This is a genomic window from Sphingorhabdus sp. (assembly GCF_040079335.1).
Taxonomy (GTDB): Bacteria; Pseudomonadota; Alphaproteobacteria; order Sphingomonadales; family Sphingomonadaceae; genus Sphingorhabdus_B.
On sequence record NZ_JBEBKL010000004.1, the window covers coordinates 1 to 57671 of the forward strand.

Below are 57671 nucleotides of genomic sequence, written 5' to 3' on the forward strand. Positions count from 1 at the left end.
ATACAGGCCTACCGCCGTTCAAACGCGTTCTTGGTTTTGAGGCTGGCCACTTCGGTCCACGGCTGGTCAGGCCAGCGATGTTTGGGATAGCGGCCCTTCATGTCGCGCTGAACATCCTTCCACGATCCGCGCCAGAAGCCGGGCAGATCGCGGGTGGTTTGCAAAGGCTTTCCGCCCGGATCGGTCAATTTAAGCAGCAACGGCTGCGGCGGCCGGCCAAAGCCGGGGTGCCGGTCCAGTCCGAACAGCGCCTGAACCCGCAATTCCACCGAAGGCCCGCCAGGATCATCATAATCAATCGCGTGACTGGTTCCCGCAGGTGAAACAAATTGCGCCGGGGCCAGCAGATCAAGAGCCTGCTGGGCCGGATAATCGATCCGCACGCGCAGCGCCTCATGCAGCCTGGACAAATCAAGCTGATCGAACCGCCGACCCAGCTGCGGACCCAACCACACTTCCAGATCGGCCAGCAGCGCCTGATCAGACAGTGCCTCAACCCCGGCATAGCGCGCGCGGCGCAGCAAGGCCTGACTGGCCACGGACAATGGCACCACCGCCAATCCTTCTGTGCGCACCTTTGCAATCAGAAAGGCCCGAATTGCATCGGGATCAGGCGACGGATCGCTGCCACGCACCAGGGTTATCGCATCGATCCGGCTTTCCAGCAGCGCCTCTACCCGGCCTTCATCGGCAATCCAGCGCAAGGTGCTGCGGCGTTCGATCCGGTGCGCCAGCCACTGGTTCACCTCGGCCTCGTCCAGCGCAATCGCCCCGGTAATCCGTGCACCTTTGGCATCGCCTTGGGCATCGCCCACCGCCAACCATTCGGCCCGGGCAAGCGGACTTGCAGGATCAAGCCTCAGGCCGCGGCCCCCGGCTGTCAGCCACTGTTCGCCGCCAGCAGCGCGGCGCCGAGCCAGATTGGCGGGATAGGCTGCGGCGAGCAGGATCGCGAGGGGCGGTTCATCGCCGCAACCTTGTTTGACCAGGTCTTGTTTGACCAGTCCTTGCGCCAGTTTCGACCAGCGCTGGGCCAATTTGCGCGAAGCTTCGGCCCGGCCAGAACGATCCGCCGCCCACCGATCTAATCGCGCTGCAAGATCTTCCCCGCGCCCGCCCAGCCCGCGTTCTTGCAGCAGCAGTGCCAGATGTGCTGCACGCAGCGCTGCACCATGCTGCGCAGCAAAAAGTAGCATGTGGGCCAGGGCCGGATCCATCGGCAGCCGTGCCATGCTGCGTCCATGCTGGGTGATCCGGCCTGCCGCATCAAGCGCGGTAAACGATTGTAAAACAGCCATTGCTGCAGCCAATGCTGCACTTGGTGGGGGATCAAGCCACGGCAATGCTGCGGGATCGGCCGCGCCCCACTGGGCCAGGCTGAGCAGCAATGGCGCCAGATCGCTGGTGAGCATTTCTGGCGGATCGAATGCTGCACGCCCGGCATGCGCGGCTTCCTCCCACAAGCGGTACGCCACGCCGGGGCCTTGCCGGGCCGCACGGCCGGCCCGCTGGGCCGCCGCAGCCTGGCTGGCGCGGTGCGTAACCAGCCGGGTCACCCCGGCTGGCTTGTCAAATTCTGCCCGGCGCGACAGGCCGGCATCGACCACCACCGAAACCCCATCGAGGGTAAGCGAGGTTTCGGCAATTGCGGTTGCCAGTACAATCCGCCTGCGGCCGGCTGGATCGCGCTTGATCGCCGCCCGCTGGGCCGATGGCTCGCATTGCCCGTGCAGCGGCATGATCAAGCCATTTGGCAACTTTTCCGCCAACCGTTCGCGGGTCCGCTCAACCTCGCCCACTCCGGGCAAAAAGGCCAGAATATCGCCAGTCTCATCCCGCCATGCGGTAAGCACGGCAGCGGCTACGGCGTCCTCTATTCTCAGCTCTGGCCGCGCGCCCAGCCAGCGCAGTTCCAGCGGATAGGCCTTGCCTTCACTTTCCACCACCGGGGCATCACCAAGCAATCCCGAAAACCGCGCGCCGTCGATCGTTGCGCTCATCACCACCAACCGCAGATCGGCGCGCAGCACCGATTGGCTCTCGATCACCAGGGCCAGCCCCAGATCGCTGTCGAGGTGGCGTTCGTGCGCCTCATCGAACAACACGGCTGATACCCCGCTTAGCTCAGGGTCGTTCAGGATCGCGGCAACAAAAATCGCCTCAGTCATCACGATAACGCGCGTTTTTGCGCCGCGCTTGCTATCAAGCCGGGTAACATAGCCGATTGTTTCGCCGGCATCCTCGCCCAGCAGCTCGGCCATCCGTTCCGCCGCAGCCCGCGCGGCAACGCGCCGCGGGCTTAGCACAATCACCTGGCCGCTGCACCACGGCTGGTCCAGCAGTGCCGGCGCAACCGCTGTGGTCTTGCCCGCGCCCGGCGGTGCAATCAGCACAGCGTTTGGCCCTGCCCGCAACGCGACCAGCAGATCTGGCAAAACAGCGTGGATCGGAAGCCGGGTCACGGGCAAGCCCATAGCCCAGCTATCACCCCATCGGGTAGCGGATTTCCTTTGAAACCTTGTTGATCGCTTTCATCACTTCGCCGGACAGAACCAGATCCTTTGCGGCAAAAATTGCGCCAAGCTGTTCCTCGTTCGAAACCCCGACAATCGTCGAGGCGACAAAATCGTGCTGCTTGGACCAGGCCACTGCCATCGCTACCGGATCGATCCCGGCTTCGCGTGCAATCTCATGGAATCGCGCGGTCGATGCCAGCGAGCGTTCGTTGACAAAGCGCTTGCCCATGTCTGCCTGACGGCCTTCCATTGCCAGATACCGGCTGAACCGCGCACCTTCAGGCCTGCCGCCATCGTTGTATTTGCCCGAAAGAACTCCGCCGGCGATCGGTGAATAGGGGATCAGGCTGACCCCTTCCATCCGGCAGACCTGCGCCAGCTCATCTTCAAACCGGCGATTGTTGAGGCTGAAATTGTTCTGGATCGTGTGATAGCGTGCGGTGCCCAGCTGATCGGCGGTCTGGATCGATTTCATCAGCCCCCAACTGGTTTCGTTTGAGCAGCCCAGCACCCTTACCTTGCCGGCAAGAACCAGTTCATCCAGCACTTCCATCGTTTCATCATAGGGCAGTTCATGATCTGGCCAATGGGTCTGATACAGATCGATGTAATCGGTGCCGAGCTTTTGCAGGCTTTCGTCTACTGCGACCATGATATTGCGCCGGTCGAGCGCGGTCATCCCGGCCCGTTTGGGGCTGCGGAACCAGACGTGGCTGGGGCCTGAAACCTTGGTCGCCAGGATAATCGCATCGCGCGGCTTGGTCTTGAGCCATTTGCCGACAATCTCTTCGGTACGGCCCACCCATTTTGCATCGGGCGGCACTGGATAACCTTCAGCGGTATCGTAAAAATCGATCCCTTCATCAAAGCACTTGTCCAGAATGCGCAGCGATGCTGCTTCATCGGTCTGGCTACCGAATGTCATCGTGCCCATGCAGATATCGGACACGACAATCGAGCTTTTGCCTAAACGGCGACGTTCCATGGTTGGCTTCTCCCGGGGGTTCTGGTTGCTGCTTGCAACCGAACGTGCCGGTTTGCCACAATCCGGTCAAGGGCCTCCCTGCCCCGCCTGCGGGGAGGCCGTTGCCAGCTGCCCTGTTGATCAGGCTGCGACCAGCTGATCCGCGCGGGCCTGCGCCGCATCGCGGCTGCGGCGGCGCTCGGCGCGGTCTTCCTGGGCCCAGGCTACGCGCAGGCCTTTCACCCCGGCACGGTCCATCGCACGCCGCCAGGAATAGAATTCTTCCAGGCTTAGGCGATAGCAGCGGATCACCTCTTCCAGTGTCATAAGTCCGCTTTCCACGGCCGCCACCACTTGCGCCTTTCGGCTGGCAACCCAACGCGTTGTATTGGCCGGCGGCATAGACTCGCGGGTCAGGATTATGCTGTCGGGTCCTATGATCCGCAGCGGGCGGGAATTGTGATATTCCATCATTTTACGGCCCTCGTTTGAATGACCCAATCGGGTCGGACGGTGGCCCCCAAGCAAGAGCGATGATCTGCCCGGCGTGGTTAAATAGTGCTGAATCGGCACCTCGGCTCACCGCGCGATTGGGGCGGTGATCGGCGAGGCGTGGCGGGTAGGAGACAGACGGATTTTATACGGTTGCGGAGCAATGCTGATGAAACATCTGGCTTCAGCCGATTTTCCCGCTCGTAAGAAAATTGACCGCAAAATTCCCTGTGCTACGCCAGACGCCTTAGTAGCCGATGCCTGATTTTGATCGAGGAACCATCCGATGTCTGATGCCAATCTCATTGATCGCAACGCCAGCTTCCATACGATGTCTGAAGGCACCCAGGAAGATTGGGACATCGCGATGGCCCATCTCAAGCCGCACGCCGCCAATGGCGGGGCAAGGGTGCTTGATCACTTGCGGTTGCTAGACGGCGATTGCGGCGGCTTCGCGGTGGACCGGCTTACCCATTGCCTGCAAACCGCCACCCGCGCGCACCGCGATGGGCGCAGTGACGATTACGTTGTGATGGCGCTGCTGCACGATATCGGCGATACTCTGGGCGCCTACAATCATGCCGATATCGCCGCAGCGATCCTGAAACCGTTTGTATCGGAAGAACTGCACTGGATCACGGCACACCACGGGATTTTCCAGGGCTACAATTTCTTCCATTACATCGGCCTTGATCGCAATGCGCGTGACCGGTTCAAGGACCACCCGCACTATGCGGCGGCGGCTGATTTCATTGAGCTATACGATTGCCCGGCGTTCGATCCTGATTACGAATCCGAGCCGCTGTCATTCTTCGAACCGATGGTAATGAAGTTGTTCGAGCAGCCTTTGAAAAGCGATTACAAGAAGGCCTTCGACTGATCGGGATTTGGCGCCGGTGCAGGCGCGGCATTCTGAATTCTAGAAGCGCCGCGTCACTGCAAATTCAGCCGCTTCGGCCATCGCCGCGCGGGCTTCGTTGGCCGGAAATCCAGCAATCGCATCGATCGCGCGGGCTGCGTAGTGGCGGGCGCGATCGCGCGTGGCGCCAACCGCATCATGGCGCGCAATCAGCCTGACCGCGTGGGCCAGATCTTCATCCGAAGCGCGGTGCCCCAGGATTGCGTCTTGCCAAAAGGCGCGTTCGTTATCGCTGCCACGGGCATAGGCCAGGATCACCGGCAGGGTCATCTTGCCCTCGCGGAAATCATCTCCCTTCCCCTTGCCCATTTCGTGCGCATCGGAATCGTAATCCATCGCATCGTCAACCAGCTGAAACGCGATGCCAAGATTGCGGCCATAGTCCTCCAGAGCGCGCTCTTCGGCTTCGCTCTTTTCGGCGACCACCGCGGCAATCCGGGTTGCCGCTGCAAACAGCGCGGCGGTCTTGGCGCCGATGATATTCAGATAGCGCTCTTCGCTGGTTTCAATCTGGCGCTGCGCGGTAAGCTGATCAACTTCCCCTTCGCTGATTACCGAGCTGGCGTTTGAAAGGATCTTGAGCACCTTGAGGCTGCCGTCTTCAACCATCAGCTCAAAACTGCGGGTGAACAGAAAATCGCCGACCAGAACGGTGGCGGGATTGCCGAAGATCAGGTTGGCGGCAGCCTTGCCCCGGCGCATTTCGCTGCCATCAACCACATCGTCGTGCAGAAGCGTGGCAGTGTGGATAAATTCAACCGCAGCGGCCAATTTGTGATGCCGATTACCGCCGTATTCCAGCAGCGCGGCGCCAGCCAGCGTCAGCATCGGGCGCATCCGTTTGCCGCCGCCGGCGATCAGATGACCGGCCAGTGCGGGGATCAACGGAATTTCGCTTTGCATCCGTTCCAGAATAACCTGGTTGACCGCGTTCATGCCTTGCGCGGTCAGCGCCATGATCGGGGCCAGCGAGGGTTCGCTGCTACGTGGCTTGAGGGGGATCACATCGGCGCTCATTGCGACACGCGCCTTGCGGTGTCTTTGGCTGTCATGCAAGTGCAAAGCGGGCAATGGCCCTATCGCAATATGCAACCGCAAAATTGCATGCTAGCCACTTGGTCATGTCCGAAAACCAGTCTGATCCCATCCTTGCCAGCTATCGCGCCTCGATTGACAATATCGATGCCGCGCTGATCCACATCCTGGCTGAGCGCTTTCGCATCACCAAGGCAGTGGGTGCATACAAGGCGCAGAACGCCCTGCCCGCATCAGATCCGGGGCGCGAGGATGCCCAGATTGCGCGGCTGCGCCGGCTGGCCGGAGATGCCCAGCTTGATCCTGAATTCTCCGAGAAGTTCCTGCGGTTTATCATCGAGGAAGTGATCCGACATCATGAGCAGGCGGCCGAAATCAAATAGGCGTTAGCCCGCCCTGGGCAGCCGCAATTTGACCAGCAGGCCGCCCAGATCCTCGCTCTCGTCAAGCTCAACCCCGCCGCCATAGATTTCCGCCACATCGCGCACGATCGCCAGGCCAAGTCCAGTGCCGGGCTTGCCGGTATCCAGCCGCGCGCCGCGATCGAAGATGCGGGTGCGCTCTTCTTCGGGGATGCCGATCCCGTCATCCTCAACCCAGATCTCACACCAGTCCGGGTCAGCGGTAGGGTCAATGGTGACGAAAACGGAACCGCCGCCGTATTTCGCCGCATTCTCGATCAGATTGCCAAGGATCTCGTCAAGGTCCTGGCGCTCAATCGCAACCTGCGCCGCGCGATCACCGTCAAGATCGAAGCGGGCCTTGTCATAAAGCACGGTGACCGCCCGCAACACGGCTTCAACACTTTCACCAACCTTGGCCCGGGCCTGGCCCACCGCGCGGCGGCCCACAGCACGGGCGCGGGCAAGGTGGTGATCGACCTGGCGGCGCATAACCGCTGCCTCGCGGATCACGGTATCGGCCAGATCGGGGGCATGCGCGGTGGCGGCATTCATCACCACAGTCAGCGGGGTCTTAAGCGCATGGGCCAGATTGCCGGCATGGGTTCGCGCCTCTTCGGCTTGCTTCTGGCTGTGCGCCATCAGCGCGTTGAGTTCCTGGACCAGCGGCTGCACTTCAAGCGGCAAAGGTTCGGCCACCTGATTGCTGCCCGAACTGCGCATGCGCTGGATCGCCCGGCGAACCCCGCGCAAGGGCCCCAATCCATACCACGTCTGCAATGCCGCCATGCCCAGCAAGCCCAGCCCCAGCACGGCAAAACTGCGCAGCAGGATCCGCCGGACCCGGCTGATCTGGATATCAAGATTGGATTGGCGTTCAGCCACGCTAAACCACCACACCGTATCGCTGCCCGGCAGGGTGATAGACCGTTCGATCACCCGCAGCGGTTCGGCCGGAAACTGGGTGGAGACATAGGCATGGGGATCGTTGTCAACATGCTTGATGTTCACATCGATTGTGCGATCCCACAGCGAGCGCGATGGAAAATCATCGTGCCCCTGCCCCCGGATCTGCCAATACAGCCCGCTATTTGGTTCAAGCAGGCGCTGATCGCCCATTGTCCGGTTAAAGATGATCTCGCCGTCTTCAGGGCGAATTTCGGCTGAGGAAATAAGGCCATTGAGCAGGTTTGCCAGCTGATCGTCAAAACTGCGGGTGATTTGCCCGGTCAGCGTCCGATCAAGCGCAATTCCCCCGCCCAGCAGCAAGACCATGATCCAGCCGGCCGCAATCAGCATCATCCGGCGCGAAAGTGAGCCGGTGTGCGCAATAGCTTCGGCGGTTGCTGGTTTGCTCACCTAAATGCTCCGCCCGCCGCAGCCTGTTTATAGCGCACCGGCATCGCAATCGCGATCAGCCGCGGCCGCCTTCGGCCGGATCGTCAAGGCTATAGCCCAGCCCGCGGATCGTGGTGATCACATCAGCGCCTAGCTTTTTGCGGATCCGGGTTACAAACACTTCGATGGTGTTCGAATCCCGATCGAAATCCTGATCATAGATATGCTCGATCAGTTCGGTCCGGCTGACAACCTTGCCCTTGTGATGGAGCAGGTAGGACAACAGCTTGTATTCCTGCGCGGTCAGTTTGACCGGCTCACCATCCAGCGTAACCCGGCCCGAACGCGTATCCAGCCGAACATCACCAGCGATCAGTTCGCTGCTGGTGTTGCCCGAAGCACGGCGGATCAGCGCGCGCAGGCGGGCGATCAGCTCTTCGGTCTGGAACGGTTTGGCCAGATAATCATCGGCGCCGGCATCAAGCCCGGCAACCTTGTCTGACCAGCTATCGCGCGCGGTCAGCACCAGTACCGGGAATTTCCGGCCTTCCTTGCGCCACATACCCAGCACGGTCAGCCCGTCAATCTCTGGCAGGCCGAGGTCAAGCACCACGGCATCGTATTCTTCGGTGCTGCCCATGAAATGGCCGTCTTCGCCATCGACCGAAAGATCGACCGCATAGCCATTGCCTTCGAGCGTATTCTTGAGCTGTTTGCCGAGGGTCGGTTCGTCCTCGACGATCAGGATGCGCATTTTTCGGTTCCCCAATAATCCTTGCCGATCAGATGGAACCAAAGCCCCATAGCGTCAAGCCAAGGCTCAGCGTGTTCGGCGGATTGTCTGCCCGGTGCGGGCATCGACATCGACAAAAATGACATGGCCACCGCGGATGAATTTGAGGCGATAGGCCATTGCCGCCGGATCATATTCAAACCCAAGGTACTGGGCACCGCCCATCGTCGGGATCACGGCGTTCTCAATATCACGGATTGGCAGAATGTTCCCCGCGCGCAGTTCGCGCCGGGCCGAATTTTGCGGATCGCCAGGCCCGCGCGCCTGCACCGGAAGCCCCGGGAGGGCCAGTGCGACAAGCGACAACAGAAGGGCGAATTTCTTCATAACATCCCGGCCATTAGGGCATATGGATTGAACACGGTGTGAATAGCCTAGCTAGCCTTCAGCAAGGTTATGTAGCGTTGGCGCAGTTCGGCGGTCAATGTGCCGGGGCCGCCATTGCCGATCGGTTTGCCATCCACTTCAACCACTGGCAGCACCAGCGTACCTGCGCCCGAAATGAAGGCCTCGCGCGCGGCAAACAGCTCTTCGGGAGTGAATGGCCGCTCTTCGACCTTGAGCCCCATCTCGCTTGCTATCTCAATCACACTGATCCTGGTAACGCCTGGCAAGACGCCTGAATCGACCGGATGCGAAACCAGCACCCCGTGCGCGTCGATGATATAGGCATTCGAACTGGTCGCCTCGGTGATCACCCCATTTTCGACCAGCCAGGCATCGTCTGCCCCAGCCTCACGCGCTTCGGCCTTCATCAGCACCGCATAGAGCAGCTGGGTTGTCTTGGCCGATCTAACTTGCCAGCGAAGATCAGGGCGCAGCACGATTTTCAGGCCGTCCTTGCCCCACGGACTAGCGATCAAGCTATCTTCCTGGGTGAATGCAAAGCGGTTGGCCGCGATAGCCGCATCAGGCAGCGGAAAACTTCGATCAGCCGGCGCTCCGCCAGTCACCTGAAGGTAAACCCGGCCTTCAACCAATCCGTTGCGCTCGATCAGTTCGGCCAGAACGGCGGGCCAATCTGTATCATCCGCAATCCGGGCAAGCGCCATCGACCGCGCCAGCCGCGCGGCATGGTGCGGCCAATTGCGGAACTTGCCGTCGATTACCGGCGAAACTTCATAGACCCCCTGCCCAAAGTTGAGCGCACGATCGAAGATCGACACCTTCGCTTCGGTTTCGGGGACAAATTCGCCGTTGAGCCATACAGTACGCATAAGGTCCGCTTTCGGTTGCCACGTGCGCCTTGTCAACGCAGGGATGTGCCCCTAGGTGCCGCGAACCATGGCCGCAGCACCAATCCTCTCCTGGGAAAACCTGGGTCTCCAGCAGGGCTCTGGCTGGTTGTTTCGCGATCTCGATATGGCGATCGGTCCGCGTGATCGGCTGGCTCTGATCGGGCGCAACGGCGCCGGCAAGACCACGATGCTGCGTCTCATCGCCGGGGATGTTGAAGCGGACAAGGGCACGCGTTCGGTTCAGCCGGGCACGCGGATCGTGATGCTGGAACAGGATCCGTTTTTCACTGGATACGATACGCTGCTGGACTTCGCCCTATCGGGCAAGGACGCTCCGCCCCAGCACGAGGTAGAGGCAATCGCCGGGCAGCTGGGAATTGATCTGAGCCGTAAGGCTGACAGCGCCAGCGGCGGAGAGCGCCGCCGCGCTGCACTGGCCAAGGCCTTGGCCAGTGAGCCTGATCTGCTGCTGCTTGACGAGCCGACCAACCACCTTGATCTTGCCGCGATTGACTGGCTGGAAGACTGGCTGAGCCGCTACAAAGGCGCATTCGTGGTGATCAGCCACGATCGAACCTTTCTGACCCGTCTGACCAAGGCAACCTTGTGGATCGATCGCGGATCGATGCGCCGCAAGGATATCGGGTTTGGCGGATATGATGCCTGGACCGAACAGGTCTATGCCGAAGAGGCCCGCGCTGCAGACAAGCTTGATGCCAAGCTGAAGATCGAGGCGCACTGGCTGGAACGCGGGGTAACCGCACGGCGCAAGCGCAATCAGGGCCGTTTGGCCAAGCTGTGGGAAATGCGCGCAACCCGCGCTGCGATGCTGGGGCCGCAGGGCACCGCCAAGCTGGGCCTGGCGGTTGATGATGCCAAATCCAAGGCGGTAATCGTTGCGGACAAGGTATCCAAGAAATTTGGTGAGCGGGCGATCATCAAGGATTTCACGCTGCGGATAACCCGCGGCGACCGGATCGGGATTGTCGGCTCGAACGGCGCCGGCAAGACTACCTTGCTTAAACTGCTGACCGCTGAGCTGGCACCAGACAGCGGCACGATCACGCTTGCCAAAACGCTGCAAGGCGTTCTGATCGACCAGCAGCGCAGCCTGATGGTGCCGGAAAAGCGGGTCCGCGATGTGCTGGCTGAAGGCGGCGACTGGATCGACGTTCGCGGGGTGCGCAAGCATATCCACGGCTATCTAAAGGAGTTCCTGTTCGATCCCGGGCTGGTCGAGGCCAAGATCGGGACACTTTCAGGCGGCGAGCGCAGCCGACTTCTGCTGGCGCGCGAATTTGCCCGGCTATCAAACCTGCTGGTGCTGGACGAGCCAACCAACGATCTCGATCTCGAAACGCTTGATCTGCTGCAAGAAGTGATCGCGGACTATGATGGCACCGTCCTGATTGTCAGCCATGATCGCGATTTTCTGGACCGGACTGTAACCGTAACGCTGGGTCTGGATGGCAGCGGCAAAGTGGATATCGTTGCCGGCGGGTACGAGGATTGGGAAAAACAGCGGCAAAAGCGCAGCCCGTCAGCCAAGCCTGGGCCAAAGCCAGCCGCCACCCCGCCGCTTGCCTCGCCCCAGCCGCAAAAAACCAAGCTGAGCTACAAGGATCAGCGCGATTACGATTTGCTGCCCGCACGGATCGAGCAGTTGCTGGCCCAAATCGCCCGGGACGAAGGTACCCTGGCCGATCCTTCGCTTTACACCAGGGACCCGGCAAAGTTTGCAGAGCTTACCAAGGCGATCGACGCGGCTCGAGCTGAGAAAGACGCGGCCGAAGATCGCTGGCTGGGCCTGGCGGAACTGGTTGAGGGATAGGGGCTAGCCCCCGATCCGGTAATATTCGGCTATCCGGTCCAACGCGATCCGCAGCACAAGTTTGCCGCTGCGCACCGGCCAGGCCAGTGCCCGTTCGGCGGTGGGCAAGCCTTCGCCTGCACAAACCACCCGCCAAAGGATGTCTGTCAGCCCCGATCCAGCCAGCGCCAGTGCCCCGTTAAAGCGTTCGCGCGCAGCGATCTGGCGCTCGCTATCGTTCAGCAATCGATCGCCGGTCCCACCGCTGACCCGGACTGGATCCCAGCGCATCGTGGTTCCTGAGGATAGCTGGGCGCGCTCGTAATCACGGCGCAGGCATTCACCAGCGGCAAGCTGCGCATCGGTCAGATGCCCACGCGCATGCAGCCAGGTTAGCGGGCTCTCCGCCAGATTGACCGTAACCGCGCGGCGTCCGCGCACGGCGCAATTGGCGCTCGGGCCTTCGTCGGTCAATTCGCGTTCGACCAAGTGGCGTTGCATCGCGTCTTCCTTCCCTGGCGCCGGGGCATCGGCGGTGAAACACGGCTTGCCAAAACAGCCATGTTGTAGGAAAGCAGAAAAACCAATTTGGTTAGTGAGATGTCTTCATGATCAGCCGCATTCGCGATATTCGCCGGCAGAAAGGCCTGACTCTGGCCGATGTTGCTGCACGCTGCACCCCGCCCACCACAGCGCAAACAATCGGGCGGCTGGAAACCGGCATGCGGCAGCTATCGCTCAGCTGGATGAACCGGATCGCCAAGGCGCTGGATGTTGAAAGCGAGCTGCTGGTGCGCAGCGATGTGGGCGCTGCGCCCACTTACGTTGCCCGGCTGACCGCTGAAGGCGCAGAGGCGCTGGTTGCCCCGCGCGATGCGATTTTGCCAAGCGCGCTTGGCGGCGATGCCGGGCTGGTCGTGATGGCGATTGAAACCGGCGCCGGTGAATACCGTGCCGGCGATCAGTTGTGGCTGCGCCAGCATGGGCCCGAACACTTTGCTCGCCTGCTTAACCGGGATGTGCTGGTCCCGCGCTCTGGCGGGCGCTTTGCGTTTGGCCGGATGATCGATCGCAGCGAAAACCGCGTGGCCATATTGGCGCCGGGCGCAGGGACCCGCCAGGTTGTAGTCGATAGCCCAGCCTGGATCGCGGTGGCCGAAATGCTGGTGCGCCCGTTGTGAAGCGCCTGCGCGTCCTTTCACTTTCCACGCTCTACCCCAACGACCAGACGCCCAACTTCGGGATCTTCGTTGAACGCCAGATGCAAGCCGTGGCGGCGCGCGGTGATGTTGATCTGGTGATGGTCAACCCGATCGGGCTGCCGCCGTTTCCGATCTCGCTGCATCCGCGCTATCGCGCTTTGCGCAGCTTACCAAGCATCGAACAACGCGGCGCAGTGCAGGTTCTGCGCCCGCGCTTTCGGCTGCTGCCACGGATCGGGGGACGCTTTAACGCTGCTGCCGAAGCACGCGCAGTCTTGCCACTGGCGCAAAGGCTGCATGCCGAAGCACCGTTTGACCTGATCGACGCGCAGTTTTTTTACCCCGATGGTCCGGCGGCGGTCAGCCTGGCCAAGGCGCTGGGGCTGCCCTGTTCAATCAAGGCACGCGGCGCTGATATTCATCATTGGGGAACGTCTTCAGGCACCAGCGATCAGGTCCGCCGGGCCGCACAGGATGCCACTGCGCTGCTGGCGGTATCGGGCGGGCTTGCCGATGATATCGCCGCGCTGGGGGTGCCGCGCAGCAAAGTGACGATCCACCGCACTGGCCTGGACCGCGCAGTGTTCTGTCCGCGTGACAAGGCGCAAAGCCGCGATGCCCTGGGCCTGCCGCATGATCGGCCAGTGCTGGCCTGCGTTGGTGCGTTGATCCCGCGCAAAGGCCAGCGCTATGCGATCGAGGCATTGGCGCAGCTGCCCGATGCCATACTGGTGCTGGCGGGGACCGGGCCTGATGAAGCCGAATTGAAGGCGCTGGCCGATACGCTGGAGCTGACTGACCGGATCCGCTTTCTGGGTTCGGTTCCGCATGGCGATCTTCCAGTGGTGCTGAGCGCCGCCGATATCTTCGTGCTTCCCACCGCCAGCGAGGGTCTGGCCAACGCCTGGGTTGAAGCGCTGGCATGCGGCACGCCAGTGGTAACAACGCCAATCGCGGGCGCGCGCGAATTGCTGACCAATCCGGCCTGGGGTGAAATGGTGGCGCGCGACAAGCTGCCCATCGCCATCGCTATCAGCCAGATTCTGGCCGATCCGCCATCGCGCAAAACGGTGGCAGCAGGGGCCGCCCCGTTCAGTTGGGAAAAGAACGCAGAGGCCCTGGTTGATCACTGGCGGCACCTGGCCGCCAAGTGATCGGGCAAATTTAATCAGGCCGGCTCAGGCTTTTCGCCGCGGGCCAGACGCTCTTGCCGATCCAGTGCAGTTTCAACCGGCACAAAGCTGGCCGAGCTGACCTTGAGCCAGATCAGGATCGGCGCGGCCATGTAGATCGAGCTGTATGTCCCCACGAAAATCCCCAGCGTAATCGCAGCGGTAAAGCCAAAGATCACATTCGGGCCCAGGATCAGCAGAGCCAGCAAGGTGATCAGCAACGAGAGCGAAGTCACCACCGTCCGACTGAGCGTTTCGTTGACAGACAGATCGAGCAGTTCGGGCACCGGCATCCGGCGATACTTCTTCAGGTTTTCGCGGATCCGGTCATAGACCACGATCGTATCGTTCAGCGAATAACCGATCAAGGTCAGGATCGCAGCAACGATGTTCAGATCAAATTCCATCTGGGTCAGCGCGAACAGCCCGATGGTCAGGGTAACGTCGTGGACCAGCGCAAACAATGCACCCACCCCGAACTGCCATTCAAACCGGATCCAGATGTACAGCGATATCGCCGCCATCGCCAGGCCCAGCGCCAGCATCCCGGTACGGAACAGTTCGCCCGAAACCTTGCCCGAAACCGAATCCACGCCGTCAATCCGCGCATCGGGGTGTTCCGCCCTGATCGCGGCGGTAATCTTGCCCGTCATCTCATTGGCCAGCGCGACGTTCTTTTCGGATCCTTCGGGCAGCTTCATCCGGATCGAAACCTCGTTGGGCTTGCCGAATTGCTGCAGGATCGGCTCGCCATAACCCAGCTTGCCCACGCTTTCGCGCAGTTCACCCACCGGCACCGATTGGCTTTGGGTAAAGGTGGCGCGGATCATCTGGCCGCCGACGAAATCGACCCCCAGGTTAAGCCCCTTTGTTACCACCAGACCAATCGAAGCCGCCATCAGCAACAGCGAGATCACGTAGAACGGGATCCGCAAGCGCAGAAACTTGATATTGGTATTGTCAGGAACGAGTTTGAGCAGTTTCATCAATCGGTTCCCTTACAGCACCAGCGCGGTCGGGCGCGCACGGCGCAGCCAGCCAGCCACCCACATCCGGGTCAGCGTTACCGCGGTAAACACCGAGGTCGCGATCCCCAGCGCCAGCACCACGGCAAATCCCTTTACCGGGCCCGAGCCGAAGTAGAACATCAGCACCGCAGCGATGACATTGGTGATATTGGCATCAAAAATCGCGCGGCTGGCTTCTTTATAGCCAACCTCAACCGCCTGGATCGCCTTGCGGCCGCGCGCACTTTCTTCGCGGATACGTTCGTTGATCAGCACGTTGGCATCCACCGCCGCGCCGATCGTCAGCACGAACCCAGCAATCCCCGGCAAGGTCAACGTGCCGCCGATTACCGCCATCAGGCCCAGGATCATCAGCGCGTTGATGATCAGCGCAGTGCAGGTGTAAATGCCAAACCGGCCGTAAGTGATCAGCATGAACACCATCAGCGCCAGCGTGCCGACGCCCATCGCGATTGCCCCGCTCCGAATCGAATCCGCGCCCAGATCCGGGCCAACAGTGCGCTCCTCAATCACCTTGAGATCAACCGGCAGCGCGCCCGAAGCCAGATTGATCGCCAGCTGGCTGGATGTTTCGGCATTGAAATTGCCCGATATCGTTGCCGATCCGCCCAGAATTGGCTCCTTGATATTCGGCGCAGAGATCACTTTGCCATCGAGGATAATCGCGAACGGCTTGTTCACGTTCTCACTGGTCAGCTTGGCAAACTTTGCCCCGCCCTGCTGGTTGAATTCAATTATGACATTGGGTTCGTTGGTCTTGGGATCGTTGCCCGGCGTGGCCTTGGTCAACTGATCGCCAACAATCCCGCCCAAACGGAACACAGCCAGCGGGATAATCCCATCCTTTTCAGGATTGGCATAGGGCACCAGTTGGGTTCCGGGCTGGGCAATGCCCTGGGCCCGATCGGTGGGCGAGGCATTGGTATCGACCAGTTTGAATTCCAGCTTGGCCGTTTCCCCCAGCGCGCGTTTAAGAGCCTGGGGATCCGAAAGACCGGGCACCTGCACCACGATCCGGTTCTTGCCCTGGCGAATAATCGTCGGCTCGCGCGTGCCCATCTTGTCGATCCGCTTGCGCACCACTTCTACTGCCGCGCTCATCGCCTGATCGATCGACTGGTTGAGACCGGCCTCGGTTGGGGTCAGTTCGATCAACCCGCCATTGATCGCCAGATCCCAATCGCGCGAACCCGAAAGGCCTGCGCCGCTGGTCAGCGTTTGCAGCAGTTCACGCGCGGCATCGGCCCGGGTGGGGTCGATCAGCATGAATGAGATTTTGCCGTCCTTGGCCGAAATATCGCCAATTTCGATCTTTGGGTCGGCCTTGCCCAATCGCTGGCGGACCGAATCCTCCATCTGTTCCAGCCGCAGCTGGCGCACCTGATTTACATCCGCTTCAAGCAGCAGGTGGCTGCCGCCGGCAAGATCGAGCCCAAGGTTGATCTTGGGATCGGGCAAAGCCGAAGGCCAGGCCATGCCAGAGACCGAAACCAGCGACGGCAAGGCTGCCAATGCGCAAGCCAGCGTGATGAACCACAGCCAGGCCTGCTTCCAGCGAGGAAAATCGAGCATCTTTCTGGAATCCGTCAGTCGTTGGCCGGAGCCACGCCGCCCGGCGGGACAACATCGGCGATGGTCGATTTCAGCGCCTTCACGCGCACATTGGGGCCCAGCTCCAATTCGGCATAGTGATCGTCAACCTTGATCACCTTGGCCAGAAATCCGCCGCCGGTCAGCACCTGATCGCCCTTTTTGATGCCATCAACCTTGCTGCGCAGCTCTTTCTGACGGCGCATTTGCGGGCGCAGGATCAGGAACCAGAACACCGCGGCCATCGCTACCAGCGGAACGAATTGCGCCCATGCCGGAGGAGCCTGTCCGCCACTGGCGGCTGCGGAAAGAAGGGTAAGTGCTGCGCTGTTCATCGGTTGCTTTCAGCCTAGTTGCGGGCGCGCTCCCGGATCATCGGGAGCAAGTTGCGCGCGACTAGCAGCAATGCCAGATCATAGCAACGCGCCCCCCGTGCGCCATGCCCAGATGGCACTTGTTGGATCAGGATCAAGGGGGCAATTCAAAACCGCAGCATGGTTTGCAAAGGGGGATGCTTGCCAAGGCACCTTCGCCTGCCTATAGGCCCACTCCCTGCCCGGCAGCTCTGCCGCTGGGCCGAAACGGTCGGGACGTAGCGCAGCCTGGTAGCGCATCACACTGGGGGTGTGGGGGTCGGAGGTTCGAATCCTCTCGTCCCGACCAATTTTTCAATAACTTACTGGGCTTTTTCACGTTCCCCGCCACCGAGAAGAACCTCTGATGGTGCACTGGTGGTGCAAAAAAGCGGAACGAAACGAGCATTAATGGTGCCAAATGCAACATATCGCATCGGAGTGTCTGCAGCGATTGAGCTTCCCAGCGGCGAAATTTGCGATGACTATCGATGGGACGCGTAGCTTCGCAGCGGCCAGTCGCCTTTCCAGATCCGAACCCGGCCGCGGTGACCGAACGCCCTCTTCGCTCTGCGGGGAACTGGAAGATCGGGGGAGTTCAGATGCGTCTAGTAACGCCGTCTGGGCATTGAATTTACCCAGTCCGAAATATCTTCAGAACGCCACCTGAGACGTCCGGCGCCGAAGTCCAGGGGTGCCGGGAAGGCGCCACGCTGAATGCGCCTCCAGATTGTGGACCGACTTCGAATGCCGGTTAGCTGCATCACATCGCGGCAGGTCAGGAGTTCTTTGATAGGCATGTAGGCCTTGCTCAACCAGATTGGACAATTGCTGCCAGCACGTGCGCGCAAAGGCTTGCAGCACGGACCGGCATCGAAAGCTGATAGTTATGACGAACCAGTAACAAGGCGATCGCCAATCGCGTCTCCGCGGCGATTGAGGTCGGCAATGTGCTGCGAGAGAGTCCGCGCTAGCATCTTGGCCGTCCCCTTGGCCCAGCGAGGTCGAAGTTCCGACATATCTTCACCAAGTTGCTCGGCGATTTCGACTGGAACTGCTCGCATCAGCTCGCCTAGGAATCGGGCTGCATCGCTTCCCGCCCGGCTCACTGCAAAGTCGCCATCGACCAGCAGCATGAGACGGAATGTATCTTCTGCCGAGTATCCCGTTGCATTGAGGATAGACACGATCTCGGGGATTGTTGCCGCGCGCTTTCCGTCCAGTGTTCGTCGAACCGTGTCCCATTTAAGCTGGGCGTTTCGCGCGACTTGAGCCGTAGACTGCCCGCTTTCGCGCACGGCCAGTTCCAGTAGCTCGGCAACGCGAAGATGAAGATCTGGCGGATTCATATCCATGGTGGGTCTCGACTCGGAAGAACAGGCATTCAGCTATCGGGACTCCAAGTGTGTAGGAAAGCAAAAAGAACATAAAGCGAACATATAGGATTTCCTCAGCCCCAGAACGAATCGACCGGCCGTTCCAATGCGGATCGATTCCGCAACGCAGCGGACCACTTCCGCAATTCGGAAACGTCGCTCTCCGGAAACAGCGCAAACGATACGCAAATCGCCTCGGTAGGGTGCGCAGACCGAACAAAATGCGCTGCGATGACGCTTCATTCGCATGATCCCATTTCCTACAGAAGAACTTCCCCGCATTTAGAACAAACAGCGAACGAACGCTGCGACACTCAAGCGGAGAATACGTCCATGAATGCCCCTGCCCTCCCCTCGATCGGCGGAAACCGCCTCGGCAAGATCGCCAACCTCGCGCTGCCGGTTGCCATCGCGGCGCTTGCCGCCAGCACCGCTTATGCCGGTGCCGACGCCACCTTCGCCCCTGCGCTGACGAAATTCACCGACTTTCTCGAAGGTTCGGGCGGCAAGATCATCACCGTGCTCAGCCTTGCCGGCGGCCTGATCGGTCTTGCCTCGGGCCGCTTCACCCTCTCGCAGATCGCGGTCCCGGTCGGGGTCGGCATCGGCGTCGGGACCGGCGTGCCGATCGTCACCTCGGTGGTCACCGCGGTCATCTGACCGGCACGCTGCGGGAGGGCGCGTCATCATGAGCGATAGGTACATCGTCCCTCGGCGGCTCGACGATCCGGAGCTGATCGGCTTCTGGACCCTCGACGAGTTCGCCGGGATGATCGTCCCATTCACTTGGGGGATCCTCGGACAGCATGTCTTCATCGGCATAGCTCTCGCCGCTGCTTCCTGGTTTGCGCTTCGCAAGGCGAAAGCAGGCCGCAGTTGGGCCTGGGTGATCCATGCCGCCTACTGGCACCTGCCCGCGGGTCTCACAGGCCTCAAGATGACGCCGCCCTCCCATTGCCGGCTGCTGGCCGGCTGAGGGGAGACAGAACCATGCTTGTCCAGATTTCTCACGAGCGCAGCCAAGCGCTGCTCAGGCAACGCAATCTGTTCGCGCTGACCAGCGCGGGATTGGCGATTGCCTTGGTTGTCGCCGGCGGTTTCGCCGCGACCCGCGACCGCGAGGTGGTGCTGGTCCCGACCGTCCGCGCGCCGCTCACCATTACGAGTACCGGCGCTGACGCCCAGTATCTCGAATTCGTGACCCGCGATGCCGCGCTGTTGCTGCTCAACCGCAGCCCCGAGGGGCTCGACTACTGGATGAGCCAGATCCTCGAACTCGCCGATCCTGCGGCTAATGGCACGCTCAAGGGCGAACTGCTGCGGATCGTCGAGGAACAGCGCGGCTCGGACGTGACCCAGGCCTTCGTGATCAAGCAGATCAAGGTCGATCCTGGCGCCCTCACCTCCGAGGTCAAAGGCACGCTCAAGACCTTCGTCGGGGCGACCGTGATTGGCAGCGACGAGCGGCGGTTCCGTTTCAGCTGGACCTACCAGGGCCTTCGCCTCGGCCTAGCCGGGTTTGTCCAGCTGCCACCCGAAGACACAACCAAGGAGTCCAAGTGATGCCCTTTGCCCAAAAGCGGCGCGCACCGATAATCGCGCTTGCAGTCTCGCTGCTGGCATTGGCCAGCCCGGCGCTCGCCGACCAGTTCAAGCAAAGCGCCGATGGCGGCACGATCGCATGCTCAGTTTCAGCTCGCGAACTCACCCGGTTCGCGCTCATCGGCGACCAGTTCGCCAGCGTTTCGAAGATCTCGAGCGGCTATCCCTACAACGACTTTGCGGTGACCCACGAGCCGGTGCGCGGCGACATCTATGTCTCGGTCCCGGAAACCTTCGCGGCGGCGCGGATCAGCTTCTTTGCCACCACCAAGGCGGGCTACGTCTACAAGTTCTCCTGCTCGATCGACAAGATCGAGGCCGCCCAAGTATTCATCACCAATCCGGCGCTCGTCAAAGGCGATGCGGGACACTGGGAGAACCAGACCACCCCGGAAGAAGCCGCACTGCGCTTGGTGCGGGCCATGGCGGCGCAGCAGACGATCGAAGGGTTCGAGGTCAGCCAGCCTGCTGCGCTGCCGAGCCGGGTCGGCGCGCTCGAAGTCCAGCTGATCGCAGAATACCGCGGCGCGGCACTGGCCGGAAAGGTCGTCCGCCTCGTCAATCGCGGCGCCAGGGCCATGACACTCGCCGAAAAGGATCTCGTGTCCGCAGGCGCGCTCGCGGTGTCGATCGCGCGGGCCACACTTGAGCCGGGCGCCAGCACCACGGCCTACCTCGTCGGCCCGAACGGGGAGCAAGGTCATGACTGATCAGGCATCCCAAAACGCAAATGGCGGCGAGCAGCAGCCCCGCGAGGTCCATGAACCGGTCAGCGCCGGACAGCTCAACGAGCGTACCGCCAAGCGCCAGCGCATGCTCCTCGCCGGGATCGCAACCGTGATCCTCGCTGGCACCAGCTGGATCATCTTCGGCAGCGATCATTCGAATACGGCGCACCCTGAAGGCGAAGCCGAGACGATCGAGACCGCAAGCCTCGTCAATCGCAACCTGTCACAACGCGAATTTACCACCGTCTACGGCAATCAGCTGGGTGCGGTCACACGCGAGCAAAAGGCCCTCAAGGAAGGGGCGGTCATGCGTCCCGAGATGGAAGCCGAACTTGCCGCGCTGAAGGCCGAAAACCAGGCGATGCGCACCGACGGCCAGGCAGCGATCGACGCAATCTCGGCCGAGAATACCCAGCTCAAGAACCAGCTGCAGAGCCAGGCCAGCACGCCCGCTCCCAATGCCGCGGCCATGCCGGCCTACGGCCCGCGCGCTGGTGGTTATGACGCGCGAGGACCTGCAGCCACCCCGCCCCAGGCCGGATCCATGGCTCCTGGCGGGGCTGGTGCTGACGGCTCTCCGCCGCCCGCAGAGGTCAAGCTGATGAACTTCAGCGGCGACAAGGCAGCCAGCACAGGCGTCAAGCTCGCTCGCGCCGATGTCCCGCCCCTGGTGGTCGAGGATTCTCCAGATTACCTGCCGCCCAACTCTTATGCACGGGCCCGGGTAATCGTCGGGGTCGATGCATCGGCCGGAGTCGCCAGCCAGACCGATCCGCTCCCTGTGGTGCTGCGCATCACCGGTCCTGCCCGCTCGGTCCTGCAGAACGGGCGGGTTCTAACCACCCGGCTCGAAGGCTGCGTGATCAACGGCGCGGCGCGCGGCGATCTCTCGAGCGAGAAGGTCTACGTCAAGCTCGCGCGGATGACCTGCGACCAACCCGGCGGCCGCGTCGCAGTGTCGGAGGTCAAGGGCTTCATTTCGTTCGCCGGGAAGTCCGGGGTGCGCGGACGGGTGGTCAGCCGCGAGGGTAACCTCGTGACGCAAGCCCTGCTCGCCGGGATCGTCGGCGGGTTCGGACGCGGCTTTTCCGCCAATGCCAATTCGGTGTTCTCAAGCACCCTCACCAATCCCGACGGCTCCAAAGCCAAGCTCTCGCCAGGAGACATCCTGGGCGGCGGGCTCGGCCAGGGCGCTGCGGATGCAGCCGATACGGTGAGCAAGTACCTCATCGAACGCGCCGAACAGTACCAGCCCGTTGTCGAGATGCCGACCGGCATCGAGGTCGAAGTTGTGTTCCTCGACGGCGTCTACGTGAGGAATTCCAAATGATCGAAGGATTGAACGCGGGGCCCCACTCCAGTTGGGGACGCCGCCGCTGGCCCAAACTCGCACTTGGTGTAACCGCGCTGGTCGCGCTTTCGGGCGCGACCGGATGGGGAGCCGCGCATCTTGCGGCGAAGAGCCTCGCCGCGCCCGACGTGGCGAAGGTCAAGGCCGCCCTCAAGCTGCGGCTGCCCAAGACCCCGATCGATCAGATCAATTGCGAAGGGCTTGGCGGCCTGTGCGAAGTCGCCTCGAAGACCACGCTGTTCTACGTCGACGCCCGCGCCAAGTACCTGGTGATCGGCCGGGTCTACGACATGGAAGCGCGCCAGGACCTCACTGCAGCCCGGCTGCTCGCGCTCAATCCCGATCTGCTGGCGGCTGGCGCAGCCCGCCGCGGCGACGGTGATGACGAAGCAGCCCAGCCCCAGGCCAAGAGCGCACCAAAACAGGTTTCGCTTGCCGGACTCCCCGCGAACGGCGCGATCACCTGGGGACCGGCGAGTGGTCCCAAAGCCGTCGTCTTCTCCGATTTCCACTGCGGCTACTGCAAGAAGCTCTCCGCCGAATTGAAGGCAATCGGCGCACGGGTCGAGGAACGCCCGATTTCGATCTTCGGCGCCGAGGCGCGCAAGGATGCCGAGCGGGTGCTGTGTTCACCCAATCCCGAGACCAGCCTTCACGCGGCCTATTCCGGGATCGCGGTTCCCAATCCTAAACCCTGCGACACGCGCGGGCTCGATGCCAATGAGGCTTTCGCCAAAGCCAACGGCTTCAATGGCACCCCGGTGATCGTTCGCCCCTCCGATGGCGCAGTGCTCGAGGGTTACCGCGATGCGGCCGCGCTGCGTGCCTTCCTCTCCCCCACCCAGCCCAAAGGATAATGCCCATGCACCGCTCAATCCCGCTCGCCGCGCTCGCTCTCAGCCTCGCTGGTTGCACTCATCTTGGCACCAACATAGCCGGCGACTTCTCGTGCCGTTCACAAGCTGGTGAAGTTCATCGGACAGGCTGTCAGCCTCTCAGCGAAGTCGATGCCAAGGCGATCCGCGAACTGGTCAAGTCCGAGGGCACTGCCTTGGCGGAGGCCCGCCAGCGCATCGCTGTCGCTGCGGCCGACAATGCCCGGACCGGGGAACGCACCTTGAAGGTGGTCTTCCCGGCCCACGTCGATGGCTCGGGGACGCTGCATGACGAAGCGGTCGCCTGGACGGTAGTCGAAGCGGCGCGCTGGGTCGGCGAACTGCGCCGCGATGAAGTTGTGAAACCCAAAGGTACGATGCGCGCGCTGCGTCAGGCGCTTGAACACCAGGCCCGCCGTGCGGTCGACGCAGCTGTGAACCCTAATCCCCTGTCTCCCGAAGACAGTGGCCCTGCCGTATCAGCAAATCCTTTCCTGCCATCCTCGCCGCTTGCCCTCCCCTCCCCGGGCGGCGAGGCCCAGACCGACGTGACCACGCCCGTTCCGGCCACGTCGGCAGCCGAGGGGTCCGACATGTCCCCCACCCCGCATGTTCGGGCCCCTCGGCCTTTGGAGGAAAGTCGGCGCGTCTGGCCAAGCGCGGCCGCAATCGAAGCCGCCAAAGCGCTCAAGCACAAGGCTGACGCAGCGCCGAAGAAGAAATCCAAGTGATCGCACTGTCGCTACGGGCACTGCGTGACCGGCTTCTCGCAGGTCTGCTTGGCGATGCCGAGCAGACCGAGGCAGTTCGGCCCATGCTTATGCTCGACATGCTCTCGGATTGGCTCCCTTACCGGGTCTACGATCCGGCGAGCCGGCTCTACGTCAACGCCCGCTCGAAGGGCTTCGTGCTCGGGGTAACTCCGCTGATCGGCGCCGACGAGCGCACCGGCGAAATCCTCGGGGCATTCTTCTCCGAAGGCCTGCCGGCGGGCGCTTGCCTGCAGATCCTCCATCTCGCGAGCCCCCGGATCAGCCGGATCGTCGCACCGTGGTTCGCGCCGCGCTACGAACAGGGCGGTGTCTACGAGGCGATCGCGCGCCACCGGGCCAAGAAGCTCTATTCTATGGTCTGGAAATCAGGCGCCAGCGACGCTCCCTTCCATGCCCGCGCGCACCAGGTGGTGATCTCATTGGGCGTGCCGGCGTCCAAGTCGATCAGCAACGAGGAACTGAGCCACGCCCGCGAAGGGCTGATTGCCATGCTGAAGTCTTTGAACCTCGGCGTGATCGAATACGAGCCGCACGACCTGATCGCGCTGCTCGACGACCTGACCTCGCCAACCACTGCACCGCAGGATGATGCGGTTCCCTACAATCCCAGTGATCCCATCGCCAATCAGGCGATCCGCCGCGACATCGAGCTCCGGGTCCACGAGGACCGGATCGAGCTCGGCACCGAACGGTTTCGGCCAACCGGAGTTCACAATCAGGGCGTGCCTGAGATCGGAGCGGTCTATCCTGACCGCTTCGACCTACGCCACTTCGCCGTGCGCAACATGCCGCCGCGCTGGGCGCCGCACGAATGCGCGCGGCTGATTGGCGATCTATTCACCGACAAGCTCCGGTTCCCCTGCCCGGCGGCGACCATGCTCTGCCTCGTCTACCCCGACCAGGAAGCCGCTGCCGCGAAGGCCGGGTTCAAGTTCATGCGTACTACCAGCCTGTCGCAGACTCGCAGCGCGCGGTTCCTGCCGCGGATCGCCGAGCAATCGGCGGAGTGGCAGCACGTCCAGGCCGAGCTCCAGGAAGGCCGCCGACTGGTCCGCGTATTCTACGGGATCACCACCTGGTCGCCGCTGGGCCAGGGCGACCGCCATGAGCGCGCGGTCAAATCGATCTACAAGGCGGCAGGCTGGGACCTGTCGGACGAACGCTATCTCCAAATCCAGGGGCTCTTGGCGGCCATGCCGCTGACCCTTGCCGACGGGCTCGGCGCCGACATGGAGCGTCTCAAGCGCTTCAAGACCCTGCTCTCGACGACGGCGGCGAACATCGCGCCGCTGCAGGGCGAGTATCTCGGCGGGCCGGTGCCGCACCTGCTGTTCGTCGGGCGGCGCGGCCAGCCCTTCTACTGGTCGCCGTTCGAGAACGAAGCGGGCAACCACAACGTCGCGATCTGCGGCAAGTCGGGTTCGGGCAAGTCCGTGCTGCTGCAGGAAATGTGCTCGGCGCTGCGCGGCGCCGGGGCCAAGGTCGTGGTGATCGACGACGGGCGCAGCTTCGAGCATTCGGTCAAGCTCCAGGGCGGCCGGTTTATCGAGTTCACCCTCGCCTCGGGTTTCTGCCTCAACCCCTTCTCGATGATCGACGCGGCCCGCGCTGCGGAAGACGAGGATTACCGGCTCGACTGTTTCGCGATGGTCAAAGCGATTGTCGGGCAGATGGCGCGGCATTCCGCCAAGCTCACCGATACCGAGCGCGGGCTGATCGACCGGGCCGTTAACCTGGTCTGGTCCGAGCACCAGTCCAGGGCCAGCGTCACCCAGGTCGGCGCGTGCCTCGCCGCCATGGACAACGAGACCGCAGCTGACCTTGCAACCTCGCTGGGACCATTCACTGCTGGGGGCACCTACGCCCGGTTCTTCGAGGGCCAGGCGAGCCTCGATCTCGAGGCGGACTTCACCGTGTTCGAGATGTCCGATCTCGCCACCCGCGAGGAGCTGCGCTCGGTGGTGCTCTCGGCCATCATGTTCATGACCAGCCAAGCGATGACCCGCAGCCCGCGTTCGGTCCGCAAGCTGCTGCTGATCGATGAAGCCTGGTCGATGCTCAAAGGCGGGTCGATGGGTGAATTCGTCGAGACCTATGCCCGTACCTGCCGCAAATACGGCGGGGCGCTCGCCACCGCCACGCAGAGCCTCAACGACTACTACAAATCGGACGGCGCGACTGCGGCGCTCGAAAACAGCGACTGGATGCTGATCCTCCAGCAGAAGCCTGAGACCATTGCCGATTTCAAGGCGAGCAAGCGCCTCGACATGGACGAGCGCACCGAGACGCTGATCCGCAGCCTCAAGCGCTCGGGCTCGGCCTATTCCGAAGTCTTCATCAAGGGCCCCGAGACCGAGGCGATCGGCCGCCTCGTGCTCGACGACTATTCCGCGACACTGTTCTCGAGCTCGCCCGCGACCTTCGCCGCGATCGATGCCGAAATGGCGCGCGGCCACCAGCTTGCCGATGCGATCGAACGCATCGCCTTCCCCGACAATCCATGAACCCCAGCAAACAGGAGGAGAGAGATCCCATGCCGCACTGCCTGCAAACCCCATTTGACCGCGAGGTCGAAGCGAAGCCAGAAGTTGACTGGCTTCCCCATCGTCCGATCATAGCTGCAATAGAGGAAGGACACGACCTCCCCCGGCCGCCACGCCGCGCTGCGCGCAGGCCGCGCCGTCACTGGTGGGGGCTTGCCGCCGACGGGTGCTACATCATGATCCGGTCGGGCATATTCCTGATGGCCTGCTGGGTCATCGCGATGGGCCTGCCGCTCATGTTCCTGCTGCTGCTGACCGGCGGGCAAATGGATATGACGTTCGCCTTCCTGGGTTCGCTGTTCGGCGCTTTCGCCGATGCCACCCCGGACCGTCAGTACGTCTTCGCCAGTGAGGCGACCTGGTGCCTGGTCGCGCTCGCGACGGCGGTCGCCGCAGTGCGTCTGCCGCGCTTCCTCGACGAAGTCAGCGAAGGGCTCAAGACCTTGGGGAAAGGCGCATGAGGAACATTATGGCAACACTCTCCGCACCGCGCAGCTTCGCCGGGCTCTCTCCGACTGCGCTGGTGCTTGCGGGTTCGATGCTCGCATCCTCGCTGTGGGGCGCCTGGGCGACCCGCGAGATCGTGATGCTGGGGCGCCGCGAAGTGGTCACGGTCCAGCTCTCCCGGATAATGGGCGACTTCGTGGAGGCCGAAGCCCGCTCGGGCCGACCCACCGAAGAGACCCAGACGCGCGTCGCCGCCTACCTCAAAGCGGTCGAGGCTTCGGTCCAGGCCCTGGGCAAGGAAGGAAGGACCGTGCTCGTCGCCGAGGCCGTGGTCTCTGGCGGTGTGCCCGATCTCACCGAACAGGTCCGCGCCGATGTCGCGCGGCGCCTTGGAGCACCAGGAGCAGGGCGTCATGACGCACGCTGACACGCGCCGCTTGCCCAGCTGGATTGGCAGACAGTTCGCGCGAGTGCCGCGGCTCGCACTCTTCGCAGGAGTGGGCGCGGGCGCCCTCGCGCTCGCTGCAACAAGCCGCTTTGCCGAAACCCATGCGCTGATGATCAATGCCAGCCCGTCGCTCCCTTTTTGGGCGATCTGGCTCGATCGGACGGACACACCCGCACGCGGCGACCTGATCGTGTTCATGCCGCCCCGCTCCGACCTGGTCACCCGCCACTTCGGCGCGAAGCCGCAGCCGTTCGGCAAGCGCGTGCTCGGTATGGCAGGTGACCGCGTCACCGAGAAGGACCGCGCGTTCTTCGTGAACGGTGTGGCCGTCGCCCGCGCCAAGGCCGCGAGCCGCCTCGGCGAGCCACTGCCGCTCGGCCCGACCGGCACGATCCCCAAGGACTGCTACTTCGTCGGCTCCGAGCACAAAGACGGGTTCGACAGCCGCTACGCCGCGATTGGCTGGATCTGCCGTCCACAAGTTATCGGGGTCGGGAGGCCAGTCCTGTGATGACCGCCGTGAAGCGCCTCGCTTTTCCGCTTTGTGCCACTGCGCTCGCGCTGGTCGTCGCAAGTTCAGCGCAGGCCCGCGACTACGGTCAGCATGGCACGGTCTGGCCGGTAATCGAGCCCGACCTGCTCGCACAGATCCATGCCCGCCTGCTTCACCTCGAAGCGAGCGGCGAGACCGCCAAGCTCAATGCCGAAATGAAGCGCCGCACGATCGCAAGGGTGGGCCGCCCCGCCCCGGTCGCAGGGATTGCGCTAGCGGGTGCCGTGCGGCGCTGGTCATTCGATCCGACGATCACGGTCGATACCGACATCAAGGACGACAAGGGCCGCACCGTCATCGCGCGCGGCACACGGGTCAATCCGCTCGATACCGTGCCGCTGCGCAGCCCCCTCGTATTCCTCAATGGCGATGACAAGGCGCAGATCGACTGGGCCCTGGCGCGCTTCGGCAAAACACCCGCCAAGTTCATTCTGGTTAGCGGCGCACCGCTCGAGCTCATGAAGGGCCGCCAGCGCCGGTTCTTCTTCGACCAGGGCGGCAAGCTCACCGCACACTTTGCGATCCGCGCTGTCCCCGCAGTGGTCGAACAGCAGGGCCGCCAGCTGCTGGTCACTGAGCAACCGCCGCGCCGGGTCCCGGAGAAGAAATCATGATCAAACGCCACCTACCGCGCTTCTGGTTCGCCATCTTCGCGGCGCTATTCCTCTCGGCCGCCACCGCACCGTCCGCGCGCGCCGCCTCGGGACCGGGAAAATGCACCGGACACTTCGTCAATCCGATCACCGACATCTGCTGGTCGTGCCTGTTCCCGATCTCGATCGGGGGCTTGAAGATCTGGCCGTCAAATCGCCCCGATCCCGACAACCCTGACTTGCCGGTGTGTCTGTGCGGACTGCGTCCTGGCATTGCCATGGGATTCTGGGAGCCGGTCCGGCTCGCCGACGTCTCGATGAAGCCCTGGTGCTTCGTCAACCTGGGCGGGCTCAAGCTCGATCCGGGCTTCGACATCGGATTCAAAACCATGGCGGGGCCGTCAGCGGTCGGCGGCGCGACCCAGTACCAGTCGCAGTGGCATGTCCACTGGTATGCCTATCCGCTGATCTACTGGATGGAACTGGTCGCCGACTTCCTCTGCCTCGAGAGTGGCTCGGTCGACATCCTCTATATCACCGAGATCGATCCGCTGTGGCAGGACAGTGAGCTCACCGCGATCATCAACCCCGAAGCAGTGCTGTTTGCCAATCCGCTCGCGCTCGCCGCCTGCGCTGCCGATTGCGTGCTCGCGACCACCAAGCTCCCCTCCGACAGCCTGTTCTGGTGCGCCGGCTGCCAGGGCTCGATGTATCCCCTGAACGGCAACGTCTCGGCGACGATCGGCCATGTTCAGGCATCAAGGCTCGCGCTCTCGCGCTTTGCCTACAAGCTTCACCGTGAGCTCGTCGCCTGGGGGACGATGGGCGGCAAGGGGCTTTGCGGCAAGTACCTGATGCCGGTGATGCGCAAGCAGCAATACCGCTTCCAGGCCACCAATCCCAATCCCCAGACCAAGGGGCGCTACGCCTGCGCCCCGATCGGGGCTTCCACCACCTTCATGTCGGCCGGCCAAGTCTACCCCGCTATCGGCGAGGACATGGGCTACCTGGTCTGGCGCAAACGGAATTGCTGCGCGCTATGAAAACCTCCCTCCAAGCTTTTGCTATCGCTGCCCTTGTCGCCAGTTCTGCATTCGGCGGTGCGCTCGCGCAATCCAGCGACGTGGGAGTAGATCTTGCATCGATCCGCGCGCGCGCCGCTGACCAGAGCGCTGAGGCCGAGGCCCTCGCCGTCACCGCACGAGACCGCGCCAAGGCCATCACCGCCGATGCCAGCCAGAGCGCCGATGCGGGCAAGGCCAATGGCCGCCGCTATGCGGGCGCCGCGCCGCGGTCTGCGCAAAGCGATACCACCTTCGATTTCGACAAGATGGTCGCCGATGCTGGCGATATGGCCAGGGACGGTCTTGGGGAAGCGCCGCGGTTCATCGCCTTTGCTTCGCTGTCGATGCCAGCCCAGGCGCTGCGTCAGATGATGGACGATGTCACCCGCGCCGGCGGCGTGGTGGTGTTTCGCGGGCTCACCAAGGGCTCGGCCAAAGTCATGACCGGGGCGCTCGGCAAGGTGCTGGGGCCAGGTGAGCGCATGGACGGGGTTGGGATCGACCCGCGCCTGTTCCGCGCGTTCCAAGTCAGCGAAGTCCCCGCCTACGTCGTCACCGCGACCGACTTCGATCTGTGCTCAGGCTTCGACTGCACCAGCGGCGTGCCGCCCTTCGACCGGATGAACGGCAACGTCACGGCCGAATACGCACTGCGCACCTTTGCGACCGGCGGCGGCCCCGGCGCTCGGATCGCTGCGCAGCACCTCGCCCGCCTCACGGGAGACCAGCCATGAGCCGCTTCGCCCTTGCCTTCATTTTGGCAACTGCCTTGCCCTGCATCGCCCAGGCCCAGACTACCACCGACGCCGCGAAAGCCGACGGAAAAGCCTTTGGCAAGGACATCGGGGCCTCCGCACAAAGTGCCGCGACCACCCAGCCCAACGCTGACCGCGTACCGGGCTACTCCGGCACGCCCAGCCAGTCGGGTTACTTTGACGATCCCCAGGCGATGGAGCGTCAGGCAGCGAGCCAGGCAAGCGCGAACACTGGCTATCAAACCATGCGGGACTCGAGTGCGAGGCGGGCGACATTCAACAAGGTCGACCTCGACGCAGCGATCGCCCGGTCGAAGACGATCAGCGAAGACCCGCTTTCCTACACCAGCGGGATGGCGGTCGGCGGCACGCAGGGCCGCTGCGTGCCGCTTCCACCCACGAGCGGCACCGCCGTGCGCTACAAGGCAACTTGCAACACGGGCTACACCGTCGAGAGCAGCACCCAAAGCTGCACCGTGACGCTGCAGGCCAGTGTCGCGACAGTCACCGATTACCTCTATTACTGCTCGAAGTTCGATCTTGAATGCACCGCATTCCAGCTTCCGACCTGCACCCAGACAGGCAGCCATCCTGGCCCTTGCCTGCAGGGTTATCGGGAAGGCAACCGGTTCATTTGCACCGAACCTGGCGATCCCATCGCCGAATTTACCTGTTCGGCTCCGGTTACCGGACAATCGCCGATCAGTGTCACAACCCGCAATGTGGTCACCACCAGCAAGGATGTGAGCCAGTGCGCCAGCCTCGCGGCCGACAGCAACTGCTCCAGTCCAACCGAGACCTGCACCGATAGCGATCCAACCACCCGGATCGTGGACGGCGTGGCAATTACCCAGCCCTGCTGGGCCTGGCGCCGCGATTACCAGTGCAACCGCTACAGCCCGGCGCAGGACTGCGAAGCGCTCGCATCCACGCCCGGCTGCACGCTGACCCAGGAATACTGCATCACTGACGAAGTGCCTTGCCGCACCTTCGAGCGGGTCTACGACTGCCCGGTCCCCGACCAGCCCCAAGACCCCAATCAGTTCATTTGCGACGGCGGTGTCTACTGTATCGACGGAAGCTGCGAGACGATTGAGCGGACACCGAACGACGAGTTCAAGGACGCGGTCGTTGCCCTGGGTGCGATGGACCAGGCCCGCCGCGAGTTCGACGCTGACAATCTCACCTTGTTCAAGGGCACGCGGGAGACCTGCTCGTCAAAGGTCTTCGGGATCCTCAACTGCTGCAAGGGCAAGGGTTTCCCGCTGATCCCGGGTATCCAGCTGCTCGTTGCACTCGGCTGTAGCCGCGAGGAAATGCTGCTCCACGAGAAGGACGCGCAAGGCCTATGCGCTTATGTCGGGACCTATTGCTCGTCTTCGTTCCTCGGGGTCTGCCTGACCAAGCGCAAGGTTTACTGCTGCTTTGAATCGAAGCTCAGCCGGATCCTTCAGGAACAAGGTCGGGCCCAGCTGAACAAGCCGTGGGGCAAGCCCAAGACCGAACAGTGCCTCGGCTTCACAATTGACGAGTTCGCCCGGCTCGACCTCTCGAAGATGGATTTCAGCGAGGTCTACGCCGAGTTCACCGATGCCGCGCGGCTTCCCGACGAGCTCCAGGCCGCCACCCAGATCCAACAGAAGATCGAGGACTACTATGCCAATGCCCGTCCGTAAGCGCGGCCGGCGGTTCGTTGCCGTCTGCCTGCTCGCCGCCAGCCTCTTCGCCATCCCAATGCCCGCATCAGCGCAGGATCAGCCGAGCGCCCAAACCGCCGCCCAAACTGCGGACGGCCAGGACCCGTTTTACTGCGCTGAGCGGCGGCTTGGATACTGGTTCTACTGCACCAAGCCCAGGCTACCCGAAAAAGTCGAGCCACAACCGCCCCTGCAGCAAAGCGCGACGAGCCGTATGGACGCGATCACAGCTGAGTTGCGCGAACTCAAGGCCAAGGCAATCCTCGAGCCCAGCCCCGAAAACGTCACCGCCTATATCCGCTTCCAGCGCCGCCAGCTCGATCAGGCGTCGCTCTTTAGCGACGTCTGGCAGCGCGCGATCTGGCAGGAACCCGGGCTCGATTACACGCTCCAGCGCCCGGTCTCGACCCTCGGCAAACGGGCCTGGCAGGACAATCGCAAGACCGAACGTGACGGCGTGATGGCCCACCTCTCCGAGCGCTACGGGCTGTTCTACTTCTTCGCGCAGAGCTGCGGCGCCTGCGAAGTCATGTCGCCGATCGTGCAAGGCGTCGCCACGACCTGGCACATCACGGTGCGTGCGGTCTCGACCGACGGCGGGCCCTCAAGGCACTTCCCGCGCTACACTGTCGAGACCAACCAGCGTCAACGGATGGGGCTCGATCCGGGCATTACCCCCGCCGTGGTCCTCTGGGATGCGGCCAAAGGTCAAGCGATCCCGATCGGTTACGGTGTGATGAGCGCCGACGAACTCCAGGACCGCATTTACCTCCTCACCTCGAAGGAAGCCGGACGTGACTACTAGGTTCAAGCAATTCGTCGCGGCACTGCTTGTCGCCGCCCTTCCCCTGACCTCGCTCCAAGCCGATGTCGGTAGTTCGATGGACTCGTTCCTCAATGACGTCGGCGGCGCGGCGCAGGTCAACGGTCCAACCGCATTCCAGGGCCAGTCGGCGGGCTATTACAGCCTCGGCAATGTCTGGACCCGTTTCCCGCAGAAGACGACCAACATCGCCAATCTCCAGCTGCCTCGCGCCCGTGCCGGCTGCGGCGGGATCGACATCTTTGCGGGGAGCTTCAGCTTCATCAACGCGAGCGAAATCGTCGCGATGCTCAAGGCCGTCGCCAACAACGCGGTCGGCTTCGCATTCTCCCTCGCGATCGACACCGTCTGCCCCGAGTGCTCGAAGATCATGCAGGAGTTCGCGCAGAAGGCGCAGCTCATGAACAATCTCAACATCAACTCCTGCGAACTGGCGCAAGGTCTGGTCGGCGGGATCTGGCCCAAGGGCGACCTTGCCGACAAGGCGATCTGCGAGGCGATCGGCAATTCGGAAGGCATCTTCACCGACTATGCTGCAGCCAAACACGGCTGCGGCACCCGTGGGCAACGCTCGAGCACTACTGCAGCGGGCGCAGGCAAGTACGACGACGTCAATCCCGGCGTGCCGCGCAACTACACCTGGACGATCCTCAAAAAGTCGGCGTTCTTCTCACCCAATGGCACGCTCGACCAGGAACTCGCCGAATATGCGATGACGCTGCTGGGCACGATCATCTACGTGCCGCCTAAGGATGACGAGCCGGGCAAGTTCGTGCCGATCGTCGGCGAGAGCTCCTCGACTCTGGTGACCTCGCTGCTCGATGGGACCAGCGGCGGCAATGTTCTGATCTTCCACTGCGACGAAACCGACAAGTGCCTCGACCCGGGGTTCCGTTCGTTGAACTTGCCCGTCTCGAAATCACTGCGCCACCGCGTCTCGGCACTGATCGACGGAATGGTCCAGGCCATTCGCGACGACACCCCGATCACCGCGGCGCAAAAGGAGCTGCTCCAGGTCTCGAGCGTACCGCTCTACAAGATCCTCACCGTCCAGGCCGCTTACGGTAGGGGCATGCCGACCGACGATCGCGAAACGCTCGCCGAGCTCGCTTCCGTTGACCTGCTGTTTGCGGTCCTCGACCGGATCGTCAGCGAGGCCGGGCGCTCGATGTCGAGCTTCATTGGCGCCGACGAAGCCAAAATCCAGATGTGGCAGAGCCAAGTTAACACGGTGCGTCAAGCGCTCGCCGACCGGCAAGCCAACACGCATTTGAAGGTCAATGCGGTCCTCCAGATCATCGAGAAGACCGCGTTCATCGAAAACGTGCTCGCGACGCAGATGTCGCCCGGCATGGCCGCCGCGCTCGACTGGTCGCGGGGCTTGCAGACCCGCGCGCTCACTAACTGATTTCTCTTCAAGCCAAAGAAGGCTCCCAATCCCATGCTCGAGATCTTCACGGTTGGCGGCGGCGACTATCTGGTCAATGTATTCCAGGCGGTCGCCGCCTGGACCGGCAATGGCGGCTACAAGAGCCTGCTCCAGGTCGTCATGGTCATGGGGCTGGCGCTCTCGGCGATCACGCTCGCGTTCAATCAGGACTGGCGCGCCTGGATCAACTGGTTCCTTGGCGCGACGCTGATGTACACCTGCCTGATGGTGCCGCGCACCGACGTGCATATCACCGACCGGCTCAATCCCAGCCTCGCGCCTGCCAATGTCAGCAACGTTCCGCTTGGGCTCGCGCTGATGGCGAGCTTTACGAGCCAGGTTGGCGACTACCTGACCGGCTCGGCCGAGGTCGTGTTCGGCCTCCCCGGTGATCTCAACTACTCCAAAAACGGGATGATCTACGGGGCGCGGCTTTACGATGCCACGCGGTCCTTGCGCATTTCCGATCCCGAATTTGCCGCGAACCTCGACGAGCATTTTCGTCAGTGCGTGTTCTACGATGTCCTGCTCGGTCGCTATTCGATGAAGCAGCTAGCCGAAAGCGGCGATATCTGGACTACGATTGCGCCGGGGAGCCAGGCTCGCGCCCAGCGCTTCCTCAGCCGGGACGCCACCACCGGTCAAGTCACCTCCACGATTATCACTTGCCGCGAAGCCTATGACGCACTGAACGCGCAGTGGACCTTGTTGATCGATGAAATGGGTACGGTGTTCGGCCGCCAGCTCTACCCGGGCCAGACTGCCGCACTCGCCAAGGCCAAGCTGTTTGCGGACCTGCCGGTTGCTTACCAGTACCTCACTGGCGTTTCGGCGAGCGCTACTGACCTGTTCAAGCAGACACTAACAATCAACGCGATGAGCCAGGCGATGCACGGGTTCAGCAGCGCGAGCGGTGCAGGCAATGTCGATGTCTATGCCCAGACCCGCGCTGACATCCAGACCGAGCGGACCTACTCCTCGATCGCCAATTCCGCGATGAAATGGGTGCCGCTGCTCAATGTCGTTCTGACCGTGCTGTTCTACGCGCTGTTCCCGGTGCTGTTCCCGCTATTCCTGCTGCCGAAGACCGGACCACTGGCCCTCAAGGGCTACGTCACCGGGTTTTTCTACCTTGCCGCCTGGGGACCGCTGTTCGTGATCCTCCACATGATGCTGATGTATAAAGGCGCCGCCGACATGACCGCGGTCGCCGGCACAAATGGGCTCAGCCTTGCAACCTTCACCGGCATGGCCGACGTCAATTCCGACATTGGCCTCCTCGCCGGTTACCTGATTGCCTCGGTGCCGTTTCTCGCGGGCGGCGTCGCCAAAGGCGCGTTGGCAATCTCGCACCAGGCAACTTCCTATCTCAATCCGAGCCAGAATGCTGCGGAGGAAGCCGCACGCGAGGCGAGCACCGGCAATGTCGCGCTCGGCAACACCAGCCTTGAGAACTCAACCGTGATGACCCGTCAGTTCGCGCAAGGGACGGTCGCGCCAAGCTTTACCTACGGCGCGGCGCAGACCCGCACGATCAGCGACAGCGGTAGCCAGACCACCAGCTACCCCGAGGCCGCCTACGACCAGCTGCCGAACTCGAGCTACCCGTTTACCCCGACGCTCGGCCGAGACTTCTCCTCGCGCCTCTCGACCATGGCAAGCGGCTACCATGCCAACAGCCAAGCCAAGAGCGCACTAGCCCAGCAGTCGACGATCAGCTCGATTTCCCAGTTCCGTGAGCTTCGCGATCAGACCAACAGCGGCCAAAGCGTCGAGACCGCCAGCGGCATCTCGAGCTCCGACAGTGTGCAGAGCGCCTATAGTGAGGTCGATCAGGCCTCCAACGTCCTACAGCAGAAATACGGGCTATCGCGTCGCGCGGCGGACGACATCACGGTATCTTGGTTCTTGAATGGGGAGGCGTCGGCCGGCGTCGGCGGCAATTTTGGACCTGCTACCCTGAGCGCTGGCGCGAAGGGTGGGCGCAACCAATCCTGGACCGACAGCGACATTGGGATCGCGTCCGAAGACCGCGACAAGATCTCGGGAACGCTGCGCCAGATCTCGGATAGTCACAACTGGACCAGCACCCGCGACGGCTTCCTTCGCACGGTCAGCACGTCGACCGACAGCCGGGTCCACTCGACCGCAGCCGGCCTCAATACTTCGCTCACGGAGACCAAGACCAGCACGCTCGAAGCCCGCCGCTCCGAAGAAACTGGCAACCGGCTCGAACATCAGGCGTCGTTCTTTTCGGGCAGCAATGCCGCCGGAAACCTCAACCTCAGCCAAGCCTACCGCGAATGGGGAATGGCCGAGATCGAGAACAACCGAGACTATTACGGCGATGTCCGGTTCGACGACACGACCTTCCAGCTCAGCCCCAAGGGCCAGGCGCTGCAACGCAAATTCGTCGAAACCTATGCAGGCAGCATCAAGTCAGAGGTCGAGAGCGAACTCGCACTCCCGCCCATTGCGCCGATTGGCAGCCCTTCGATCAGCACCCCTGCCAGCGTTCGTGCCTCGGCGCCGATAGGCTCCATCGCTGCGCCTGGTGGCCTTCCGCAAGGGCCAACGCCATCGGCACTCCATGACGAAGTGATGGGGCAGCAGGGCGCGGGTCGCCAGCGGATTAGTGGTGAACGATCACGCCTTGAGGGTCTCACCGGCGGGGCGAAAGGCGCGAGCGCGGAAGCTGCGGACGAAGTGAAGGAATGGAAGCCTAGTGGCCAATGATCAGATCGCTGATCACCACGTAGCCGACGAATGCGGTCAGCAAAACGAAGACAATGACCATCACAATGCGATTGATCGGATCGGCCCACGCCTTCTTCCAACGGTATTCGGTCAGACGGTTCTCAGCGAGCGCACGATCAAGCTCGGCCAAGCCCTCCCACTTTTCGGGGACTGGTTCGCTACCGCGCTTGAAGTCGAAATCGTTCATGATGGCGTTCATTGATCTGCTCCTTTGGAACATAGCAGAAACTTCCGAGCCGAGAAGCTGAAAATACTCGGGAACGGTCGCATTCTTCGGCGCCAATCCAAAGCACACTCCCCTCCCTCACTAGTGGGGGGCGGCTGCCCGCTGATGGCGGACTCGACGCAGTGAGTCAGGCTCGCACCGCGAGCCAGCAAGGAACGGCACCCTTGCAAGGCTCGACGCAGCAGAACGCCAGGTGCGCGGGACTGGGCGCCAGCCGGCGTTCGGCAAGGAGAGCCGCAAGAGTGCCTGCGGGTCAGCGACGAGAAAGCCGCACCCTGGTCCGAGCATGCGAGGCCAGTGTGCGACAATTGGGAATTCCCGCTCCGCACCAGCGACCGTGATATCGGGCACTTGCGACTGATATGTAACAGGAAAAGGTTTGCCGTAAGCGGACATTGATCTTGTCTGCTCCTAGTCGGCTCCATCCAGCTTAATGCGCTAACGGAGCCGCAGTCTAGTCAGGGAGTTTTTCAAGTCCGATGAACGCTACCGTCGGATCTTACCTCCAACACCGGCCCTACGAGGTCGTAAACGGTCGAGTTTCGCATGAACGCATTTAACCGTCTTTGCGCCAAGGCAACTGGAAGCAGTCCTAGTTGTACCATTTGATGTGCGCCCTCGGCGGAGAAGCCCGCTTCAACATTTATTCCGCCGACATCTGTCAACAGATAGCGTGCATGGAAATCAGCACCACCTGCGCGTTCCTTCCAGCTAAAGAGAGTGAGCGACATACCGACGGGCAGAATGCCCTGAATCCACTTGTGAGCGTCCCGCTCGATTATTTCCGGCGGCGGTCTTTTATCGTGATCGCAGAAGTGAATTTCGCAGCGCACGCTCGCCCCACCGGCTGCCTGGACGGCTTCAAGGCAAGCCTTCAATGTCTCCTGGTATGGGGCTTTACTGATGTCGAAAAATCGGTCGACAAAAAGTACCGATTTGGCGGACTTCAGGAGGGGACTGAGCGCGGATGCGAGTGTGACGCCGACGCGCTCTACCTCCCATGTGTGCGCCGAAACCATCAAAGGATGGTTTTCGTCCACTTCATCTACCTTAACCACCTGAGGATGAGCCGCAGGGTTCTGCGCAGCTATGATCGCGTGGAATGGTGCCACTGCTTGTTGTGCAATGGCGTTTTGTAACCAGCTGCCCATCGCGGGATCATAGGGCCTTCCCGAGCGGACAAGTTTGGATTCCTTCGCTTGGTTCAATGCGATCTCAAGGCGTGCCCGCTCCACAGGCTTCATTTCTGCTGCTGCGGCATAAACCTCCCGTTCCCATTTCTTGGGAAAACGAGAAATCAGCCGCCCGCGATCAAACCCGAACTTTTCGATCAGGTAACGGAAGTTTTGCCAGCTTGAGCCGATGGCCTGCGGCTCAACCGCGTATTCGAAGAGCATCAGAACAGCTCCTCAGCGCGCTCTTCAAAGAAGCCCTTCGGCCAGCGGTCGATGAATTCGCCCTCCGGATCTACACGCAGCGGGCGGAACCGCACGCCGTCATCCCCACTATCAACGTAAATCACTGAGAGGTCATCAGGCGTCATGCCTATCGCGCCGGGCGGCACTTCATTCTCGGTCGCTTCCCGAATACGTCGAAGCAACCGGAGGATGATGTGCTCGCTGTGAGTTTCGACGAGCAAGGTCTTGCCGGAGCCGACCATGCTGTCGTTCGGCTGAACCGCATGAATGAACAGATCGCCAATGCCGACCTGGATGGCGGGGTGAACGTGCAATTCCGGCTGCTCGATCGCAAGAATGCCCTGCTGGTTTCGAAGGCAGCCGACGATCACCGGGATCATCTGAGATATGCCGACGCCGACGTCACCGGGCGCGACGATGATGCCCTTTTCAAAGTCGCGAAGGGCAATTTCGGAACGTGCGCTGATCGTGGCGTAAAGTTCTTGCAGCTCGCCAAGATCGTCTTCGGAAAGGCCCCGCTCGAAAAGCTGATGGAACCGGCCGGGAACCGGAACCTCCTTAAACTGGAACCTTTCCAGCCGATAGCCTGTCTTCAAGCGATCTTCGCCGCCGAGCCAGGCATTGACGGCATCGAGCAGCTTGCCCGAGGGGTCCGTGTAAAGGAGGTCCCAGGCGGCTAGGCCCTGCGCCCAGCGCGATTCATCGGGCGACAAGCGCGGGCGATACTTCCGGCTGGGAATTTCGCGCAGCGGGCCGATATACGTCATCGCGCTGAGATAGTCGCGCACTAGCCGCAGCGGGCCGACCATCAGTTCGTCCAGCAGAGTGTTCAGGCCGCGCACGCGCGGGGTTCGGCCTTCCAGTTCAAACTTGCTGGCCTCGGGATCGCGCAGATCGCTGACCATGGTTCGCCCGAGGTCGGGCAACGCGCCGAGGAAGGTTTGAACGCCAACGCGGTAATCCGGCAGTGGCACGTCACCGCTAACCGACATCTGGCGTGACAGGTCGAGGATTTCGTCCGCGAGGGGATGTCTCGGCAGCTCATCGTCCGGATCGGTAGGCGCATCAGCGTCGCGATACCGCTGCAACAGGGGGTGATCGAAGTTGAACCGCGATAGTATGGCCTGCCCGGATTGAGCGGGGGACATGATCGTGCCGATTTCGACTCCGTCCAGCATCACCATGATCGCAGAAACATAAGGACCAGCCAGCAGATCGCTCCACGAGATGGAGATGCTCACGCCGAGGGATTGCACCACGGCATAGTCCTTGAGGTCGGTGTTCTCCCCCACGAGATAGCGGATCGGCAGGTTCTCGAACTCCGCCGCCGCCAGCGACGCCCCCGAATTCAGCGGCAGACGCTCGGCGCCAAAGCCATCGACATCATCGAGCACGAGCTTGATGACGATGGTGCGGCCGAGATCGTGGCCGTGGACCAGCGTTGCGAAGCCGCCGAGATCGATCAGCCCGCCGGCAATGGTCCGGTCCGGATCGGCATTACGGCGCTCAAGGATTTCGCGCAGATAATGCAGCGATTGCAGGATCGTGCTCTTGCCCGCGCTGTTCGGGCCGAACAGCAGCGTGATCGGCTTCAGGTCGATTGCCTGCGCCGCGCCAATGCCCTTGAAGTTTTCGATCTCGATCCGGCTGAGGCGCATGGGGCGATCCTAAAGTTCGCCGCGAAAGGCGCGTTGAGAGAGAGCGGCGAAATTGTCTGATGCCTCGGCGGTTGCATCGACCAATTTAGTTCGCATCTCGCGAAACTTTCGGACAACGGCGAGGAATTCTTGTTGGGCGTTGTCTCTCGGAACGGTGATCATCACTTCACCCAGCCTATCTGTATCAAGGCGCTTGGTTCCATGGGCCGCGGTATCAACTCGGCCAAGGATGGAATCGTGCTGCACCTTCAGGCACCAGAATCCAAACATCGGGTCAATGTCGCTATCGAAGTGGATCGCCTTCATGTCTTGGTTGATAGCCACCTCAGTCGCGCTCATGGCCAGTGGAACGGTATGCGCCAAGATCATGCCACGCACGACGATCAGGGGTGTGCCAGGAGGAATTTTCTTGAGGTTCGTTTGTTCGAAAACTAATTCCGAAACGTGGTCTTCTGCGTCCCAAATCGTATCAACCTTCATGTCCTTGGGTGAAACCCACGGAAACCGGCCATCCCAGAATTTTGCGTTTGCCTTGCTGGGGGTTGCCCCAGACGTGAGCCGGGAACAATTCGCCAAAGCTCGCTGTGGCAGACCCAGCGGGTTAGTGCCGGGATCACCAAACATCTCCAGAAAAACAGACCGGAGGAAATCGTCGGCAAGGGCGAGCGCTAGCTCGCGTTTGCGGCGGATGGCGTCGGCCTTGTCGAGGATCGCCGCGATCCGGCGTTGTTCGCTCGGTGAGATTTTCGGGAACGGGAGCGACCGCAATAGATCAAGCTTGATACCCTTTACTGTTGCTCCTTGTGCTTGACTTTCAAGGTATTGGCCTTGAGTCAGCATGAAATGGAGAAGGAAGCGAGGATCAACTTTGCTACCGGGTAGCAGCGCTTTCAAATCCTGATTGATAGCAAGGTCAATCGTGTTGATCGCTGCTTTTCCGACGGCCATCCGCGTCGGAACGATGACCGAACCAGCAGGGATGACGTTGGTCGCGGAATCACAAATCCCCTCGGGAGTGATACTCTCTTGGGTTTCGGCCAACTCCGTAGACTTGAAGTCTTTAACCGTCGCCCAGCGGACAGCACCATTCCAGTAAGCCGGGATCGATCGGCTTGGTGTTCCGCCGCCCCGGATTGTGATCAGTTCGCCAAGAGGTATCGTGCCGGTCATCCGAGCAGTTCCTCAAGCTCGGCGAGATCGGTCGCGATATCGTCATTCAGTTTCTTCATCCGGTCCAGAATGATTGCTGGCGCCTCATATTCCTGCGCGACGTGCGCGCGGACTTTGTACTTGCTCAGCGACAGGTCGTAATTCGCCTCACGAATATCGCTCGCGGGCACCATGAACGCCTTTTGCGTCCGGTCGGTGTCGCGCCCGGCATCTCTGTTCCGCCACGCCGCCAGGCAGATCGGCAGGTCGTTGGCGTCCACCGGATCGCGCTTGTCATCGAGCGAATAGCCGTCGGCCTCGACATCGTAGAAAAACACATCGTCGGTGCGCCCGCCCTTGGTGAATACCAGAATGCCGGTGCTGACCCCCGCATAGGGCTTGAACACACCGCTCGGCAGCGAAATCACCGCCTCAAGCTGGTTGTGATCCAGCAGCAGCTTGCGCAGAGCAACATGGGCGGTGGACGAGCCAAACAGCACCCCGTCCGGCACGATAGTGGCCGAGCGACCGCCGGTCTTCAGCATGCGCAGGATCAGCACGAGGAACAGCAGTTCCGTCTTCTTGGTCTTCACCTGACGCAGCAGCGAGGCGTGAACGTCTTCGAAATCGAGGCTACCCTTGAACGGCGGATTGGCCAGGATGACATCGAAGCCGTCGGCCGCCGCCTTGGGAAACTTATCGGTGAAGCCTGCGCTCAGCGTGTCCTGATAATGGATATCGGGATCGTCGACGCCGTGGAGCATCAGGTTCATCGCGGCGATGCGCAGCATGGTCGCATCAAAATCAAACCCGTGGAACATGGCGCTGCGGATATGGTCGCGGTGGTCTTCTAGCAGATCGCCGGTATAGGTCTTCTCGGTCTTGCCGGTCTCGGGATCGGTCTCTTCCAGAACACCCTCGGGCGAGGTGTAGGTTTCCAGGAGATACTGCATCGTTTGGACGAGAAAGCCGCCCGTACCGCACGACGGATCGCTGATCACGTCGGTGGGCTTGGGCTCCAGCATCTCCACCATCAACCGGATGATGTGGCGCGGCGTGCGGAACTGGCCATTGATGCCGGCCGTGGTCAGCTTGCTGAGGAGGTACTCATAGAGATCGCCCTTGGCGTCGCCTTCGGTCAACGGCAACTGGTCGATCATGTTAACCGCCTTCACCAAAAGGCTCGGCTTCTGTATCATCAGCTGCGCGTCCTTCATGAACTCCGCGAAGGCGGTGCCGCTTGTCGATGATTTGCGGAAATGCGGGAACACCTTGTCACGCACCAGAGGCAGCATGGCGTCGGCACCCAGATGCCGTAATTGCGACCAGCGCAGGCTTTGCTCGTCATCCGAAAACCGGCGCTGGAACGACTTTCCCGTCCGCTTCTGGCGGTTCTCGTCACGGGTTTCGTTGATGTCGAGCAGGCGCGCGAACATGAGGAACGTGATCTGTTCGATCACGGTCAACGGGTTGGTGATGCCGCCCTGCCAGAACTCGGTCCAGAGGGCGTCCACCTTGCGCTTGAGATCACCGGTAATCATTTAGTGCTTCGTCCTTTCAGGCGAATCTGTCGTTCCCGCGCGGGCTTCTGCGGGCGGCGCGAAGACGCTGAGGATGTCGAGCAGATCGTCGATCTCCTCCGGTTTTTCAAACACGCCATCAAAGCCGTCCGCGTCGACCACGGTAAACGGTTGCTCATAGAGGCGGTCCAGCGTAACCGACCCGAAACGGGCGATGTGGTTTTGCAGCAGACCGAGAAAACGCGTCTGCTTCGCGGTAAGGCTGGGGTGCCGCCGCGCGAAGTCCGCGAAGCGCGCTGCAACCGCCTCCGGGTCAAGTCCGACGATCGAGCGGATCGCGAAATCCAGCGGAACCGCGGTGTCGGCAAAGAACTCTTCGAGCACGTCCCGGCTTGCGTTCGGACTCTGGACCAAGACAAGCGAGACAAGCGCCTTGATGTCGCCGCCCGAAACAGGTTCGCCCGTACGAATTTTCTTGAGCGTAGGGTTCGTGTCGAAATGCCGCTTCAATTCGGCCTCGACTATCTGCTGGTATGCTTTCATGTCGACGGTCTTGAGGCTGGTGGCCCGACGATTGGTTTGGAAGCCAGCGGCATCCTCGGTCACGTCGATAATCTTCGCCGGTAGCGGCATGGCGCCCTGGCGATCACGGTGATGCATGATTTCGCGAAGCGGTTTGCGAACCGACTCCAGATCGGCGACCGTTACGCCCGTCCAGAAATCGTCGGACTTGACCCGCTTGATGACCTCCGCCTTCTCCCGCACCGGGTTGAGGTGCATCTGAAGCGCCGAGAGCCGATCGAGCAGATCGATCTTCAGGTCATCGACATCAGCGGATCTTCGCAAAACGGCGATCTGGGCGCGCGCCATCAAGAGATCCAGCGCGTAGGCATCGCTTGAGCCCCGGACGTTTCGCCATTGCATTAGCGGCGCAATGACCTGTCGGAGCATCGCAACTGTCGCGGGCGCAAACGTCCTCAGAGTTGTCGGAACGGCCACAGCGCGCTTCTCGCGCCACTTCTCGCGAACCGAAACAGATTCCTCTGGCAGCGCCTCGATGTCTTTTGCGATTAGCTCGATCACTTCGTCGAAAACCGCGACTTCGCTCATGCGAAGCGCCGTTTCAGCGAGAAGCACCCGTTCCTCGAAAACCAGTTGGAGCAAGGGCTTAGACTGGGCCGGCTCGGCCGGCCGGTAGCCCATTTCGAAGCGTTCGAAATTCCCCCAATGATCGAAGATGCGGAAAATTTTCTTGTCCTTGCCCACCCCGTAAAGGTCGGGCTTCAGGCGCGTTCCCCTCCCGATCATCTGCCAGAACTTGACCGGAGAACGAACCGGTTTGGCGAAGACAAGGTTCAGGATTTCCGGGATGTCGATGCCGGTGTCGAGCATATCGACCGAAATCGCGATGGTGAGCTCGGAGTTGGCACCGTCACCTTTGAAATCGTCGATGAGCTGCTCTGCGCGTGGATCGTAATTGTCGATGACCTGACAGAAGCGCCCGCCGTACTGTGGATACATCTCATCGAACATCTGCCTCATGAGCACCGCATGTTGGTGATTGCGTGCGAAGATGATGCTCTTGCCTGGAAGCTGACCTGTCGCGTCGCGCAGTCCGTTTTCCATCAGGTTTCGCAGGATCGCGCGATTGGTGTCTTTGTTGTAGATGATCTTGTCGATCTGCTCCGAGGAGAAATCGTACTGTGCCGGGTCCTCGCCCTGTGCCTCAAGCTCCTGAATCTGCTCTTTGGTAAGGATATCGAGCCTGATCCCATCGCGCATGAACTGTGTCGTATGCTCGAAGACTTCAAATGGCGTGAGAAACCCATCCTGAACTGCCTGTTCTAGATCGTAATTCGCTGTCGGCAGTTGGCCTTCGCAACCAAAAAGGCTGAAAGTGTTGCGCGACACGAAATCGATCGGCGTCGCAGTCAAGCCGATCTGAAGGCAGTCGAAGTAGTGAAACATGTCGCCATAGACATTGTATATGCTTCGATGGGACTCGTCGGCGATGATCAGATCAAAGAACCCAACATCGAACGACTGGTAGACCTTCTGCATAGCAGGATAGGTCGCAAGGAATATCCGTTCACTCGCCGATTGGTTCACCCGCGAGCTGACGATACGGATCGGCTCGGACAGAAAGTCGCCGAAGGCGTTCTTGGCCTGCTTGCGTAATTCACGACGATCGCAAAGGAAAAGGACGCGCTTTACCCAGCCTGCACGAATCAGCAATTCAGCCAGGGCAATCGCAACGCGGGTCTTGCCGGTGCCGGTTGCCTGAACGACGAGCGCCTTTCGGTGGCTGTCCGTAAATCGCTCTGTGACGCGTTTGATCGCCTCGATCTGATAAAGGCGATTAACAATCGCGACATCGGGTTCGAGTGAGTTGAGTGCTTTTCTGCTAGCCCGCTGAAAATTAACGAGATATTGCAGGCTGTCCTTCGAATAGTAACCGAACACCTTCCGTGGCGGATAACCGAGAACGTCGTCCCACATCCAAATGTCATAGCCATTGGTGTAAAAGATAACTGGGCGTTGCCCATGCATCTTCTCAAGTCCGTCTGCATACAGTTTTGCCTGTTGCCTTCCCCGCTCAGGGTCGACTGAAGTTTTCTTGGCCTCAATGACAGCAAGAGGACTTCCGTTGTCATCCCAAAGGACATAGTCGGCATAGCCAAGGCCAGACGCAGTAGGCTGATGTTTGACCTCAAGCTCCTTGCCCACCTCGGCTGTGCTTACTTTTCCAAGTCCGACATTCCAGTTGGCCGTGGCAAGCAGGCTGTCGATGATGCGGGCACGTGTCGTAGCCTCATCGAAGGCAAGCATGTTTGCAGCTGCCACGCCGGATGACGCCAGCGACTGGATTTCTACAATTTTCTTTTCCGCTGTCGAAGCAGCTGTGCGCGCGGCGTCCAGCTCGCGCAAAAGCGCATCCATCTGCGCTTCTTGCGCGGCCAGCTTTTCTAGCACCTGTCGTTTTTCGCGCTTGAGCTGACCTTTGCTGTCATCGGTGGCGTCCGGCGTCGGCTGCTCAAACTGCGGAAGGGCAACGGCATTGCCATTCGCAAACTGGACGAAAAGCCATCGGCCAAGGTCAAACGCTTCCTGGATCAGCCAGAGTGCTGTTGGAACTGTAGCTGGCTCACCATGGGCAGCCTTGTTGCCGTGAATTCGAAGGGCGTGGAGCTTATCCAAAACCACTTTGGGTGTGATTGCCACAAAGGATGCATTGCCCAGCAGATCGACAAAGGTCGCGTGCTCAGGCTTTGGCAAGCCCAAGTCACGATAGATATCTTTGGTCAGGTTTTCTGCGAACAAACGAAGCTTTACGAGAGCACTAGCAGGATCGTCATGAGCATACGCCTCGGCAAAACCCCCAAGCGACGCAAGCTCTGGCCAAATTTCGCGGAGAATTTCGAAGTTGCGCGATTTCATCGTGTTGCCTCGAAGAGAGCTCCGTCAAACGCTTGAAAGTTTTTGACGAATTTCGCCTGCAGGGCGGAAACGCCTACCACTTCGACGAGGTCAGACCGATTGCCGCCACGTCCCCCAAAAAGGCGATATTCGACGAACTCGAGCCTTCGCCCGAGCATCCATCGAAACCCTTTTGCATGAACGGCAGTCATCGTGCGCTCCAAATTAATCAGGCTTGTTTATATATCCGTCGTTTTTATATACTCATAAATCAAGCGTGTCAACTCGAATGCGGGCTCGATCACTCTGCTTCAGAAAGAGGCAGCTTATCTGCCTGGTGCGAGTATCTGGCATAAGGTCAAGCTGGGGCGCTACCAGCCCTGAACGCTGCGACACGTTTGTTCAAACCGCAAAATCTGCTTTCTCCAAAGCCGCCTTTGTCTCTGCCTGATTGACGACAACTATGTGTTGGCTCCTGGCCGACAGTTTTGCGGCATCGGCCAAGAGGCCAAGACGCTTCAGAACATAGAACAGCATCGCATAGCGCACTGTGAGTACTGCCGAGCCCTTCTCCATCCCATAGTCCTTGGCGACGACGGCTTGTTGGCTCGCTGTCAGATCCGGGTGAGGTCCAATCTCGACGCCGAATCGCTCTTGCCAAAGGGCATCTTGCTTTGCGGCAGCGCCAGGCTCGCCGAAGCTACCGATCCCGAGAATGCGCGGCAGCAGGAAATCCTTGAACTTGTCGGTGACGTGACAATAGCTGCGAACATGCCAGCGGAAGCCGTCATAACCGAAGGCATGGGGCGTGATCCGTCGCCAGATCGGATCGGGCCGATCCTTGTTCATAGACTGATAGTGAATCTCCACCGACCGGTGATCGCGCACGGCGCTGAGGACTGCGCGCAGCACGGACGAGTCGATGTCCCTCCGGGGCGTCAAGGCGATGTCAGTGTCAGGAACCTGGGTGATCCATGATTCCGATAGATCGATCAGCCCTTCAGCCACCGACCGCAGGCGCGACAGATAGCCGTCAGGGTCGGGCTGGAGGAAATGGGGTTCAAATTGGTCACTCGCAACGTACCGCTTGGCGCTCTTGTCGTAGAGGGCGTTGTGAGGTGCTCGCTCCTGGTAGAGCGTCAAATCTTTCGACGCTTGCGGCACGGAGACACCGAACATCTCGATGATGTCCGAGCGATTGACCCCGCCCTCCCAGAACAGGCGAAACTCGATGAACTCGAGCCGACGCTCTACGCCCCACTTCAATGTCGTCAGGCTTTCCGCCATCCGAATCTTCCTCCAAGCCAAATACAGATAAAAACTATCTGGACATATACAAACTACATGTGTATTTTCTATTCTCATTGCGGAGTCGCGTCAAGCGAAACCGTTCCGGGCAACAGGAGGACCATATGGCCAAGACCCCCTCGAAGAGTGAAGTGACGAGCAAGAAGGCCGCGACTGCGGCGTCACAAGTGCTGCGCGATCCCAAGTCGAGCGCGGCGGCAAAATCGGCGGCGGCTTCGGCGCTGACGCAGCGCCCGAACAAGAAGTAAGTCAGGGAGAACGACGATGACCACCCTTTCCAACCGGCGGACCATCGTCGCCCATGGCCGTTTGGCGATGCGCGAGTTGCGCCTCGACGCGGCGCGCCAACGCCGACACGGCGTACAGATCATGTCATTTGAAGAACTCGCGGTCCGTCTGGCCGGCGGCTTCGCCCGTCCGATCGATGACGAGTGTTTGCGAACCGCGATTCAGGCGGTGCTGCCGGACACGACCCTCGGAGAGTTGGAAAGCATCAAGCTGCTTCCTGGTATGGTCGATGCGGCGGCCGACACCCTCCACAAGGCGTGGCGGGCCGGTATCGACCTGGCCGCTCGCGCCGGGGATCATCCTCGGCTCGACTCGATCGCGCGCCTGGAAGCTGCGGTTCTAGCCCAGTTGCCGCCCGGTATGATGCGTCCTACCGATCTCGTGGCCCGCGCATTGGAGCGCATTGCTCATGCTCATGCGGTTTTGGGTCCGGTCGAGATCGTCGGTACCACCGAGCTTTCGCCGTGCTGGCGTCCACTCCTGCAGGAACTCACCGCGCATACTTCGGTGCGCTGGACAGCCGGCCCTCGGCCGACCCCGCCGTGGCTGGACGCGTTCGACGTCACGGTCAGCCGGGCAGACCCGACCGCTCCGGCAATCAGCATGGTCAGCGCCGCGACTGCCTATCACGAGGCGATCGAGGCCATTCGATGGGCGCGGGGCCTGATGGCTTCAGGCGAAGCGGAGCCCTCAGACATCGCGATCGCGGCAGCATCGACCGGTGACTATGACGATCACCTCCTCGCCCTGCGCGCCGATGCGAACCTGGATCTTCATTTCGTCCACGGCATCAAGGTCACGACAACCCGGGACGGTCAGGCGGCTGCGGCGCTTGCGGATTTCCTTATTCGCGGCTTCTCGCAGACCCGGATGCGTCGGCTCGCAGCATTGTGCGGTTCGGAAACCGGCCCGTTTGGCGGCTTGCCGCAGGGCTGGCTGCGGGTCCTGCCGACCGACGCGCCGCTAGCGTCGCCAGCATCTTGGCAACGCTTGCTGGACCGGCTGACCGCCGACGACTGGCCCGACGCGACGGATCATACGCCGACCTTGCGTGGCATCATTGATCTGTTGGCGAAGGGACATCCGGCAGCCGACGAGATCGGCGCAGCCTTTCTGTCCGGTCGCGCCCTGGCGATCTGGCGCAAGGCTCTGCAAGCTGGACCATCTGGGTCGCTCGATGCGACCCTGGACAGCCTGAAACAAGATGACGGGCTTGAGGCCTGCGTTTCGGTGGCCTGGATGCCCGCAAGCGCCTTGGCGGCTTCACCGCGCCGTTTCGTTCGGCTCATCGGCATGAACTCATCGCGCTGGCCGCGCGGCATTTTCGAAGATCGTCTGATTTCTGATCACATCATCCCAACCGCCGAGCTGGACCCGCTGCCAGTCGGCGCGGCGGATCGGCGAGACTTTGAGACCATCCTCGCCACGACGAGCGGTCAGATCGCCATGTCGCGCGCTCGTCGCGACAGCGAAGGCCGCTTGCTGGGGCGCAGCGCGCTGCTCGGTCCGGCATCTGACGAGATCTACATCCGGCGCAATGCGGTTCCTGCTCACGCATTCAGCGAGACCGATCGGTTGATGGCGCGACCCGATGAGTTCGCGCGGGACAGCCAGGCCATCAGCGCCACCACGGCCTGGCGGAACTGGCATCGCAAGGAGATCACACCGCACGATGGATTGGTCCGCGCCGACCATCCGCTCCTGCAGGCCATCCTCGGCCGGACCCAATCGGCCAGTTCGCTTCGTCTGCTGCTCCGCAGCCCGCTCGGCTTTGTATGGCACTACGGGATGCGCCTGCGCGCGCCAGAGAGCGGCGCGGACCCGCTTGTCCTTGATGCATTGGCCATGGGCGACCTGGTTCACATGACACTCGATCTGGCGCTTGCGACGCTTGAAAAGGCCGGCGGCCTCGCCACGGCTGACGAAGTGCAGATCGCTGGCGCCGTGCAGGATGCTGCTGCCAGGATCGCGGTCGTGTGGGAAAGCGAACGAGCGGTCCCACCGGCGCTCATCTGGCGACGGACGCTCGACGACGCCCGGATTCTCACCACGCGCGCCCTGACTTACGGCGACGAGCATCTGCCCGACGCCCGCTCTTTTGGCGAAGTTGCCTTCGGCGGCGCAACGCCCAAGGCGGACGCAGCCAGCCCGTGGGATTCGCAGACACCCGTCGAAATCCCCGCAACCGGCTTTCGCATCGCCGGCTATATTGATCGCCTGGACATTGCCGGCGACGGCAAGCGCGCGCTCGTTCGCGATTATAAGACCGGACGGCCGCCCAAGGACGATATCAGTCTAGACGGTGGCCGCGAGTTGCAACGCTGCCTCTATGCCTTCGCCGTCAAGGCGCTCCTTGGCGACGACGTGTCGATCAGTGCATCGCTGCTCTTTCCGCGCGATCAGGTCGACTTCCAGCTCGGCGACCCGGAAGCGACGCTCACCGAGATCACCGGCTACTTGCAAGCCGCCCGGGCGAACCTTCAATCCGGTCAGGCCCTCATCGGTCCGGACACTGGCGGCGCATACGACGATCTGGCGTTCGCCCTGCCGGCCAATGCGGGCGCCACCTACTGCAAACGAAAACTGCCCGCCGCGACCGAAGCTTTCGGCGATGTTGCGCTGGTCTGGGAGGCACAGTGATGATCGCTGCTACCAACACACTGCGCGATGACGCCGCACGCCGCACCGCAATCGGCGTCCATGATCGCTCGATCCTGGTCGAGGCCGGCGCAGGCTCCGGCAAGACAGCCGTGATGGCCGGCCGCATCGCCGCCATGCTCGCCGAGGGCATCACGCCCAAGTCGATCGCAGCCGTCACCTTTACGGAATTGGCAGCCAGCGAGCTGCTGATCCGCGTTCGCGACTTCGTCGCCGACCTCGCGGCCGGCACAATTCCGATCGAGTTGCGCATCGCATTTCCCGACGGCTTGTCAGCCAACCACAGCGCGAACCTTGCGGCCGCTGCATCGGTGATCGACGAGATCACCTGCTCGACAATCCATGGCTTCTGCCAGCGGCTGATCAAACCCTACCCGGTCGAGGCGGACATCGATCCCGGTGCGAGCGTGATGGACCGCAACCAGGCCGATCTCGCCTTCAATGAAATCGTCGAGACGTGGCTGCGCGAACAGCTCTCGGGCGGTGAAGGCGGCATCATCGCGGAAATGGTGCTGCACAATCCCGGCGAAACCGTGGGCTTGATCCACAAGATCGTCGCCAACCTGCGCAAACGCAGGACCGTCTGCGCGCCGCCGGTCAGCGACCTGGCCCCGCATCTGAGCGCTTTCCAACATGCCGTCGATGGTCTGATGGAGTTCATCCGCACCGCGCCAGCAGTGGAGGAAGAAACCGCCATGCTCGCCGAGCGCTTCGCCGGAATGGCGGCAGGGCTCGACAGCGGGCCGATCATCGAAGCGCCAGTCGGCTTGGTGCGATTGCTGGTTTCGCCGCCACATCCCGACCTCTGCACTAAAACCGGCTCTTTCCTTGCCTACAAGAAGAAAGGCAAATGGGTCGAAGCCGCCAAGCGCGAAGGCTTGGCCAAAACTGAAGGCGAACGGCTGAACATCGCGGCGGAAGCGCATTACGCCGCGTGCTGCCAAGCCTGGCAGGATCTGGTCCAGAACGTCGCCAGTCGCGTCCTGTGCGACCTCATCGATCAGGTGCAGCCTGTGCTGGCCCGTTTCCGGGACTATAAGCGTTCGGCCGCCCAGCTCGATTTCGACGATCTGATCTTTGCGGCGCGCGATCTTTTGCGTGATCACGACGATGTCCGACGCTCCCTCGCCGCCCGCTTCGCCCACGTCCTTGTCGACGAGTTTCAGGATACTGACCCGCTTCAGACGGAAATCTTCTGGCGCCTCTGTGGCGAGCCGCCGGCCGGGGTCGCGAGCGCAGACTGGAGCGCCTTCACGATCCGTTCCGGCGCGCTCTTCCTCGTGGGTGATCCCAAGCAGGCGATCTATCGCTTCCGCGGCGCCGATGTCAGCGCCTATGTCCGGGCGCGCGATGCCTATCTCGCGCAGGACCCTGACAGCGTGCTGGCGATCTCTACCAATTTCCGTTCCTGCGCGCCGATCCTGTCCTATGTGAACGAACGCTTCGAGGCGCTGCTTTCGAGCGAGGGCCAGCCGGGCTTCACGGCGCTCGATCCCTTTCACAGCGATCGCGGCGAGGCCCTTTGCGTAGCGGCTCTCGACGTCGCCATTGCCGACGAGAACGGCAAAGCCTCAGCCGAACAACAGCGCGACGCTGAAGCCGACGCGATCGCCCAAATGTGCGCCCGGCTGATTGGCAGTGAGATGATCCTCGATCGTCGCTCCGGCGCCAGTCGAACTTGCAGGCCAGGCGACATCGCGCTGCTTGCGCCCACCGGCAGTGATCTTTGGCGATACGAGGAGGCGCTCGAACGCTACGGCATCCCGGTCGCCACGCAGGCAGGCAAAGGCCTGTTCCGCCGCCAGGAGATCCAGGATCTGATCGCGCTGACGCGTATTCTCGCCGACCGCCGTGACACGCTCGCCCTCGGGGCATTGCTGCGCGGCCCGCTCGTCGGTCTGACCGAAGAAGAACTGCTCGACATCATCTGGGCGCTTCCTCGTGCCGAAGACGATCCCGAACGGCTGCCCCGCCTCGACCTCGGTGTTGAGCTCGAGCATATCGCGCATCCCCTGGCCCGATCGACCATCGAGACGCTACAGGCGCTCTATCGTCAAACCAACAGCACCACACCGCACGACCTTTTGTCGCAAGCGATCAACGCGCTGCGGGTCCGTCCCATCCTGCTGGAACGCCATCGCGGCCAAGCAGAGCGCGCGCTTGCCAACGTCGATCTCTATCTCAGCCTGACCACATCCTTCGCTGTTCGCGGGCTGCGCGCTTTCGCCGAGACGATGACAGCGGCGTGGACCGATGAGGCGCGGGCGGTCGAGGGACGGCCCGATGCTCAGGAAGAGGCGGTGGCGCTCTATACGATGCACGCGGCCAAGGGCCTTGAATGGCCGATCGTCGTCCCGATCAACACGATGACCGGCATCATGGCACCCGAAAGCGCGGTGACCGACCGCGACAGCAACACCTTCTATTGCCCGGTGTTTGGGGTTAGGCCGGTTGGCTATGACGCTGCGCGTGACGCCGAGAAGGCCGAACTAGACCGCGAGCGCATCCGCTTGTGGTATGTCGCAGCAACACGCGCCCGTGAGCTTCTGGTACTTCCGCGCCTCGACGCGGCGCAATCGAAGTCGGCATGGATTTCGCTTCTGGATCTATCGCTAGCCGAACTGCCGGCGCTCGACCTCGCGCATTTGCCGCCCGAGCTTGGCCTTGCCGCAGGCGGCGAAGCCAACGACCAGACCCGGGATGACTTCGCCGCTGAAGCGGCGTCGATCGTAGCGCGTCAACACCGCCTGATCTGGCTTGCACCAAGCCGCGACGAAAGCGCCGATGGACCGGTTTTGACCCCGGAAGCGGTAGAAATCTGGGCAGCGTCGGAGGCCGGTCAGCCCGATGACGAGGGGGTGCGCCCCAATGTTCAGGGCGGCCGCGAAAGGGGCCTGATCCTGCACAAGCTGCTGGAAGAAGTGCTAACCGGCGAAACGCCAGACGATGCCGGAGCCCTCAGCAAGCGCGCACGAGCACTCATCGGGGAGATCGGCAGACCCGTAATGCCAGACCCTTCTCTTGGCCTTTCTCCAGATGAGCTTGCCGGTTGCGTGGTCAGCACATTGGCGCTCCCCGAGATTGCGGAGTTGCGTCCGTCGTTGGTGCCCGAACTGGCGGTCTATGCAGCGGTGGACGTTGACGGCGTCGAACAGGCGACCGTGGGGATCGCTGACGCCACCAGCTTCGACAGCGCGGGTAGGCCAGCCGTCGTCATCGACTGGAAAAGCGATGTCCAGCCGACAGCCGAAACCCTCAATCATTACCGCGCGCAGGTGCGGGCCTATCTCGACATGACGGGGAGTGACCGCGGCCTGATTGTGCTCGTCACGACAGGTCAAGTCATCACCGTCACGTCCTCACCCGCGCCCCTGGCCGCCTGAAGAGAAGGGAACGGACGTCATGCTGACGCGAGCGACCGCCAAGGTGCCTAAACAGGATGATCTGTTCAGCGAGGAGGTTACGCTTCTGTTCCCGGCTCTGCTGGCGCTGGAAGGCAGGCTCTTGGGCAGCGCTGTGCGTCAGCAGGCGGTTTTCTCCGCTCTCACACCATGCCGCCTGAAGCCGTTCACGGTTCGGCGGGTAAGCGGCTTTGAGGCGAACCTGAAAAGCGGCGAGACGCTCAAAATCATTAGCGCCAAGACGGCAGCCTCGCTCGATGCCGATCTTGTCCTGCTTGTCCCCGGCGCGACAACGGCCCAATCCATCCGTGAGGCGCTCGAACGTGGTGAAGGGCGTTGGCTGCATCCAAAGCCGATCGATCCGGCAGCATTGAGCCCCCAGGCCATGCTGCACCGGCTGACCGGCGTTACGGCATCCTGGGAGGATGCGTTTCATCTCCGCGAAGGTCGTGCGGCCACAGATGACAAACCGCTTTATCCGGGATTACGGCGGCCGCAGATCGGCGCCCTTCACGCCGCGCTTGCTCATGCGACGCGCTCGACAGACCCGGCTACGATCGTCATGCCGACCGGCACAGGCAAGACGGAGACCATGCTTGCGCTCAATGCGCGTCAGCGGTTTGATCGCTTGCTCGTCGTGGTTCCGACGGATGCGCTGCGCGAACAGATCGCCGCGAAGTTCGAAACGTTTGGTGTCCTGAAGGCACAGTCGTGTCTCGATGCCTCTGCGCTGTTCCCAGTCGTCACCCGGCTTACCCGCATCCCCACCTCGATCGCCGAAGTCGATCAGATCTTCGACAGCGCCAATGTCATCGTCACCACCATGCATATTGCCGGCCGCGCCGAACCGCCGGTTCAGGAGCATATGGCGACCCGAGCTTCGGCGCTCTTCATCGATGAGGCACACCACATCGGGGCTCGCACCTGGGCATCCTTTCGCGGACTGTTCGCCGAACGCACGCCGCCCATTCCGGTCGTCCAGTTCACTGCCACACCGTTCCGCGAAGATGGCCGCCGCGTCGACGGGGAGTTCATCTATACATATCCGCTGAAGAAGGCGCAGCAGGAGGGGTACTTCAAGCCGATCCGGTTCGAGGCGGTGTTCGGCCTCGATCAGCTCGACGCCGACCAGGCGATCATCGACAAGCTAGGTGACGTGCTCGCCGCCGATCTGGATGGCGGCCTCAATCATCTGGCGATGGCCCGGTGCAGCACCATTGAGCGCGCCAAGTATCTCCATCGCCTCTACACGCTTGCCTACCCGGACTACCGACCCGTCATCGTTCACAGCCAGCAGTCGCTTAAGGAGCGTCGCGAGAATCTTGCCGCTTTGCGACGGTTTGACAGCCGGATCATCGTCTGCGTCGACATGCTCGGTGAGGGCTTCGACCTACCGGAATTGAAAATCGCGGCGCTGCACGATCATCACAAGAGCGTCGCAGTCACGATCCAGTTCGTCGGCCGCTTTACACGCCAGGATCCGAGGTTGGGAGACGCCACGGTCATTGCCAACACCGGCGTCGATGACGTGGATCGTTCACTCGCCAAGCTCTATGCAGAAGATGCAGACTGGAACGCGCTGGTGGAGGCCCTCAGTTCGGCAAAGATCGAACGTCAGGTACGCCGCGCCGAGATGTTCAAGGGGTTCTCCGGCGATCTGAGCGACATTCCGCTCCAGACGCTTGAGCCAAAGATGAATGCCGTGGTCTACCGCACGGCCTGCGACGCTTGGGACCCGTTCCAAGCCGAAGAGCTCTACGACGCCGGTGTCTATCTCGGCATGAAGCTCAACGCTCACAAACGCGTGGCGATCTTCGTGACGCGCGCCGAAGAACAGGCCCGTTGGACCACCGCGCAGCAAGCGGTCAACGTGACCTGGGAGCTGCACATGCTGCACTGGGATCAGGCTAGCGGACTGCTCTACATCAGCAGTTCCGCAAAGGGACCTTTTGACCGTCTCGCCAAAGCGGTGTGCGGCGAGACCGCCCGCCGCGTCGAAGGCGAAGAAGTGTTTCGCAGCCTCCATGGGTTCAAGCGACTCATTCTGCGCAATCTCGGACTTACCCATCACCAGGGCCGAGGGGTTCGCTATTCCATGTACATGGGCGTTGACGTCGCCGACGGTCTCGACAGCGCAAAGTCCCAATCAAGAATCAAGAACAACATCTTCGCCACGGGCTTTCTTGACGGAATGCCCGCCTCGCGCGGCTGCTCCGCCAAAGGCAAGTTCTGGTCGAGCGCGAAAGTTCGCGACCTCACCGATTGGGTTGATTGGTGTCAGGATGTCGGCCGCACAGTCAACGACCCGAGCATCACAACCGATGGGGTCTTCAAGAGCGCGATGCGCCCCCGCCAGATCAACGAGCGCCCGACCGTACCACCCGTCGCGATCCACTGGCCTGAATCGTTGATCATGCAGATCGAAGAACGCATCGAGATCTCGTTCGCCGATCAACCGATCTCGTTCACGGAGTGCGATATAGAGCTGCTCGATAATGCCCGCACGGGGCCGCTGCGTTTTGCGGTTCGTAGTGACGATCATTCGGCCGAGTTCGAGATCGTGTTCAGCGATGGCGGCGCCCGCTATCCGCAGCGCATTGGCCCCAAGGCCACGATCAAGATCGGCAGCAAGATCCAGTCGCTTTCGGAATCCTTCGCCGACGACTCGCCTCAGATTGACTTTGGCGATGGCTCGCTGCTCATCTACAGCCACCTCTACAGCCTGCCGGAAGGCGAGACGGTCGAGCCCTACCCGGTGGCCAAGATCGAAGCCTGGGACTGGTCGAAAGCCAATATCCGCGTCGAATCGCAGGGCACGGCCAAGCGCGCAGACTCCGTCCAGCGCACGGTGATCGAGGCCCTGCTAACGGACCCCGATCCGTATGACGTGATCTTCGATGATGACGGCAAGGGTGAGATCGCAGACGTCGTCGCCTTGCGGATTACCGACAGCGTCGTTTCAGCCACCCTGTTCCACTGCAAATATTCCGGGGCCGATACGCCGGGCGCGCGGCTCGACGACCTGTACGAGGTTTGTGGACAGGCCCAGAAATCGGCGCGTTGGCGCGACCGCCCCAACCGAATGCTGCAGCATATGCTCAAGCGTGAGCAGAAGCGCCGTGACAGAGGTCTCAGCTCTCGGATCGAAACGGGCTCCGCGGCCGCGATCAAGAAGCTGAAGGCGGGGTGGCAGGATTATCGGTTCGAATTTGACGTTCGGATCGTGCAACCTGGCCTGTCGCGGAAAGCCATTGGGGAAGAGGGACTCCACCTGTTGGCCGGCGTCGAGACTTACCTGCTCGAAACTCGCGGAATGCGTCTTCGTGTCATAGGCAGCGACTGACAATCGATCACAAGGGCACCAGTCGTCCATTGAATAAGCCACGGGGGGCCAATGTCTTCACTTGCCTGGATTGATTTCGATGAAGCCGAGCGCCAGCGCGCGCAGCGGATTATGGCGCTATTCCAGGAGCGGGAAACCCGCGACGAACTCGGTCTGGGCGGCATCCGCGATTCTATCGCCGATCACCTTTTCCCGGGCACCAGCACGATCCAAACCCGACTGCGCTACATGCTGTTCATCCCTTGGCTGTTCCAGATGCTCGAAGGATCATCGGCCGGGGCGGATCAGCTCGCGAGCGAAGCGCGCGCCCTCGAAAACCGGCTCGCCAACGCGCTCAAGGCCGGTGGCGAGTCCAACGGCATCATTGGCAGGGATGCCGGTGCGGACCTCCAGAGACTGCCCAGTTCGGTCTACTGGGCCGGGCTTGGCACATGGGGCATCCGTCTCTTCCCTGGCTCAACCGACAACCTTTTTTCGTCCATGCGCCATCTCCAACGCGCGCGGCCTCGCGTCCGCGAAAGCGAGGATTCAGCGTCCGAGGCCCAAGCCCTTCAGATCTGGACCCCGACACTACCCGCGCGGCCCACCGACCTGCTCGACCATACGCAGTTCAAGCTCTC

Annotated in this window: 49 protein-coding genes and 1 tRNA gene (1 of these 50 running past the window's edge); 29 read left to right on the top strand and 21 right to left on the bottom strand. The window is 61.8% G+C overall.

Translation table 11 applies throughout. The annotated features are described in order from the left end of the window. Positions 1-8: 8 nt before the first annotated feature. The 3 genes from hrpB to ABL922_RS02265 all read right to left on the bottom strand — a co-directional run bounded on the left by hrpB (position 9) and on the right by ABL922_RS02265 (position 3954). Positions 9-2462: an ATP-dependent helicase HrpB gene (gene hrpB / locus ABL922_RS02255; RefSeq protein WP_349022584.1), complete on the bottom strand. Its 2454-nt coding sequence runs from the start codon at positions 2460-2462 to the stop codon at positions 9-11. A 22-nt stretch (positions 2463-2484) separates the two neighbouring features. Beyond that, entirely contained in the window at positions 2485-3501 is a 1017-nt protein-coding gene (locus tag ABL922_RS02260; protein ID WP_349022585.1) for an aldo/keto reductase, read from the bottom strand. Between the two features lie 120 nt (positions 3502-3621). Continuing rightward, entirely contained in the window at positions 3622-3954 is a 333-nt protein-coding gene (locus tag ABL922_RS02265; protein ID WP_349022586.1) for a DUF1153 domain-containing protein, read from the bottom strand. A 304-nt stretch (positions 3955-4258) separates the two neighbouring features. On the opposite strand from ABL922_RS02265, the gene ABL922_RS02270 reads away from it, so the two are divergent. Then, complete coding sequence (locus ABL922_RS02270; protein ID WP_349022587.1) at positions 4259-4852, top strand: HD domain-containing protein; 594 nt, start codon at positions 4259-4261, stop codon at positions 4850-4852. Positions 4853-4891: 39 nt separating this feature from the next. On the opposite strand, the gene ABL922_RS02275 is transcribed toward ABL922_RS02270, so the two are convergent. Continuing rightward, complete coding sequence (locus ABL922_RS02275) at positions 4892-5908, bottom strand: polyprenyl synthetase family protein (protein WP_349022588.1); 1017 nt, start codon at positions 5906-5908, stop codon at positions 4892-4894. A 104-nt stretch (positions 5909-6012) separates the two neighbouring features. Here ABL922_RS02275 and ABL922_RS02280 point away from each other — a divergent pair, with 104 nt between their 5' ends. Beyond that, positions 6013-6309, top strand: a complete 297-nt coding sequence (locus ABL922_RS02280; RefSeq protein ID WP_349022589.1) for a chorismate mutase — start codon at positions 6013-6015, stop codon at positions 6307-6309. Between the two features lie 3 nt (positions 6310-6312). Here the strand turns inward: ABL922_RS02280 and ABL922_RS02285 are convergent, their stop codons facing one another. From ABL922_RS02285 to ABL922_RS02300, 4 genes are all read right to left on the bottom strand, one after another. Next, positions 6313-7629 carry a HAMP domain-containing sensor histidine kinase gene (locus ABL922_RS02285; protein WP_349022667.1) on the bottom strand — a complete coding sequence of 439 codons (1317 nt, stop codon included), beginning with the start codon at positions 7627-7629 and terminating at the stop codon, positions 6313-6315. Positions 7630-7741: 112 nt separating this feature from the next. After that, a complete protein-coding gene (locus ABL922_RS02290) occupies positions 7742-8419 on the bottom strand; it encodes a response regulator transcription factor (protein ID WP_349022590.1) in 678 nt (225 codons plus the stop codon). A gap of 66 nt (positions 8420-8485) precedes the next feature. Beyond that, positions 8486-8785 (bottom strand): hypothetical protein, encoded by a 300-nt coding sequence (locus tag ABL922_RS02295; protein ID WP_349022591.1) that lies wholly within the window; start codon positions 8783-8785, stop codon positions 8486-8488. Between the two features lie 47 nt (positions 8786-8832). Beyond that, entirely contained in the window at positions 8833-9675 is an 843-nt protein-coding gene (locus ABL922_RS02300) for an aminotransferase class IV (protein ID WP_349022592.1), read from the bottom strand. A 67-nt stretch (positions 9676-9742) separates the two neighbouring features. Here ABL922_RS02300 and ABL922_RS02305 point away from each other — a divergent pair, with 67 nt between their 5' ends. Then, on the top strand, positions 9743-11527 hold the full coding sequence (locus ABL922_RS02305; protein WP_349022593.1) for an ABC-F family ATP-binding cassette domain-containing protein: 1785 nt from the start codon (positions 9743-9745) through the stop codon (positions 11525-11527). Positions 11528-11530: 3 nt separating this feature from the next. Here the strand turns inward: ABL922_RS02305 and ABL922_RS02310 are convergent, their stop codons facing one another. Next, positions 11531-12007: a DUF6456 domain-containing protein gene (locus ABL922_RS02310; RefSeq protein WP_349022594.1), complete on the bottom strand. Its 477-nt coding sequence runs from the start codon at positions 12005-12007 to the stop codon at positions 11531-11533. A gap of 107 nt (positions 12008-12114) precedes the next feature. Between ABL922_RS02310 and ABL922_RS02315 the strand changes: the two genes are divergently transcribed. Both ABL922_RS02315 and ABL922_RS02320 read left to right on the top strand, forming a co-directional pair. Next, positions 12115-12687 carry a helix-turn-helix transcriptional regulator gene (locus ABL922_RS02315; RefSeq protein ID WP_349022595.1) on the top strand — a complete coding sequence of 191 codons (573 nt, stop codon included), beginning with the start codon at positions 12115-12117 and terminating at the stop codon, positions 12685-12687. Between the two features lie 5 nt (positions 12688-12692). Continuing rightward, positions 12693-13862, top strand: coding sequence for a glycosyltransferase (locus tag ABL922_RS02320; RefSeq protein ID WP_349022668.1), 1170 nt, complete (start codon positions 12693-12695; stop codon positions 13860-13862). 14 nt (positions 13863-13876) lie between these two features. Here ABL922_RS02320 and secF read toward each other — a convergent pair whose 3' ends face one another. From secF to yajC, 3 genes are read right to left on the bottom strand one after another with little or no spacing between them, the layout of a single operon-like run. After that, positions 13877-14866 (bottom strand): protein translocase subunit SecF, encoded by a 990-nt coding sequence (gene secF, locus ABL922_RS02325; protein WP_349022596.1) that lies wholly within the window; start codon positions 14864-14866, stop codon positions 13877-13879. Positions 14867-14878: 12 nt separating this feature from the next. Then, a complete protein-coding gene (gene secD / locus ABL922_RS02330; protein WP_349022597.1) occupies positions 14879-16480 on the bottom strand; it encodes a protein translocase subunit SecD in 1602 nt (533 codons plus the stop codon). 14 nt (positions 16481-16494) lie between these two features. Beyond that, complete coding sequence (gene yajC, locus ABL922_RS02335) at positions 16495-16833, bottom strand: preprotein translocase subunit YajC (RefSeq protein WP_349022598.1); 339 nt, start codon at positions 16831-16833, stop codon at positions 16495-16497. Between the two features lie 251 nt (positions 16834-17084). On the opposite strand from yajC, the gene ABL922_RS02340 reads away from it, so the two are divergent. Continuing rightward, a tRNA-Pro gene (locus ABL922_RS02340) sits at positions 17085-17161 on the top strand. A 298-nt stretch (positions 17162-17459) separates the two neighbouring features. Here the strand turns inward: ABL922_RS02340 and ABL922_RS02345 are convergent. Both ABL922_RS02345 and ABL922_RS02350 read right to left on the bottom strand, forming a co-directional pair. Continuing rightward, entirely contained in the window at positions 17460-17651 is a 192-nt protein-coding gene (locus ABL922_RS02345) for an AlpA family phage regulatory protein (protein ID WP_349022669.1), read from the bottom strand. Positions 17652-17738: 87 nt separating this feature from the next. Beyond that, positions 17739-18200: a hypothetical protein gene (locus ABL922_RS02350; RefSeq protein ID WP_349022599.1), complete on the bottom strand. Its 462-nt coding sequence runs from the start codon at positions 18198-18200 to the stop codon at positions 17739-17741. Between the two features lie 360 nt (positions 18201-18560). On the opposite strand from ABL922_RS02350, the gene ABL922_RS02355 reads away from it, so the two are divergent. The 18 genes from ABL922_RS02355 to ABL922_RS02440 all read left to right on the top strand — a co-directional run bounded on the left by ABL922_RS02355 (position 18561) and on the right by ABL922_RS02440 (position 36644). Then, positions 18561-18887, top strand: a complete 327-nt coding sequence (locus ABL922_RS02355; protein ID WP_349022600.1) for a hypothetical protein — start codon at positions 18561-18563, stop codon at positions 18885-18887. Positions 18888-18915: 28 nt separating this feature from the next. Beyond that, complete coding sequence (gene traL / locus ABL922_RS02360) at positions 18916-19203, top strand: type IV conjugative transfer system protein TraL (RefSeq protein WP_349022601.1); 288 nt, start codon at positions 18916-18918, stop codon at positions 19201-19203. 14 nt (positions 19204-19217) lie between these two features. Further along, complete coding sequence (locus tag ABL922_RS02365) at positions 19218-19790, top strand: type IV conjugative transfer system protein TraE (RefSeq protein ID WP_349022602.1); 573 nt, start codon at positions 19218-19220, stop codon at positions 19788-19790. Continuing rightward, on the top strand, positions 19790-20539 hold the full coding sequence (locus ABL922_RS02370; RefSeq protein WP_349022603.1) for a type-F conjugative transfer system secretin TraK: 750 nt from the start codon (positions 19790-19792) through the stop codon (positions 20537-20539). Before ABL922_RS02365 ends, ABL922_RS02370 begins: the two co-directional genes overlap by 1 nt. Further along, positions 20532-21887, top strand: coding sequence for a TrbI/VirB10 family protein (locus ABL922_RS02375; RefSeq protein WP_349022604.1), 1356 nt, complete (start codon positions 20532-20534; stop codon positions 21885-21887). The genes ABL922_RS02370 and ABL922_RS02375 overlap by 8 nt, the downstream gene beginning before the upstream one ends. Beyond that, on the top strand, positions 21884-22765 hold the full coding sequence (locus ABL922_RS02380; RefSeq protein ID WP_349022605.1) for a DsbC family protein: 882 nt from the start codon (positions 21884-21886) through the stop codon (positions 22763-22765). Before ABL922_RS02375 ends, ABL922_RS02380 begins: the two co-directional genes overlap by 4 nt. Positions 22766-22770: 5 nt before the next feature. Next, positions 22771-23514 carry a conjugal transfer protein TraV gene (locus tag ABL922_RS02385; protein WP_349022606.1) on the top strand — a complete coding sequence of 248 codons (744 nt, stop codon included), beginning with the start codon at positions 22771-22773 and terminating at the stop codon, positions 23512-23514. Beyond that, positions 23514-26060, top strand: coding sequence for a type IV secretion system protein TraC (gene traC, locus ABL922_RS02390; protein WP_349022670.1), 2547 nt, complete (start codon positions 23514-23516; stop codon positions 26058-26060). Before ABL922_RS02385 ends, traC begins: the two co-directional genes overlap by 1 nt. Beyond that, positions 26057-26560 carry a hypothetical protein gene (locus tag ABL922_RS02395; RefSeq protein ID WP_349022607.1) on the top strand — a complete coding sequence of 168 codons (504 nt, stop codon included), beginning with the start codon at positions 26057-26059 and terminating at the stop codon, positions 26558-26560. Before traC ends, ABL922_RS02395 begins: the two co-directional genes overlap by 4 nt. An 8-nt stretch (positions 26561-26568) precedes the next feature. Continuing rightward, positions 26569-26973 (top strand): TrbI F-type domain-containing protein, encoded by a 405-nt coding sequence (locus ABL922_RS02400; protein ID WP_349022608.1) that lies wholly within the window; start codon positions 26569-26571, stop codon positions 26971-26973. Next, on the top strand, positions 26960-27505 hold the full coding sequence (locus ABL922_RS02405; protein WP_349022609.1) for a S26 family signal peptidase: 546 nt from the start codon (positions 26960-26962) through the stop codon (positions 27503-27505). Before ABL922_RS02400 ends, ABL922_RS02405 begins: the two co-directional genes overlap by 14 nt. Continuing rightward, positions 27505-28161 (top strand): type-F conjugative transfer system protein TraW, encoded by a 657-nt coding sequence (gene traW, locus ABL922_RS02410; RefSeq protein WP_349022610.1) that lies wholly within the window; start codon positions 27505-27507, stop codon positions 28159-28161. The genes ABL922_RS02405 and traW overlap by 1 nt, the downstream gene beginning before the upstream one ends. Continuing rightward, positions 28158-29183 carry a conjugal transfer pilus assembly protein TraU gene (gene traU, locus ABL922_RS02415; protein ID WP_349022611.1) on the top strand — a complete coding sequence of 342 codons (1026 nt, stop codon included), beginning with the start codon at positions 28158-28160 and terminating at the stop codon, positions 29181-29183. Before traW ends, traU begins: the two co-directional genes overlap by 4 nt. After that, positions 29180-29938 (top strand): type-F conjugative transfer system pilin assembly protein TrbC, encoded by a 759-nt coding sequence (trbC, locus tag ABL922_RS02420; RefSeq protein ID WP_349022612.1) that lies wholly within the window; start codon positions 29180-29182, stop codon positions 29936-29938. The genes traU and trbC overlap by 4 nt, the downstream gene beginning before the upstream one ends. Further along, positions 29935-31635: a conjugal transfer protein TraN gene (locus tag ABL922_RS02425; RefSeq protein WP_349022613.1), complete on the top strand. Its 1701-nt coding sequence runs from the start codon at positions 29935-29937 to the stop codon at positions 31633-31635. The genes trbC and ABL922_RS02425 overlap by 4 nt, the downstream gene beginning before the upstream one ends. Beyond that, positions 31616-32461 carry a conjugal transfer protein TraF gene (locus tag ABL922_RS02430; protein ID WP_349022614.1) on the top strand — a complete coding sequence of 282 codons (846 nt, stop codon included), beginning with the start codon at positions 31616-31618 and terminating at the stop codon, positions 32459-32461. Before ABL922_RS02425 ends, ABL922_RS02430 begins: the two co-directional genes overlap by 20 nt. A 76-nt stretch (positions 32462-32537) precedes the next feature. Continuing rightward, complete coding sequence (locus ABL922_RS02435) at positions 32538-33887, top strand: conjugal transfer protein TraH (protein WP_349022671.1); 1350 nt, start codon at positions 32538-32540, stop codon at positions 33885-33887. Between the two features lie 33 nt (positions 33888-33920). After that, positions 33921-36644 carry a conjugal transfer protein TraG N-terminal domain-containing protein gene (locus tag ABL922_RS02440; protein WP_349022615.1) on the top strand — a complete coding sequence of 908 codons (2724 nt, stop codon included), beginning with the start codon at positions 33921-33923 and terminating at the stop codon, positions 36642-36644. On the opposite strand, the gene ABL922_RS02445 is transcribed toward ABL922_RS02440, so the two are convergent. The 7 genes from ABL922_RS02445 to ABL922_RS02475 form a co-directional block, all read right to left on the bottom strand. Then, positions 36631-36864 (bottom strand): hypothetical protein, encoded by a 234-nt coding sequence (locus tag ABL922_RS02445; RefSeq protein WP_349022616.1) that lies wholly within the window; start codon positions 36862-36864, stop codon positions 36631-36633. The two genes, ABL922_RS02440 and ABL922_RS02445, sit on opposite strands and share 14 nt — an antisense overlap. A 497-nt stretch (positions 36865-37361) precedes the next feature. Beyond that, positions 37362-38288 (bottom strand): hypothetical protein, encoded by a 927-nt coding sequence (locus ABL922_RS02450; RefSeq protein WP_349022617.1) that lies wholly within the window; start codon positions 38286-38288, stop codon positions 37362-37364. Beyond that, a complete protein-coding gene (locus ABL922_RS02455; RefSeq protein ID WP_349022618.1) occupies positions 38288-39967 on the bottom strand; it encodes an AAA family ATPase in 1680 nt (559 codons plus the stop codon). The genes ABL922_RS02450 and ABL922_RS02455 overlap by 1 nt, the downstream gene beginning before the upstream one ends. Positions 39968-39976: 9 nt before the next feature. Continuing rightward, a complete protein-coding gene (locus ABL922_RS02460) occupies positions 39977-41137 on the bottom strand; it encodes a restriction endonuclease subunit S (protein ID WP_349022619.1) in 1161 nt (386 codons plus the stop codon). Further along, on the bottom strand, positions 41134-42657 hold the full coding sequence (locus ABL922_RS02465) for a class I SAM-dependent DNA methyltransferase (protein ID WP_349022620.1): 1524 nt from the start codon (positions 42655-42657) through the stop codon (positions 41134-41136). Before ABL922_RS02465 ends, ABL922_RS02460 begins: the two co-directional genes overlap by 4 nt. Beyond that, complete coding sequence (locus ABL922_RS02470; RefSeq protein WP_349022621.1) at positions 42658-46074, bottom strand: DEAD/DEAH box helicase family protein; 3417 nt, start codon at positions 46072-46074, stop codon at positions 42658-42660. Positions 46075-46455: 381 nt separating this feature from the next. After that, positions 46456-47340 (bottom strand): WYL domain-containing protein, encoded by an 885-nt coding sequence (locus tag ABL922_RS02475; protein WP_349022622.1) that lies wholly within the window; start codon positions 47338-47340, stop codon positions 46456-46458. A 125-nt stretch (positions 47341-47465) separates the two neighbouring features. On the opposite strand from ABL922_RS02475, the gene ABL922_RS02480 reads away from it, so the two are divergent. The 5 genes in view from ABL922_RS02480 to ABL922_RS02500 are tightly spaced (at most 51 nt apart) and all read left to right on the top strand, a layout consistent with a single transcriptional unit that may run on beyond the window. Further along, positions 47466-47609: a hypothetical protein gene (locus ABL922_RS02480; protein ID WP_312083342.1), complete on the top strand. Its 144-nt coding sequence runs from the start codon at positions 47466-47468 to the stop codon at positions 47607-47609. A gap of 16 nt (positions 47610-47625) precedes the next feature. After that, a complete protein-coding gene (locus ABL922_RS02485) occupies positions 47626-50289 on the top strand; it encodes a PD-(D/E)XK nuclease family protein (protein WP_349022623.1) in 2664 nt (887 codons plus the stop codon). Next, entirely contained in the window at positions 50289-53690 is a 3402-nt protein-coding gene (locus tag ABL922_RS02490) for a UvrD-helicase domain-containing protein (protein WP_349022624.1), read from the top strand. Before ABL922_RS02485 ends, ABL922_RS02490 begins: the two co-directional genes overlap by 1 nt. A 19-nt stretch (positions 53691-53709) precedes the next feature. Beyond that, a complete protein-coding gene (locus ABL922_RS02495; RefSeq protein WP_349022625.1) occupies positions 53710-57051 on the top strand; it encodes a DEAD/DEAH box helicase family protein in 3342 nt (1113 codons plus the stop codon). Positions 57052-57102: 51 nt separating this feature from the next. Next, positions 57103-57671: the beginning of a DUF6361 family protein gene (locus tag ABL922_RS02500; protein WP_349022626.1), read on the top strand. It continues 616 nt past the right edge of the window; 569 of the gene's 1185 nt are visible here — the first part of the coding sequence; it begins with the start codon at positions 57103-57105; its stop codon lies beyond the right edge, outside the window.

Bases quoted from the DNA above. Each gene is read 5' to 3' on its own strand.
- traU (WP_349022611.1), top strand. From the start codon at position 28,158: ATGATCAAACGCCACCTACCGCGCTTCTGGTTCGCCATCTTCGCGGCG.
- ABL922_RS02260 (WP_349022585.1), bottom strand. From the start codon at position 3,501: ATGGAACGTCGCCGTTTAGGCAAAAGCTCGATTGTCGTGTCCGATATC.
- ABL922_RS02430 (WP_349022614.1), top strand. From the start codon at position 31,616: ATGCCAATGCCCGTCCGTAAGCGCGGCCGGCGGTTCGTTGCCGTCTGC.
- secF (WP_349022596.1), bottom strand. From the start codon at position 14,866: ATGAAACTGCTCAAACTCGTTCCTGACAATACCAATATCAAGTTTCTG.
- ABL922_RS02425 (WP_349022613.1), top strand. From the start codon at position 29,935: ATGAGCCGCTTCGCCCTTGCCTTCATTTTGGCAACTGCCTTGCCCTGC.
- ABL922_RS02450 (WP_349022617.1), bottom strand. From the start codon at position 38,288: ATGCTCTTCGAATACGCGGTTGAGCCGCAGGCCATCGGCTCAAGCTGG.
- ABL922_RS02385 (WP_349022606.1), top strand. From the start codon at position 22,771: ATGCACCGCTCAATCCCGCTCGCCGCGCTCGCTCTCAGCCTCGCTGGT.
- ABL922_RS02490 (WP_349022624.1), top strand. From the start codon at position 50,289: ATGATCGCTGCTACCAACACACTGCGCGATGACGCCGCACGCCGCACC.
- ABL922_RS02485 (WP_349022623.1), top strand. From the start codon at position 47,626: ATGACCACCCTTTCCAACCGGCGGACCATCGTCGCCCATGGCCGTTTG.
- ABL922_RS02315 (WP_349022595.1), top strand. From the start codon at position 12,115: ATGATCAGCCGCATTCGCGATATTCGCCGGCAGAAAGGCCTGACTCTG.
- ABL922_RS02375 (WP_349022604.1), top strand. From the start codon at position 20,532: ATGACTGATCAGGCATCCCAAAACGCAAATGGCGGCGAGCAGCAGCCC.
- ABL922_RS02400 (WP_349022608.1), top strand. From the start codon at position 26,569: ATGGCAACACTCTCCGCACCGCGCAGCTTCGCCGGGCTCTCTCCGACT.
- ABL922_RS02475 (WP_349022622.1), bottom strand. From the start codon at position 47,340: ATGGCGGAAAGCCTGACGACATTGAAGTGGGGCGTAGAGCGTCGGCTC.
- ABL922_RS02345 (WP_349022669.1), bottom strand. From the start codon at position 17,651: ATGCCTATCAAAGAACTCCTGACCTGCCGCGATGTGATGCAGCTAACC.
- ABL922_RS02355 (WP_349022600.1), top strand. From the start codon at position 18,561: ATGAATGCCCCTGCCCTCCCCTCGATCGGCGGAAACCGCCTCGGCAAG.
- ABL922_RS02270 (WP_349022587.1), top strand. From the start codon at position 4,259: ATGTCTGATGCCAATCTCATTGATCGCAACGCCAGCTTCCATACGATG.
- ABL922_RS02480 (WP_312083342.1), top strand. From the start codon at position 47,466: ATGGCCAAGACCCCCTCGAAGAGTGAAGTGACGAGCAAGAAGGCCGCG.
- ABL922_RS02405 (WP_349022609.1), top strand. From the start codon at position 26,960: ATGACGCACGCTGACACGCGCCGCTTGCCCAGCTGGATTGGCAGACAG.
- ABL922_RS02275 (WP_349022588.1), bottom strand. From the start codon at position 5,908: ATGAGCGCCGATGTGATCCCCCTCAAGCCACGTAGCAGCGAACCCTCG.
- ABL922_RS02460 (WP_349022619.1), bottom strand. From the start codon at position 41,137: ATGACCGGCACGATACCTCTTGGCGAACTGATCACAATCCGGGGCGGC.
- yajC (WP_349022598.1), bottom strand. From the start codon at position 16,833: ATGAACAGCGCAGCACTTACCCTTCTTTCCGCAGCCGCCAGTGGCGGA.
- ABL922_RS02290 (WP_349022590.1), bottom strand. From the start codon at position 8,419: ATGCGCATCCTGATCGTCGAGGACGAACCGACCCTCGGCAAACAGCTC.
- ABL922_RS02445 (WP_349022616.1), bottom strand. From the start codon at position 36,864: ATGAACGCCATCATGAACGATTTCGACTTCAAGCGCGGTAGCGAACCA.
- ABL922_RS02495 (WP_349022625.1), top strand. From the start codon at position 53,710: ATGCTGACGCGAGCGACCGCCAAGGTGCCTAAACAGGATGATCTGTTC.
- ABL922_RS02380 (WP_349022605.1), top strand. From the start codon at position 21,884: ATGATCGAAGGATTGAACGCGGGGCCCCACTCCAGTTGGGGACGCCGC.
- ABL922_RS02435 (WP_349022671.1), top strand. From the start codon at position 32,538: ATGGACTCGTTCCTCAATGACGTCGGCGGCGCGGCGCAGGTCAACGGT.
- traL (WP_349022601.1), top strand. From the start codon at position 18,916: ATGAGCGATAGGTACATCGTCCCTCGGCGGCTCGACGATCCGGAGCTG.
- ABL922_RS02440 (WP_349022615.1), top strand. From the start codon at position 33,921: ATGCTCGAGATCTTCACGGTTGGCGGCGGCGACTATCTGGTCAATGTA.
- ABL922_RS02280 (WP_349022589.1), top strand. From the start codon at position 6,013: ATGTCCGAAAACCAGTCTGATCCCATCCTTGCCAGCTATCGCGCCTCG.
- ABL922_RS02350 (WP_349022599.1), bottom strand. From the start codon at position 18,200: ATGAATCCGCCAGATCTTCATCTTCGCGTTGCCGAGCTACTGGAACTG.
- ABL922_RS02310 (WP_349022594.1), bottom strand. From the start codon at position 12,007: ATGCAACGCCACTTGGTCGAACGCGAATTGACCGACGAAGGCCCGAGC.
- secD (WP_349022597.1), bottom strand. From the start codon at position 16,480: ATGCTCGATTTTCCTCGCTGGAAGCAGGCCTGGCTGTGGTTCATCACG.
- ABL922_RS02455 (WP_349022618.1), bottom strand. From the start codon at position 39,967: ATGCGCCTCAGCCGGATCGAGATCGAAAACTTCAAGGGCATTGGCGCG.
- ABL922_RS02295 (WP_349022591.1), bottom strand. From the start codon at position 8,785: ATGAAGAAATTCGCCCTTCTGTTGTCGCTTGTCGCACTGGCCCTCCCG.
- ABL922_RS02285 (WP_349022667.1), bottom strand. From the start codon at position 7,629: ATGATGCTGATTGCGGCCGGCTGGATCATGGTCTTGCTGCTGGGCGGG.
- ABL922_RS02305 (WP_349022593.1), top strand. From the start codon at position 9,743: ATGGCCGCAGCACCAATCCTCTCCTGGGAAAACCTGGGTCTCCAGCAG.
- ABL922_RS02365 (WP_349022602.1), top strand. From the start codon at position 19,218: ATGCTTGTCCAGATTTCTCACGAGCGCAGCCAAGCGCTGCTCAGGCAA.
- traW (WP_349022610.1), top strand. From the start codon at position 27,505: ATGACCGCCGTGAAGCGCCTCGCTTTTCCGCTTTGTGCCACTGCGCTC.
- ABL922_RS02370 (WP_349022603.1), top strand. From the start codon at position 19,790: ATGCCCTTTGCCCAAAAGCGGCGCGCACCGATAATCGCGCTTGCAGTC.
- ABL922_RS02470 (WP_349022621.1), bottom strand. From the start codon at position 46,074: ATGAAATCGCGCAACTTCGAAATTCTCCGCGAAATTTGGCCAGAGCTT.
- ABL922_RS02465 (WP_349022620.1), bottom strand. From the start codon at position 42,657: ATGATTACCGGTGATCTCAAGCGCAAGGTGGACGCCCTCTGGACCGAG.
- ABL922_RS02395 (WP_349022607.1), top strand. From the start codon at position 26,057: ATGAACCCCAGCAAACAGGAGGAGAGAGATCCCATGCCGCACTGCCTG.
- trbC (WP_349022612.1), top strand. From the start codon at position 29,180: ATGAAAACCTCCCTCCAAGCTTTTGCTATCGCTGCCCTTGTCGCCAGT.
- ABL922_RS02265 (WP_349022586.1), bottom strand. From the start codon at position 3,954: ATGATGGAATATCACAATTCCCGCCCGCTGCGGATCATAGGACCCGAC.
- ABL922_RS02300 (WP_349022592.1), bottom strand. From the start codon at position 9,675: ATGCGTACTGTATGGCTCAACGGCGAATTTGTCCCCGAAACCGAAGCG.